We start from the raw sequence: 49373 nt of genomic DNA on the forward strand, positions 1-49373 counted from the left end.
GGTGGGGCAAGAGCGTTTTGCTGGACTTGCTCCCTCCAAAAGTGAGCCGCTGTAAGAGCGGAACCATAAGCCGCCGTTACCTAAATAACGGATATGTACCCCATCCCCCCTCAGGGCCGATACAAATGCGCATGCCCCGCACGATACAACGACGACTCACCAAAACTGTCACTGGCCAAAACCCGACCCACCAGAATCAACGCCGTACGCCGAAACCCCTTGGCTGCCACCTTCCCGGCAATATCCGCCAGCGTACCAATGGCCCAATCCTGATCCGGCCAGGTCGCCCGATGCACCACCGCAATCGGACAATCCTCCCCATAGTGAGGCACCAACTCAGCCACGATCTTCTCCAGATGATTCACCCCCAGGTGAATCGCCATGGTCGTCCCATGCTGCGCCAGGCTACTGAACACCTCACCCTCAGGCATCGCCGTCTTATCCGCATACCGCGTCAAAATCACACTCTGCGCAATGTCCGGCAACGTCAGCTCAGCCTCCAACAACGCCGCACACGCCGCCACCGCCGTCACTCCGGGAATGATCTGAAACCCAATCCCAAGCTCCCGCAAAAGCCGAATCTGCTCCCCAATCGCCCCGTACAAACTCGGATCCCCGGAATGCACCCGCGCCACATCCTGGCCTTTCTCATGGGCCGTCTTGATCAGCTCGATGATCTGCTCCAGATGCAACTCGGCACTGTTGACCACCAGCTCAGCCTGATGCCCCTCAAGCACCGCCGCCGGTACCAGCGAGCCGGCATAGATAATCACCGGGCAACTGCGAATCAGCCGCTGCCCCTTGACCGTGATCAATTCCGGATCGCCTGGGCCTGCGCCGATGAAAAAGACAGTCATGGATTCATTCCTGTGAAAAAAAGCACGCGAGCAGCCCTCCAGATGAAGATTACTCATGATCAAAGCTGACGATTATCGGGAATTCAGCCGGCGCAAGCCAATGCAAAGGTGGCCTGGGCGGTTTTTTTGCGAGTGATCAGCAGGGTAACAGGGCCTTGGGACAGGTGTTCTGCCAGTGCCAGGGCCGCACTTTCCGCGATGCCGTAGCAACCGGTATAAGCAAAAACCGTCTCCGACTTATGGCTCAATCGATCTTCATAGGGCGCCAATTGCGCAGCACTGAAAACCACCAAAGGCAGCTCCAGAATCTCTGCCAACTCAAGTAGCCCCGGCTCATCCTGCTTGAGATCAAGGCTGGCCAGCGCAGTGATGCGCTGACGCTCAATGCCACCCTCGGCGAGGGCGGCGTTGAACAGTTCACGCAGGATGTCGACAGAACAACCCCGCTGACACCCCAGGCCAACCGCCAGGATCATGCCGAATACTGACCATCACGGTTACGGCGAAACAGCCAGGCACTGATCAAGCCCAGCGCCAGCCAGAAGGCAACGTTGGTCAACTGCGAGGCGATCTTGAATTGAGCTTCCAGAGCCTCCGGCGCCAGCATCGAGTGGACTTCCGGCTGTGGTGCGCCAATCACATGGGGCACAGCCAGGATCGCCACGCCCAGGATTTTCAGCAGCCAGTTACGACCGAACACGATCAGCGCGATACCGGCAGCGGTAGAGGCGGCAGTGCCGATCCACCAGATTTGCCGTTGCGCCAGGTCTGCCGCCGCAGTCCCCGGCAATTCAGGCGGCAAGCCCAGGGTCGGCGCCAACACAAAGGTGGCGTAACCGGCCAGGCCCCATAGCAGGCCTTGGGCCGTACGGGTCGGTGCACGCAGGGTGTACAGGCCGGCAAGCATCAGGGCAAAACCTACGGCGACCACCAGGTTACCGCCCGTAGTCGACAGCACACGCTGCCAGCCATCTTCCGGCTCCCAGGCTTCAGCGTCGTGGGTGTGGGCCGTGGCTTCGGCATGTTCATGCACTTCGGTCGCGGCCGGGGCGTTTTCGAAGGTTTCCGCCTGCAGGATCAGCGGGGCAACCCAGAAGCTTTGCAGCAAGGTCAGCAGCAGGGCGGCCAGGAGGCCGGTGAAACCTGCGGTTTGGGCAATACGCTTGATCATGTCGGCAGGTCTCAGTGGCACGGGAACGCAGCGCTGTGGCGGGTATCGTGGGCGGCGTTGTGCACCGCTTCGATGTGCGAGAAACCGGCGAAATACACCAGGCACGCGCCGAGGATCGACGCGCCGATGGCGGCAGTCAGGCGTTGGCTCAGGGTGGCGGTGGTGCTGGCGGTAGAGGCGGTGCTGCTGATGATCGACATGGCGCGTCCCTTCAGGGTTTCAGGGTGACACGAGCGCATGAAAACCCCGCGAGCCAGGCACGCAGGGTTCTGAACAGCGCCCGCCCACCGCGGGTTTGTTATCTGATTTTTTCGGGCCGGTCTCCGGGCTTGCGAGGGGCCTGGGCCTTGAAAGCATCACCTTCCCATGCCGTAGAGGCACAGTGGTTTTGATGCTTCACTCGCTTACCGTTGCGGGGGCAGCACCGGACTCGTCACGCCCTTGAGTAAAGGAACATGACTCACCGGTTTCCCGTTTCACCCTGTGAAGGGCACCCGAAACAAGATGTGTAGGAGAGCATGGGCGGGCGATGGGCGTCAAATCGCCGGGTTATTGCCAGCGTTTGAACAGCACGCTGGCATTCACGCCGCCGAATCCAAACCCATTGGAAATCGCGTATTCAATCGGCAACGACCGGGCTTGGCCCCGGACCATATCCAGTCCTTCGGCAGCGGGGTCCGGGTTGTCCAGGTTGAGGGTCGCCGGGGCAATCTGGTCGCGCAGGGCGAGCACGGTGAAGATCGCCTCGATCCCGCCCGCGGCGCCCAACAGATGGCCGGTCGCCGACTTGGTGGCGCTGATCGCGACGCTGGCATTTGCACCGAACAGCGTATTGATCGCTGCCAGTTCGCCGTTGTCGCCTACGGGGGTCGACGTGGCATGGGCGTTCAAGTGCTGGATCTGTGCGGCGCTGATCCCTGCCTGCGCGATCGCCAATTCCATTGCCCTGCGTGCCCCCGAGCCATCTTCAGGCCCCGAGGTCATGTGATAGGCGTCGGCGCTGGTGCCGTAGCCCACCAGCTCTGCGATAGGCGTCGCCCCGCGAGCCAATGCATGCTCCAGTTCCTCGATCACCAACAGCCCGGCACCTTCGCCCATCACAAACCCGTCGCGGCCTTGATCGAACGGGCGGGAAGCCAATGCCGGCGTGTCGTTGTAATCGCTGGACAGCGCACGCGCCGCAGCAAAACCGCCGAGGCTGACTCGGTGGATACAGGCTTCGGCGCCGCCACACACGGCGATGTCGATTTCGCCGGCACGGATCATTCGCGCAGCATCACCAATCGCCTGTACGCCGGCGGCGCAGGCAGTGACGGGGGAGCCCAGCGGACCTTTCAGTTGATGCTGGATCGACACGTGCCCGGCCGCCATGTTGCCGAGGAATGACGGGATCGTGAACGGCGACAGGCGGCGAGGCCCTTTGCTGTCAGCCGTACGAACGGCCTCGGCAATCGCGGGAAAACCACCCACGCCGGAGGCGATGATTGTCGCGGTACGTTCCTGCTGCGATGGCGTCTGCGGACTCCAGCCTGCCTGGGCCAGGGCCTCTTGCGCGGCTGCCAGGGCAAACACGATGAACCGGTCCATCTTGCGTTGTTCCTTGGCCGGGATGACAGTGTCCGGGTCAAAGCCGGCTTCAGGGTCCTGGATGCGGTCCAACACTTGGCCGCCGATGCTGATTGCCAGGTCGCCGATCAATGCCTCGGGTAGCCTGCGAATCCCGGATTCACCGGCCAGCAGGCGCTTCCAGGTCTGTTCCACGCCGGTTGCCAGCGGTGTCACTGCACCCATGCCGGTCACAACAATTCGCTTACTCATGATCGCTTAGCTCCGCAAATTTCAGGTTGGTAGCAATGCATGGACGAAACTATCATTATGAAAGTAACATCCGATAGCTGAAATTTCCGTAGCCACCCCACAGAGGAACTGCAATGCAACGTAAGTCGCTGGTGAATGCCGAATGCCCGGTAGCCCGTGGAGTGGAACGGGTAGGCGAGTGGTGGAGCATCCTGATCATGCGCGACGCGCTGCAAGGTTTGCGGCGTTTTGATGAGTTTTCCCAGAGCCTGGGGATCGCTCCGAACATGCTCACTCGCCGGCTCAACAGCCTGGTGGAAGCGGGGCTGCTGGAACGCCGGCAATACAGCGAGCGGCCGCCCCGTTTCGAGTACGTACCGACGCCGGTTGGCGAGGATTTCCGGGTGGTGATCATGGCGTTCATCGGCTGGGGTAACCGCCATTTCGCCAACGAAGGTGAAAGCCTGCAATTGGTCGACCGCAAAACCCGGCGCCCGGTGGAAGTGGCGGTGGTGGACGCCGACGGTGCACGCGTGTCCGTCGAGCAATGCAGCGTCCAGGCCGGTCCGGCGGCGAGCGAAGGCATGCTGGAGCGCCTGGCGCTGCTTAGTGCCAAACGCTCGGACATTGACCCGTCCCCGCGCACTGCGTAGCCTTGCACCTTCGAGGTTCTTCGGCCCAGGCCGAAGCTAAGAAGGGAACGCGGTCAATGCCGCGGCTGCCCCCGCAACTGTAAAGGGTTTATCTGACTGCCACGCCACTGCCTGAACAAGGCGGGAAGGCGCAGCCAGCGCCGGCATCACCGCCGGCAAGCCCCAAGCCAGGAGACCTGCCTCGCAACCGATTTTCTACTTCAACCGGGCGGGGTGATCCGGTGGCGAATTCTGCTTCTGCGCACCCGCGCAGGGCCACTCGTCCCGTATGCCCGCCCCAAAGGGCATCCGATGAAAACACTGGCCAAACTCCCCGTCACCATCGTTACAGGCTTCCTCGGCTCGGGCAAGACCACCTTGCTGCGCCACATGCTGGATAACGCCCAGGGGCGCCGTATCGCGGTGATCGTCAACGAGTTCGGCGAGCTGGGCATTGACGGTGAAATCCTCAAGCAATGCTCCATCGGCTGTACCGAAGAAGAGGCGAACGGCCGCGTCTACGAATTGGCCAATGGCTGCCTGTGCTGCACGGTCCAGGAAGAGTTCTTCCCGGTGATGCGCGAACTGGTGGCCCGTCGCGGCGACCTCGACCATATCCTCATCGAAACCTCGGGCCTGGCCCTGCCAAAACCCTTGGTCCAGGCGTTCCAGTGGCCGGAAATCCGCAGCGCCTGCACCGTTGACGCCGTGATCACCGTGGTCGACAGCCCAGCCGTGGCCGCCGGCACGTTCGCCGCCTTCCCGGACCAGGTTGACGCCCAGCGCAAGCTCGACCCGAACCTGGACCACGAATCCCCCCTGCACGAGCTGTTCGCTGACCAACTGGCCAGCGCCGATCTGGTGATCCTCAACAAGTCCGACCTGATCAGCCCTGAAGACCTGGCCCGTGTGCGCCTGGAAGTGGCAGAAGAACTGCCGCCGGCGGTAAAAATCATCGAAGCCAGCAGCGGTCGCCTGCCGCTGGACGTATTGATCGGCCTGGGCGCGGGCTCGGAAGAACACATCGATGGCCGCCACAGCCATCACGATCATCACCACGAAGGTGAAGACGACCACGACCACGATGCCTTCGACTCCATCTCCATCGAACTGCCCCAGGCCGACGAAAGCCTGCTGCTGGACGCCCTGACCCAACTGGTGGTCAAGCACGGCATCCTGCGGGTCAAGGGCTTCGCGGCGATCCCGAACAAACCGATGCGCCTGCTGATCCAGGGCGTGGGCACGCGTTTCGACAAGCACTTCGACCGCGCCTGGCGCGCCGATGAGCCGCGCGCCACGCACCTGGTGCTGATCGGCCAGGAACTCGACGCCGCCTTGCTCGAAGCGCAACTGCGCGCTGCCCTCAGCGTTTAAACCATGCATCTGCTCAGGACCCAGCCCGGCGGTTTCGTTTCGGATGACAACATCGCCGACCTTGGGCAAACCCCCGCCGAGCTGGTGATCCTGTGCAGCGGTGATTCCAGCCTGGCGCTGCTGGCCGAAGCGGCCCAGCAGTTGCCCGAGGATTACCCGAGCCTGCGCCTGGCCAACCCGATGCAGGTGCAGAACCATGCTTCGGTCGACCTGTATGTGGACGAGGTGCTGCGCCACGCCAAGGTCATCCTGATTTCGCTGCACGGCGGCATCGGTTATTGGCGCTACGGTATCGAGCGCCTGGTGGAGTTGGCCGAGCGCGGCGTGCAGCTGATCCTGGTGCCGGGGGATGATCGCCCGGACCCGGAACTCAGTGGCCTCAGCACCGTGGGCGCCGAGGAACGTGACCGGCTCTGGCACTTCCTGCGCCAGGGTGGTTTGGGTAATGCGCTGGATTTCTATCGTTGCCTGGCCGCCGGCTACCTTGGCCGCGATTACGCCTGGAGCGAGCCGCAAACCATGCCGCGCACGGCGATTTATCACCCGCATAAAGCCAATGCCCGCCTCAACGATTGGCAGGCTGACTGGCAAGCTGATTTTCCCGTGGCGGCGGTGCTGTTCTACCGCTCCCATTTGCAGGCGGCCAACACCGGCTTTATTGATGTTTTTTGCCAGCGCTTGCAGGCCGCGGGTCTCAACCCGCTGCCGATGGCGGTGGCCAGTTTGAAAGAGCCCGGCTGCCTGACCGTGGTCGAGGATTTACTGGACGAGGTGCACGCCTCGGTGATTCTGAACACCACCGGTTTTGCCCAGTCCAGCCCCGAAGCGCCGCACCTGCGGCCGTTTCGCCGCAATATCCCGGTGATCCAGGCGATTTGCGCTCAGGACAACGAGCCCGGCTGGCAGGCCAGCGAGCAAGGCCTCGGCCCTCGGGACCTGGCGATGCACATTGCCTTGCCGGAGCTGGACGGGCGCATCATCAGCCGGCCCATCAGCTTCAAGGACCTGGCCTGGCGCAGCGAGCGCAGCCAGTCGGATGTGGTGTGCTATCGCGCACAGCCGGAGCGCATGGACTTTGTCGCCGAACTGGCGCGGCGCTGGGTCGAACTGGCGCGGGTGCCGAATGGCGAAAAGCGTATCGCGCTGATCCTCGCCAACTACCCGACCCGGGACGGACGTATCGGCAACGGCGTGGGTCTCGACACCCCAGCCGCCGCGCTGAATATCCTGCGGGCACTGAAAATCCAAGGTTATCCGCTGCCGGACGAGCTGCCGGAAAGCGGAACGGCACTGATCCAGGCGCTCTTGGGCGGCGTCAGCAACGACCTGGACAGCCTCGACTTGCGTCCGTGTCATCAGAGCCTGGCGCTGGATGACTACGAGGCGATGTTCAACCGCTTGCCCGAGTCCAATCGCCAGGCCGTGTTGGCACGCTGGGGTACACCTCATAGCGATCCGATGTTCCGCGACGGGCGCATGATGATCGCGGGCCTGCGTTTGGGCCTGACCTTCGTCGGCATCCAGCCGGCCCGGGGCTACCAGGTGGACGCGAGTGCGGTCTATCACGACCCGGACCTGGTGCCGCCCCACGGTTACCTGGCGTTCTACTTCTGGTTGCGCCACACCTACGGCGCCCACGGCGTGATCCACGTTGGCAAGCACGGCAACCTGGAATGGCTGCCGGGCAAGGGCGTCGGGCTTTCCGAGAACTGCTGGCCCGACGCACTACTGGGGCCGCTGCCGAATATCTACCCGTTTATCGTCAATGACCCGGGCGAGGGCGCCCAGGCCAAGCGCCGCACCCAGGCCGTGATCATCGACCACCTGATGCCGCCGCTGACCCGCGCCGAAACCTACGGGCCGCTGCGCGACCTGGAGTTGCTGGCCGACGAGTATTACGAGGCACAACTGCTCGACCCACGGCGTGCCCGCGAGCTGCAAAAGGACATCCTCAAGCTGGTGCGCGAAACCCGCATCGACCAGGAACTGGCCCTGGACGAAAACCTCGACAGCGACGCCGATGCGGCGATCTGGCTGCCGCGCCTGGACACCTACCTGTGTGACTTGAAGGAGTCGCAGATTCGCGATGGCCTGCACATTTTCGGCGAGTCACCCGAGGGCCGCTTGCGCATCGACACCTTGCTGGCGTTGTTGCGTATTCCGCGTGGCGATGGGCGCGGGCCGCAATCGAGCCTGCTGCGGGTATTGGCCAAGGCCTTCGACCTGGGCTTCGATCCGCTGGACTGCGCCCTGGCCGAGCCGTGGACGGGGCGCCGGCCAGTGGTGTTGCAGAAGATCGACACGCAGTTGTGGCGCACCGCCGGCGACACCCGTGAACGCCTGGAGCTGTATGCCGCGCGCTTGATCGAGCAGGCGCTGGAAGGTGCCGTGGAGCAGCTTGAAGAGCCCGGCTGGGAAGACGTCAAGGCGGTGATCGAGAGCTTGCGCATCGTCGTCGCGCCACGCCTGGATGCCTGCGGCCCGGCGGAAATGCGCGGGTTGCTGGATGCCTTGAACGGGCGCTTCGTCCCGGCCGGGCCCAGCGGCGCGCCGAGCCGGGGCCGCCTGGACGTGTTGCCCACCGGTCGCAACTTTTTCTCGGTGGATGTGCGCAACCTGCCCACCACCACTGCCTGGCGCATCGGCTTCCAGTCGGCGAACCTGATCCTTGAGCGTCACCTGCAAGACCATGGCGACCACTTGCGCCAACTCGGCCTGTCGGTGTGGGGCACTGCCACCATGCGCACCGGCGGCGACGACATTGCCCAGGCCATGGCGCTGATGGGCGTGCGCCCGGTGTGGGCCACGGGCAGCCAGCGGGTGGATGACTTTGAAATCCTGCCCATCAGCCTGCTGGACCGGCCACGGGTGGATGTGACCTTGCGCGTGTCGGGATTCTTCCGCGATGCATTCGCCAACCTGATCCGCCTGTTCGACGCGGCGGTGCAAGCCGTGGCGGCGCTGGACGAACCCGACGACCTGAACCCTCTGGCGGCCAAGGTGCGCAGTGAGCGCGAGGCCTTGCGCCTGTCGGGCCTGGACGAGGACGCGGCGGCGAAGCAGGCTGGTTGGCGGATCTTCGGTGCCAAGCCCGGTGCCTATGGTGCCGGCGTGCAGGGCGCGATTGATGGGCGCTTGTGGCAGAGCCGCGAAGACCTGGCGGAGGTTTACCTGAACTGGGGCGGCTACGCCTATGGCGGCTCCGACGAAGGCACCGCCGCCCGCGAACAGTTTGCCCAGCGTTTGAGCCAGGTGCAGGCGGTGTTGCAAAACCAGGACAACCGCGAGCATGACCTGCTGGACTCCAATGATTACTACCAATTCCAGGGCGGCATGCTCGCCGCCGTGGAAACCCTGAGCGGCGACAAGGCTGCCAGCTATCATGGTGACCACAGCCAGCCGGACCTGCCGAAGATCCGCACGTTGAAGGAAGAGTTGAACCGGGTGATTCGTGCCCGGGCGGCCAACCCGAAGTGGATCGAAGGGGTGAAGCGCCACGGCTATAAAGGCGCGTTCGAGATGGCGGCCACCGTGGATAATCTGTTCGCGTTCGACGCTACGACGGCGTTGATCGACGATCATCAATACGCGTTGCTGGCGGATGCCTACTTGCTGGACCCGGACACCCGCGCCTTTGTGCAGCAGCACAACCCGGATGCCCTGCGGGACATGACCGAACGCATGCTCGAAGCCCAGCAACGCGGCATGTGGCAGGAGCCTGGGGCGTACCGCGAGGCGTTGGAAAACCTGTTGTTGGATATAGAAGAAGGCAGTTGATGACCGACATTCCACATTTCCCGCTGTCCGCCGTGGTCGGCGCCGACGACTTGAAACTGGCCCTGTGCCTGACCGCCATCGACCCGAAAATCGGCGGTGTGCTGATCGAAGGCCCGCGGGGCATGGCCAAGTCCACCCTGGCCCGTGGCCTGGCGGACCTGCTCGCCAGCGGCCAGTTCGTCACGCTGCCGTTGGGCGCCACCGAGGAGCGGCTGGTGGGCACACTCGATCTCGACGCGGCACTCAGTGAGGGCCGCGCACAGTTTTCCCCCGGCGTGCTGGCCAAGGCCGACGGCGGCGTGCTCTATGTCGATGAAGTCAACCTGCTGCCCGACCACCTGGTGGACCTGCTGCTGGACGTGGCCGCCAGCGGCACCAACCTGATCGAGCGCGACGGGATTTCCCACCGGCATTCGGCGCGTTTTGTACTGATCGGCACCATGAACCCGGAAGAGGGCGAGCTGCGCCCGCAATTGCTCGACCGGTTTGGTTTCAACGTAGCGCTGAGCGGGCACACCCAGCCGGCCGAACGCGGGCAGATCATCCGTCGCCGCCTGGATTTCGACAGCGACCCTCAGGGTTTCTGCGGGCAATGGGCCGACCGGCAGGCCGCGTTGCGCGAGCGTTGCACCCGGGCCCGCGCATTGCTGGATAGCATCCCGTTGGATGACCAGGCGCTGGCGCAGATTACCGAGCGCTGCTTTGCCGCCGGCGTCGATGGCTTGCGCGCCGACCTGGTCTGGCTGCGTGGCGCACGTGCCCATACGGCCTGGCGGGGCGCGACGGCTATCAGCGAAGAAGATATCGAAGCGGTCGCGGAATTTGCCCTGCGCCATCGTCGTCAGGAGCAATCCCCGCCTGCAACGCCGCCCGCTGGCGGTCAATCACCCAAGCCCAATGATGCACCTGAAGACCAGGGCCAATGGGGCGACATGCCCGCACCCGCCTTGCCGATAGGTGCTCGCCGTGATGTGCCCACCTGGCCAAAAAAGCCCTAGGCATCCGCCCCAAACCTGACGCGGGGGCGGATGCACGGCCCAAGGCGGGTCGACTGAACAAGGGCCGGCGTGGCCAGGCGCGCAGCGCGGCCGAAGGTTCGATCAACTGGCCGGGTACCTTGCTCGGCGGGCGGCCGCAACGCCGCGAAGATTTGCTGTATCAACTGCGTAGCCGTACGCCCCATGAGCTGTGGCTGGTGATTGTCGATGCTTCGGCCTCAACCCGGCGGCATCAGGCGCTGAGTGATGCCAAGGGATTACTGGCCCAACTGTTCGACGATGCCTATCGACAGCGGGCGCGCATGGCGTTGCTCACCGCGAGCGGGCAATCGCCAAAGTGGCAGGTGCAGGGATTAAAGGCGGCAAAAGGGCTGGGTCATTGGCTTGATGGCCTCGGTGCAGGCGGTGGCACGCCATTGTTGGCAGCGCTGAACGAAGCGGGGCACTGGTTGGCGGCTCGTCGCAAGCGTTACCCGGTGGAGCAGCAGCGGTTGCTGGTGATCACCGATGGACGGCTGAAAGATGTGGCAGGGCTGCCGCCGCTGGACTGCCCGGGCTTGCTGGTGGACATCGAGCGCGGCCCGATTCGGTTGGGCCGTTCAAAGCAGCTGGCTATGGGGTTACAGATTGACTATCGGCATATCGATAACCTGTAAGCGCCGGCACGTTCGGCCAAAGATCCGCCACCAGAAACAACCGTTCGGCTTCTTCCCATTCGCCTTCGCTGTTTTCCACCAGGCGCACCAGCAACTGCGCGGGCGCCATGGGGTCCAGTTCGGTTAGCCAGTGCTGCATCCGGGCCGCGTCCCAGGCTTCGTCCGCCGGGTAGTGCGCCGGCGCCAGCCATGCGTGGCGGGGCAGCGGTTGCCAGCGTCCTGCCGGGCTTTGCTCGATAAACCTCGACCAATCGCGCTGATGCAGCCAACGGCCATTCAGGTGTTGGGGATGCGCGCCCTGCGGGGCCTGCGCCATGCCCGGCCATGGGTAGAGCAGATACCCGCCCAGCCACAGATGGGCATCAAAAGCCTGGATATCCAGCGCGGCCAGGACCTCGCGGCTCTCCGGCCGGGCGGAAATCGGCAGTTGGTGCTGGGCCAGGTGCGCCAGCTTGCGGTCGAGCCGGTCATGACAGCCGGGGCCGAGCCATTGCGCGGTGTCCCGGCCATTACCGTCCTGGGGCCCGAGGTAGAGTTTGATCGCCAGTTCCAGATGATGCACACCGTCACGGTCGCGCAGCAGCATGTCCAGCTCGCCCAGGGTATGCCCGGCCTGGCGGATCGGCAGGTTGGCCGCCAGCAGCTCCACGCCCGGCGCATGCTGCACGGCGAATTGCCACAGCCGTTCGTAATACAACCCCAGCCGGCGGGTGCGTGCCTGGCTCAGCCAATGCAGCAAGGCACTGCTGTCCTGGTCCAGCTGGCGCAGCCACTGCTCCAGCAAATGCGGGGCCTGCACCCAGTCGCTGCCGGTCAGCGGGTGGCGTTGTGGCCACGGCGTTTGCGCGAGCATCGGCGGGGCGAGCATCACCCACGCGAGATCGCGCACCTCGGGGTGACGCAGTTGGCGGGGCAGGTGCTGCAAATCAGGGAACAGGGTCATGGTCCGAGCATAGCCTTTTACAGCCGGGAAGGGGGCTGAGAACCGTTGTCGTCTGGGGTTTGCGGCGACAAAGGATTTTGTGTAACGCCGGCTTTCGCCCATAATCGTTCTTTTTTGCAGAACCCGAACCCCGCAGGAGCCCCATGGAGCAATTTCGCAATATCGGCATTATCGGTCGCCTGGGCAGTACCCAGGTGCTGGACACCGTCCGCCGACTGAAAAAGTTTCTGCTCGAGCGCCACCTGCACGTGATCCTCGAAGACACCATCGCTGAAATCCTCCCGGGCCATGGCCTGCAGACCTCGTCGCGCAAGATGCTCGGTGAAGTCTGCGACATGGTGATCGTGGTGGGCGGCGACGGCAGCCTGCTGGGCGCCGCCCGGGCGCTGGCGCGGCATAACGTGCCGGTGCTGGGGATCAACCGTGGAAGCCTGGGGTTCCTCACCGATATTCGCCCCGACGAGCTGGAAGTCGAAGTGGCCAAGGTGCTGGACGGCCATTACCTGGTGGAAAACCGCTTCCTGCTGCAAGCCGAAGTGCGCCGCCACGGCGAAGCCATCGGCCAGGGCGACGCCCTCAATGACGTGGTGCTGCACCCCGGCAAGTCGACGCGGATGATCGAGTTCGAGTTGTACATCGACGGCCAGTTCGTGTGCAGCCAGAAGGCCGACGGCCTGATCGTCGCCACGCCGACCGGGTCCACGGCCTACGCGCTGTCGGCCGGTGGGCCGATCATGCATCCCAAGCTGGATGCCATTGTGATCGTGCCGATGTATCCCCATATGTTGTCCAGCAGGCCTATCGTGGTCGATGGCAACAGTGAGCTGAAAATCGTGGTGTCAAAAGACATGCAGATCTACCCGCAAGTCTCCTGCGACGGGCAGAACCATTTCACCTGCGCCCCCGGTGACACCATCACCGTGAGCAAAAAGGCACAGAAGTTGCGGTTGATCCACCCGCTGGACCACAACTACTACGAAGTGTGCCGGACCAAGCTGGGCTGGGGCAGCCGCTTGGGGGGTGGAGGCGACTGATGCTCGATCCCGCGCGTAGCTACGACCTGATTGGTGACGTGCACGGTTGCGCTCATACCCTTGAGCACTTGCTCGACCGGTTGGGTTACCACAAGCAGGGCGGTACCTGGCGCCATCCGTCGCGAATGGCCGTGTTCCTCGGCGATATCATCGACCGTGGCCCGCGCATTCGCGAGGCGCTGCATATCGTCCACGACATGACCGAGGCCGGCCAGGCACTGTGCATCATGGGCAACCATGAGTTCAACGCGCTGGGCTGGAGCACGCCCGCCGCCCCAGGCAGCGGCAAGCAGTTTGTGCGCGAGCACACGCCACGCCACGCCCGGTTGATCCACGAGACCCTGACCCAGTTCGAACAGCACCCGGCAGACTGGCACGATTTCCTCGGCTGGTTCTATGACATGCCGCTGTTTGTCGACGCCGGGCGATTCCGCGTAGTGCACGCTTGCTGGGACAATGGCTTTATCGAGCCCCTGCGCGCGCATTTCCCGGACGGCTGCATCGACGAACACTTCCTGCAAGCCGCCGCCGTGCCTGGCAGTTTCGCCAGCAATGCCTTCGACCGCCTGTTGCGCGGCACCGACATGCGCCTGCCGGACGGCTTGACCCTGACCGGCGGCGACGGCCTGACGCGCTCGTTCTTCCGTACCAAGTTCTGGGAAGACGACCCGAAGACCTACGGCGATATCGTGTTCCAGCCCGATGCGCTGCCGGAACCTGTGGCCGCCACGCCGCTGTCGTCCACTGAAAAGAATTCCCTGCTGCGCTACGGCGTCGACGAGCCATTGCTGTTCGTCGGCCACTACTGGCGCAGCGGCAAACCGGCGCCGATCCGCCCGAACCTGGCCTGCCTGGACTACAGCGCGGTGCTGTACGGCAAGCTGGTGGCGTACCGGCTGGATCAGGAAACCCGCCTGGACCCGCGTAAATTTGTTTGGGTCGATGTCGAGCGCCCTGAGGTTATTTCATGAGTACCGTTGCTGTATTACGCCTGCCGCTGGCGGTGGATTTGAGTGGTTTCGTCAAGCTTCTGCAACGCATGCAAGTGCCCCATCGCGTCAGCGAAGAAGCCGGGGAGCAGGTGCTGTGGGTGCCTGACTCCATCAGTGAAGACGTGAAGGTCCTGTACCAGCGCTTTCCGGCCGGTGACCCGGACCAGCAACTGGACATTCCCGAGCAGGCGACGTCGACCAGGCGTCCCGGGTTTGCCCAGCAGCTTCGCCACAGCCCGGTGACCGCGTTGGTGTTGCTGCTGAGCATCATCGTCGGCGCCGTTACGTTGCTGGGGGATAACCTGCAAGCCATGAGCTGGCTGACGTTCCTGCCGTTCAGCGTGGCAGGCGAGTACATCCGTTTCACGCCATTGACCGACAGCCTGGCGTCGGGACAGTGGTGGCGCCTCGTCACGCCGATGTTGATCCACTTCGGCATCCTGCACCTGGCCATGAACGGCATGTGGTACTGGGAGCTGGGGCGACGCATCGAGTTGCGCCAGGGCAGCATCAACCTGCTGGGCCTGACCCTGCTGTTCAGCCTGGTGTCGAACTACGCTCAATACTATTTTGGTGGTCCCGGCCTGTTTGGCGGGTTGTCCGGCGTGCTGTATGGCTTGCTCGGGCATTGCTGGATCTATCAGTGGGTGTCGCCGAATCCGGTGTATCGCCTGCCTCGCGGGGTGTTGGTGATGATGCTGGTGTGGCTGGTGCTGTGCCTGTCGGGCCTGGTCTCGATGATCGGCTTCGGCGAAATCGCCAACGCGGCCCACGTGGGTGGCCTGGTGATGGGTTGCCTGACCGGTTTGTTGGGTGGCTTGTACAGCCGCCGCAAAATGTCTCCTATTTAGTTAAGGAAGAGTCTTATGTCCTCTTTTGTCGAAATGATCGAAAACATCACCCCGGACATCTACGAGAGCCTCAAGCTCGCCGTGGAAATCGGCAAATGGTCCGATGGCCGCAAGCTCACCGCCGAGCAGCGTGAACTGTCGTTGCAGGCGGTGATCGCCTGGGAACTGCAGAACCTGCCGGAAGACCAGCGCACCGGCTACATGGGCCCGCAGGAATGCGCCTCCAAGTCGGCGCCGGTGCCGAACATCCTGTTCAAGTCGGATGCCATCCATTGATTGAGATTGGCCGTGGTGCAGTCAGCAAGATGTCGGCGCAGCTGGGTGAGCCGACCGTTCAATACGCGTTTCGCCTGGGCGACACCGAGGTGCCGGTCAATCCATTGATCGGCACTACCGTGCGCCTGGAATACCTCGGTGCGATCCATTGCACCCATTGCGGTCGCAAGACCAAGACCAGTTTCAGCCAGGGTTACTGCTACCCGTGCATGACCAAACTGGCCCAGTGCGACCTGTGCATCATGAGCCCCGAGCGCTGCCATTACGACGCCGGCACCTGCCGCGATCCGGCCTGGGGTGAAAAATTCTGCATGACCGACCACGTGGTGTACCTGGCGAACTCGTCGGGGATCAAGGTCGGCATCACCCGCGCCAGCCAGCTGCCGACCCGCTGGCTCGACCAGGGCGCCAGCCAGGCGCTGCCGATCATGCGCGTTGCCACGCGCCAGCAGTCGGGCTTCGTCGAGGACCTGTTCCGCAGCCAGGTGGCCGACAAGACCAACTGGCGCGCGCTGCTCAAGGGCGACGCGCAGGCCGTCGACCTTGCGCAGGTGCGTGACGAACTGTTCGCCAGCTGTGCCGAAGGCATGCTCGGTTTGCAGGAACGCTTTGGCCTGCAGGCCATCCAACCGGTGACCGACATCGAACCGATCGAAATCCGCTACCCGATCGAGCAGTATCCGACCAAGATCGTCAGCTTCAACCTGGACAAGAACCCGATTGCCGAAGGCACGCTGATGGGGATCAAGGGCCAATACCTGATCTTCGATACCGGCGTGATCAATATTCGTAAATACACGGCCTACCAGCTCGCCGTGCATCAGTAGAAGGACGACAGACATGCGCACCGAACAGCCGAAGATGATTTACCTGAAGGACTATCAGGCGCCGGACTACCTGATCGACGAGACGCACCTGACCTTCGAGTTGTTCGAGGACCATAGCCTGGTCCACGCGCAGCTGGTGATGCGCCGCAACCCCGAGCGCGGCGCCGGCTTGCCGCCGCTGGTGCTGGACGGGCAGCAACTGGAGCTGTTGTCGGTGAACCTGGCCGACCAGGAACTGACCGACGCCGACTACCAGTTGAGCGACAGCCACCTGACCGTGCACCCCACCAGCGCGACCTTCACCCTCGACACCACGGTGAAGATCCACCCGGAAACCAATACCGCCCTGGAAGGCCTGTACAAATCCGGCGGCATGTTCTGCACCCAGTGCGAGGCCGAGGGTTTCCGCAAGATCACCTATTACCTCGACCGTCCGGACGTGATGAGCGTGTTCACCACCACGGTGATCGCCGAGCAACACAGCTACCCGGTGTTGCTGTCCAACGGCAACCCGATTGCTTCCGGCCCTGGCGAAGACGGCCGGCACTGGGCGACCTGGGAAGATCCGTTCAAGAAGCCGGCGTACCTGTTTGCACTGGTGGCCGGTGATTTGTGGTGTGTCGAAGACACCTTCACCACCATGACCGAGCGCACCGTGGCGCTGCGTATCTATGTCGAGCCGGAAAACATCGACAAGTGCCAGCACGCCATGAACAGCCTGAAGAAATCCATGCGCTGGGACGAGGAAGTCTATGGCCGTGAGTACGACCTCGACATCTTCATGATCGTCGCGGTCAACGACTTCAACATGGGCGCCATGGAAAACAAGGGCCTCAACATCTTCAACTCCAGCGCCGTGCTGGCTCGTGCCGAAACCGCCACCGACGCCGCGCACCAGCGAGTCGAGGCGATCGTTGCCCACGAATACTTCCACAACTGGTCGGGCAACCGCGTGACTTGCCGCGACTGGTTCCAGCTGTCGCTGAAGGAAGGCTTCACGGTGTTCCGTGATTCGCAGTTCTCTGCCGACATGAACTCGGCCACCGTCAAGCGCATCCAGGACGTGGCTTATCTGCGCACTCACCAGTTCGCCGAAGATGCCGGTCCCATGGCCCACGCCGTGCGTCCGGACGGCTTTATCGAGATCTCCAACTTCTACACCCTGACCGTGTACGAAAAGGGCTCGGAAGTCGTCCGTATGATCCAAACCTTGCTCGGCGCCGAAGGGTTCCGCAAAGGCAGCGACCTGTACTTCGAACGCCACGACGGCCAGGCTGTGACCTGCGATGACTTTATCAAGGCCATGGAAGACGCCAACGGCGCTGACCTGACCCAGTTCAAGCGCTGGTACAGCCAGGCCGGTACGCCACGCCTGGCGGTGAGCGAGTCCTACGACGCGGTGGCTAAAACCTACAGCCTGACCTTCCGTCAAAGCTGCCCGGAAACCCCGGACAAGGTGGAAAAACTGCCGTTCGTGATTCCGGTTGAGCTGGGCCTGCTGGACGGGAAGGGCGCGGGCATCGCCTTGCGCCTGGCCGGTGAAACCGCTGCCGGCGCCACGTCCCGCGTGATCTCGGTGACCGAAGCCGAACAGACCTTCACCTTTGTCGACATCGCCGAGCACCCGCTGCCGTCGCTGCTGCGCGGCTTCTCGGCGCCGGTGAAGCTGAGCTTCCCGTATAACCGCGACCAACTGATGTTCCTGATGCAGCACGACAGCGATGGCTTCAATCGCTGGGACGCCGGCCAGCAGCTGTCGGTGCAGGTGTTGCAGGAGCTGATCGCCCAACATCAGCAGGGCAAGGCGCTGGTGCTGGATCAACGCCTGATCACTGCACTGCGCAGCGTATTGAGCGACGAAAGCCTGGACCAGGCGATGGTCGCCGAGATGCTCTCGCTGCCGAGCGAAGCCTACCTGACCGAAATCAGCGAAGTGGCGGATGTCGACGCCATCCACGCGGCCCGCGAGTTTGCTCGCAAGCAGTTGGCCGACAACCTGTTCGAAGGCCTGTGGCTGCGTTACCAGGCCAATCGCGACCTGTCGAAGAAAACCCCGTACGTGGCCGAGGCGGAACACTTTGCCCGTCGCGCCTTGCAGAACATTGCGCTGTCGTACCTGATGCTCAGCGGCAAGCCGGAAGTGCTGGCGGCGACCCTTGAACAGTTCGACGCGTGCGACAACATGACCGAGCGCCTGACGGCCCTGGCGGTGCTGGTCAACTCGCCGTTCGAAGAAGAGAAAGCCAAGGCGCTGGCGGTGTTTGCCGAGAACTTCAAGGACAACCCGCTGGTCATGGACCAGTGGTTCAGCGTGCAGGCGGGCAATGGTTTGCCGGGCGCGCTGGAGCGGGTCAAGACGTTGATGCAGCACCCTGCGTTCAACATCAAGAACCCGAACAAGGTGCGGGCACTGGTGGGCGCGTTTGCCGGGCAGAACCTGATCAACTTCCACGCGGCGGATGGTTCGGGCTATCGGTTCCTGGCGGACCTGGTGATCCAGTTGAATGGCTTCAACCCCCAGATTGCTTCGCGGCAATTGGCGCCGTTGACCCGCTGGCGCAAGTACGACAGCGTGCGGCAGGCGCTGATGAAAGGCGAGCTGGAGCGGATTCGCGCTTCGGGCGAGCTGTCCAGCGATGTGTTTGAAGTGGTGAGCAAAAGCCTCGCATAACTGAGGCTGAGTACTGCATCTGTGGCGAGGGAGCTTGCTCCCGCTGGAGTGCGCAGCGCTCCCAAGATTTTGGGGCCGCTACGCAGCCCAGCGGGAGCAAGCTCCCTCGCCACAACGGGTCTTAGATAACCGGCGGCCAGCGCAGGTCTTGTGCATCATCGTCCGTATAACGTGGGAAGCGCTCCGCGATCATCTCGTGGGGCACGCCCAGCGGTATCGCGCTGGCAGCATCCAGACGGTCCACTTGCTCAGCCGAGAGTTGCACACTCAACGCACCCAGGGTGCCGTCCAGCTGTTCGCGGGTACGCGGCCCCAGGATCGGGATCAGCGCGGTAGTGGAACGACGGGCCTTTTCCCGCAGCCAGGCAATGGCGATGTGAGTCGGCGTGGCGTCCAGTTCACCGGCAACCGCCAGCAGGGTGTCGAGCACTGCGGTTTCCCGTGCGCTTTTTTCAGCGTGGACCAAAATCCCCAGCTTGCTGGCGCGGGTATCGTCCTGGCTGTTGCGGTACTTCCCGGTCAGAAAACCACCCCCCAGCGGTGACCATAAAGTCGCGGCCAGGCCCAGGGCCTCGGCCATGGGCAGCAGCTCGCGGTCAGCGGTGCGTTCGGCCAGGCTGTATTCGGTCTGGATCGCTACCAGGGGTGCAAAGCCGCGCACTTCAGCGAGCAGGTCGGCGCGGGCAATGCGCCAGGCGGGGAAGTTGGACAGCCCGGCGTAGTGGATCTTGCCGGCACGCACCAGGTCATCAAAACCCCGCAGGATCTCTTCCATCGGCGTGACGTTGTCGCTGATATGCGCCCAGAACAGGTCGATGTGGTCGGTGTTCAAGCGTTTCAGGCTTTCTTCGACGGCGCGCACCATGTTCTTGCGGTTGTTGCCAAGCTTGAGGGTGCCTTCGTCTTGAGGCTGGGTGCGCAGGGTGTATTTGCTGGCGATCACCAGGCGGTCGCGTTCCGAGGCAATGAACTCGCCGAGCAGTACTTCCGATTGGCCGAACTGGTAGCCGTTGGCGGTATCGAGGAAGTTTCCGCCGGCCTCCAGATAGCCGTCGTAGATTCGCTTGGACTCTTCGCGCTCGGCGCCGTGGCCCCAGCCTGTGCCGAAATTGGCGGTACCCAGGGCCAGCTCTGAAACCCGCAGGCCGCTGCGACGGCCAAAGACTTTATTGCGCATACCGAAACTCCTGACGCTGTGGTTGGTTTAAATGTTTCGCAACATCTATTAAATATGATGCGAGTCATATATTTCGTCAAGGGGCTTTTTTGGCGGCTGAAGGGAAGGGTGCCTGCTCCTGACACTTTCTGACGGAGGCCTCTGCTAAGCTGCGCCACCTTTCTTTTTCGAGCATGATCAACGTGTCGCGTACCAGTCGTCTGTTGACCTTGTTGCAAGTCCTGCGGGGCAAAAAACGCCCGGTGACGGCCGCCGTGCTGGCGGCAGAACTGGAGATTTCCGAGCGCACGCTGTACCGCGATATCGCCGAACTGACCGCGTTGGGCGCACCGATCTACGGCGAGGCGGGCGTGGGCTATGTGCTGCGTGCGGGCCTGTTCCTGCCGCCGCTGATGCTCAATGCCGACGAGACCGAAGCCATCGTGCTGGGCTTGCGGTATGTCGACCAGCGCGGTGATGACGTACTGAGCCAGGCGGCGGCCAATGCGCTTGCAAAGATCGCCGACGTGCTTGACCCGGCTGCCCAGGAAGCCTTGCGCAATCCGACGGTGCTGCCGGGCCCGCCAGGCTTCGGTTACCCGGAAAATCGCGTGCCGTTGAATGTGTTCCGCGAGGCCATTCGCGGCCAGGCCAAGCTGCACATCGACTACGCCGATGCCAGCCAGACCGCCAGCCAGCGCCTGATCTGGCCCCTGGCCCTGGGCTTTCTCAACGAAGTGCGGGTGATCGTCGCGTGGTGTGAATTGCGTGGGGCCTATCGCACCTTCCGCACCGACCGAGTGGCCGCCGCGCGCCTGCAAGGTGAACGTTATCCGGGGCGCCGCAGCGACTGGCTGCGGGGCTGGCGCAAGCTGATGGAACAGAATGAATCCGGGCCGTTCACTCCTGACAAGAACTGACACAACGCTGCTTTAGGATGGCTCCATAAATCACTAAAAAGGAGCTGTCACCATGTCTCAACCCACCCCTGAACTGGCCCCGGCGATTGCAACCTACATTGCCGCGGCGAATGCCGGCGACACCTCGCTGGTGGCCGACTGTTTCGCCGAAGATGCCAACGTGTTCGACGAAGGCGAGCACCGGGTCGGTACCGCCGCCATCGCCCGCTGGATGGAAGACACCGGGCGCCGTTACCAGCCCAGGGTCCAGGTGCTGAATGTGCAGCACCGCACGGGCAAGGTGCTGGTCAGCAACCTGATCACCGGCAGCTTTCCCGGCAGCCCGCTGGAGCTGCGCTATACCTTCCGCCTCAATGAACACGGCAAGATTGCCCGATTGGATATTTCCCTGTAGCCGTCATGGCATACTGCCGGGCATGACTTTCGACTCGCCACTTGCCGCCTATCAGCACGCCATCACCGAACAGGGTTTTGTCCCCGACGACGCCCAGCGTGAGGCGGTGCAAGCCCTGCAGAACTGCCATCAGGCCTTGCACCACGGCCCTGGGCCCATCACTGGGGTGTACCTGTGGGGCCCGGTCGGCCGGGGCAAGACCTGGCTGATGGACCAGTTCTACCAAAGCCTGGGAGTGCCAGCGCGGCGCCAGCATTTTCATCACTTCATGGGCTGGGTGCACCAGCGTTCATTCCAGCTCACGGGCACCCACGATCCCTTGCAGGCCCTGGCCCGCGAACTGAGCCGGGAAGTGCGGGTGCTGTGTTTCGATGAGTTGTTTGTCAACGACATTGGTGACGCCATCATCCTCGGCCGGCTGTTCCAGGTGATGTTCGAGGAAGGCGTGGTGATGGTCTGCACGTCCAACCAGCCACCGGACCAGCTGTACGCCGACGGTTTCAACCGGGATCGTTTCCTGCCGGGAATCGAGGCGATCAAACAGCATATGCGGGTGGTGGCAGTCGATGGCGGGGAGGATCATCGGCTGCACCCGGGCACCGCACTGCAGCGTTACTGGGTCGACCAGCCCGACGCGTTGGCCGAGGTGTTTCGCCAGTTGAGCGCCGGGCAGGCAGTGAGCAGCGCCCCGGTTGCGGTCGGCTACCGCTCCATCGTGGCAGTGCAGTCCAGTGAAACCGTGCTGTGGTGTTGCTACGCCGACCTGTGTGAGCAGCCGTTGGCGGCGATGGATTTCATGCTGCTGTGTGATCGGTTCAAGGCCATTTTGCTCGGCGAGGTGCCCAACCTCAGCGCGCAAAAGCGCCCGGGACGAATCGCCCGGGGCACCGAAGACGCTGCCGAACGGGTGGACGCCGGGGACCGGGAACTGCCGGAACTGTCGGTGCATGACGACAGCGTCCGGCGTTTCATCGCGCTGGTGGACGAGTGCTACGACCGCAAGGTGCCGCTGTACATCGAGGCCCGGGTGCCGCTGGAAAGCCTCTACACCGAGGGTTACCTGGAGTTTCCATTCCGCCGCACCCTGAGCCGCCTGCAGGAGATGCAACTGGCACGGTTTGGCGAGCCTGGCGCGCTTTCACGCGGGCAAATGTAGTTAATCTCCTTCATCTAATGCCTGCACCACGCTTACAATCGAGCCCTTTTATGGGGACCGAGTCCCTGTCGCACCGTCAACGAGGAAGGAAATGGACAGCGCAGACATCCTGGTGCTGCAAGCCAGCTACACCAATCCGGTACACGCCGAGGCCATTGGCCTGGTGCTCAATCATTACGCTGAAGACCCCATGGGCGGTGGCCACAGCCTGCCGGCCGACCGTTTGCAGCAACTGCCGGCAGAGCTGGCCAAGCGTGCCCACGCGTTCAGTGTGCTGGCCTTTGTCGGCGGTACGCCGGCCGGCCTGGTGAACTGCTTTGAAGGGTTTTCCACCTTTGCCTGCCGCCCGCTGGTCAACGTGCACGACGTGGTGGTGATGGATCAATTCCGTGGCCTGGGGCTGAGTCAGAAGATGCTGCAAAAGGTCGAGGAAATTGCTCGCCAGCGCGGTTGCTGCAAGATCACCCTCGAGGTGCTTGAAGGCAACGCCGTGGCGCAGTCGGCGTATCGAAAGTTTGGGTTTGATGATTCGGTATTTGATCCGCAACATGGCCGGATGTTGTTCTGGAGCAAGCCGCTTTAATTAATGTTTATTTAATTAAAGGCAAAAAAAAGGCGCCAGCAAGTGGCGCCAAATTGACCTTGGCTATCAGAGCGGAATAGCACAGGTATTGCGGGTAAATCAGCTGTTCGGTGTGTTGGTAGTTTGGTCGGCCGTTGCCGGCTTTTCGGTCTTGCCGTCAGCCATTGCGGTTTGCTGGGCAGCACCGTGAGTCTGTTGCTGAACGAAGGTGAAGTTGTTGTAGAACTCCTTCGAACGCTCTGAGCCGCCTTCTGCAAAGGCGGCTACGGAAGTCATGGTCATCAGGCCGGCAAGGATAACAGTCGAAAATTTCATGGCAGTGTCTCAGTAAGTGTGTTGGGTCCGCGCGTTGTCATCAGCGGCGGGATGGGGAGACTGTGGGCCAATGATATTAAGTAAGGGTTAACCTCGCGCTGACCGAAAGTTAACGATTTCGTTAACTTCCAATCTTTAGCAGCGATGAATTCAGAGCTTCCAGTCCAGTGCAACGCTGATAGAGCGCGGGTCTCCCCAATACACGCCGTTATAGAAGCCGACGCGCTCGTAATATTTTTTATCAAATAGGTTGTTGATATTAAGTGACGCCGACAAGTGGTCATCGAACTCATAGCGCGACATCAGGTTGACCACGGTATAGGCCTGCTGGGTGATCCGGGTGCGCTCCCTGATCAGGGCTCCATTGGTGTCCCGGCCAACCGGGCGATAGGCGAAGTCGTAGAAGTCGCTTTGCCAATTCACCGCGCCGCCGACCGTCAGCGCGTGCCATTCGCCGGGCAGGCGGTAGGCCGTGGACACGCGCAGCAGGTTCAGCGGCAGGTGGGTGTTATTGCGCTGCTTGTCCCCGTTCAGGGAGTGGGTGTAGGTGTATCCGGCGGTCAGGTTCCAGTCGGGGCGCACCTCTCCGGACACCTCTACCTCGAAACCCTGAACCTTGTTGCCTTTGCCGCCGGATGTGAAGAACTGCTCGCCGGTCTCCGGATCCGGTGGGGTCAAACTGTCCAGTTCCGCGACGTTGTCCTGTTTGCTCCAGAAGTACGCGGCCGCCAGGTTCAGGCGCTCTTCCAGCAGGCTGCCCTTGATGCCCACTTCATAGTTGCTGCCTACCACTGGCTCCAGGTATTGCTTGCCGGCGGTGCGTTCTTCCTGCGGGTTGAAGATATCGGTGTAGCTGGCGTAGACGGTGTACTCCGGGGTCAGGTCGTAGAGCAGGCCGGCGTAGGGTGTCCACATGTCGTTGTGGGTCTGGCTGGATTTTGACGTACCGAGGAACTGGTCAGTGTCCCTGTTGTAGTTGTAGGTGGTGCTCTCGATCTCCCAGCTGCCGTAGCGGCTGCCCAATACCGCATGCAGGCGATCGGTCAGGCTCAGGCGGGTGGCCAGGTAGCCGGCCTTTTGGCGGGTGCTGCCTTGTTCGCCCTTGAGGCCGGTGTTGGTGTCGGGGAATTTGCCGATCCCGCCCATGTGTTTCCAATCGTCGATGCTGGTGTAGTCCTTCGGCACCGTACCGCTGCGCAGGTGTGGCGAAGCGTCACGCTGCTCGGACTCGCCGTAACCCACCATCAATTCGTGCTCACGACCCAGCAGGGCATAGGACCCGGACAGGTTCAAGTCGACCACGTCCATTTTCGAGGTGCCGAGCATGTGGCTGGTCCAGGCGGTCATGCCGCTGCGGTCGGCATTCGGGAAGCCTGAGCCGCCGTAATAGACCTTGCCGTCGGTGTCGCTTTCACGGTGGGTATAGGCGGCCTTCAGGTGCCAGTCACCCGCCAGGCGGTGGTCGAGGGTAGCGAAGGTGGTTTCATCTTTCAGCGGCCAGGAACTCCAGTGGGCCGCGATGTTGGCGGAGCGGGGCAGCCTGGCTTTGCTGCCGTCGCTGTTCCAGTAGGGCAAGGTGCCCCACGCGGTGCCCTGCACATGCTTGTTCTGGTAATCGAAGCCCACCGCCAGCACCGTGTCGTCGGTCAGGTCGCCTTCGAGGATGCCGTAGCCGACTTCCCGTTGCAGTGCGTAGTTGTCGCGGTAGGACTGGGTGTCACGGTAGGCGAGCACCGTGCGGCCGCGCAGGCGCCCATCAAACGCCAAGGGGCCGCCAACGTCCAGGTAGCTGTAGTAATTGTCGTGGGAGCCGCCACTGACGCCTGTCTTGGCCTGCCACTGTGCGGTCGGACGTTTGCGCACCATATTGACCGTGGCCGAGGGGTCGCCGGCGCCGGTGGTCAGGCCGGTGGCGCCGCGGACCACTTCGACCCGGTCGTAGATGATGGTGTCGGCATCGGACTTCATGCGGCCGAAGGTGTTGAGCATGCCGTCAATCTGGAAGTTGGTGATGCCGTAGCCGCGCGATGAATAGCCGACCCGGTCGGAGTCCAGGTGCTGCACCACCACGCCGGTGGTCTGGCGCATCACTTCGGTCAGGGTGTTGAGGTTGAAGTCGTCCATCTGCTGGCGGGTGATCACCGAGACCGACTGCGGGGTTTCCTTGATGGACAGGTTCAGCCGGGTGGCGGTGCCCATTGAGCCTGTGGTGTAGGCACCGGTGTGTTCGGTGTTGGCGCCAAGGCCTTCGGCGGTGATGCTGGTGCTGCCCAGTTCCAGGGCTTTGGCCGGCGCTTGGGAGTCCTGGTCGGGGTCGTTTTCGGCCAGCAGGTCCGGGCTCAGCACCACGCTGAAGAGGCCCAGGGTCAAGGTCATGGAACGGGTAATAGGCGCGAACATCGCGGCGAACTCCTTGTCGTCTATGAAAAATGCCATTGGCTCAAAGACGAAAGGAGGCGGGGAACTTTAGCGCTAAACGAGAATAATTATTATCTTAACGTTGCCGCCAAATCGGGTTTCACCGCTTTGCGCGGATGAAACCCGGGCGATTCAAGCTACTTGACGACCACGTTGACGGCGTCTGGCTTGGGCTTGATCAGGCTGAAATCAATCAGCGGTTTTTGCTGGCGTGCATACGGGTCGCCAATCATCCGTGGCCGAGGCTTGAAGCTGTCACTGACCAGGCTCTTGCTGTGGTCCAGTTCGTCGAAGCTCAACCCGGCCATGTCGGCCCAGGTATGGATCAGCTGCGAGCTGGTGTAAGGGCGCTGCAAGTCACCGGCAAAACTCCAGTCATGGCTTTCACGCCACTTGGGTGATGCGTAGGCCATGAACGGAATGGTGTACATCGGTGCCGTCGGCTTGCCTTCGTTGCGGCCCAGGGTGTTGTGGCCGGCCGAATCGAACACGTCTTCGCCGTGGTCGGAAAGGTACAGCAGGAAACCGTTTGGATCGGTCTTGGCGTAGTCCTTGATCAGGCTCGACACCACGAAATCGTTGTACAGCACCGCATTGTCGTAGCTGTTGTAGGTCGGCAACTGTGCGTCGCTGACCCCCTCAGGCACACCCTGGCGGTCGGTGAACTTGTCGAAGGTCGGCGGGTAGCGGTACTGGTAGCTCATGTGGGTACCCAGCAGGTGCACCACGATGAATTTGCGTTCGGCGGTGTCGGACATGGCCTTGGCAAACGGCTCCAGCACGTCGCCGTCATACTGGCGCGCATTCTGGTTGCGGTTGTTGTTCAGGTACACCTGCTCGTCGGCCTGTTCGGAGAAGGTCGTGAGCATGGTGTTGCGCTTGGTCATGGTCTGCTGGTTGGTGATCCAGAAGGTCTTGTAGCCGGCCTGCTTCATCACGCTGACGATGGACGGGGTCTTGAGGTACAGGTCCGGGTTTTCTTCGTCAGCGAAGGTCAGCACCTGTTGCAGCGCCTCGATGGTGTACGGGCGCGGGGTAATGACGTTGTCGAACACCGCCAGTTGGTCCCGCAGCTTGTCCAGTTCCGGCGTGGTGTTGCGCGGGTAGCCATACAGGCTCATGCGCTGGCGGTTGGTGGATTCGCCGATCACCAGCACCAGGGTCGACGGCTGGCCGGCCATGCTGTCCTTGAGGTTGGTCAGGGGCGGGATCTTGCTGGCGCTGGTCAGCATGCCTTGCATGTTATCCAGTTGTTCGGTGTAGCGGCGGTAGGCGACGATCATCTGCCATGGCACTGCCGGCTCGATACGGGTTTCGAAGCGGTCGATGGCCAGTTCCATGGTCTCGCTCTTGGCGATCTGCTTGACCAGCGGGTAGCCGACGATGGCAATCACGATTGCGGCAGCCGCCAGCATGGCCTGGCCACGTGGCAGGTAAACCGGGCGTACGCGGGTCCACAGGAAAACGGCCATGGCGGTGTGGGCAATGAACGCCAGCACGATCCACCAGGCAAAGTATTGGGTGGCGTATTCGCCGGCTTCAGAGATGTTCGACTCGAACATGATGAAGATGACGCTTTGAGAGAATTCCTGCTGGTAGATGAAGAAATAACCCAGGCTGGCCATGGAACAGGCCCACAGCACCACGCCAATCAACCCCGCCACCAGGCGCGCGCGACGCGGGAACAACAGCATCGGCGCCAGCCACAGGGCGCTCATGAAGAATGCCTGGCGGAAACCACTGAAGCCGGAGGTGCCGGTCAGTTGGATCAGCAGTTGGGTAATGCCCGAGAAATACCAGAAGAACAGAAACATCCAGCCGAGGCCGGCCCAATCAAAACCTTTCGCAGACGTAGTGCTGCGTTTGAACATCGCCATCCAGCGCTCCAACCCGATAATTTCAGTGTCAACGCGCAGGGATGCACGCAAACAGAGGGCCTGCGCACGTAGCGCGGCCCTATTCGGCGGGAGTATCGGGAGGGGGATGTGAAAACTTCGTGAGTTATTCCTGAACGGTTCGTTCAGCCCACGTTCAGCAAAGTGCGGGCTGGGTGCCGGACGGCTGATTGAGCTGGCCCTGCAGGTGCGAGCGCAAACGCATGACTTCCTGCTGCAGTTGGTCGCGCTCGTTTTTCAACTGGCGCAATTCATCGCGGCGAATGGTGACGTAGAGGGTCTGTGGCGGACGGGTCATGTGTGCAGTGCTCATTGCTTACCTCGCAAATAGCCGGTCTATCGCGGTGCCAGAGCGCTTGAATCGAGGCTCTCGGCAACAGTCGGGGCAATTCTGAATTCTTTTTTTAATGAAGGGAACTTTTTTATTTTTGATGGTCGTTGTGACTTTTAACCCACTGAAGGCGAAAGGATGGCCACTTTTTGTCATGAAACTATGCCAATCCGCTCTGGACTAACCCTCATTAGCCTCATTGCGCTATAAACTGTGACACACATTTATTCGTAGTAAGGAGCATCAGCACATGCAACTGGGGATTATTGGACTAGGCCGCATGGGTGGCAACATTGCGCGGCGCCTGATGCTCAATGGGCATACCACCGTGGTTTACGACCGCAATGAAGCATTCGTAAAAGGTCTGGCAGGCGAGGGCGCCACGGGCGTTGCTGACCTGGCAGGCCTGGTGGCCGGGCTGCAAAAGCCCCGGGCGATCTGGGTGATGCTGCCGGCAGGCGACCCGACCGAGAACACCATTGAAGAACTGAGCCAACTGCTTGAAGACGGTGATGTGATCATCGACGGCGGCAACACCTTCTATAAGGATGACATCCGTCGGGCCAAGGCCCTGTCGGAAAAAGGCCTGCACTATGTCGACGTCGGCACCTCCGGCGGCGTCTGGGGCCTGGAGCGCGGCTACTGCATGATGATCGGCGGCGACGCCGAGACCGTTAAGCTGCTGGACCCGATCTTCGAAAGCCTGGCACCGGGCCTGGGCACCATCCCGCGTACCAAGGACCGTTCCGCCGCAGCGGACAGCCGTGCCGAGCGCGGCTATATCCACGCAGGGCCTGCCGGTTCCGGGCACTTCGTCAAGATGATCCACAACGGCATCGAGTACGGGATGATGCAGGCCTTCGCCGAAGGTTTCGACATCCTCAAGACCAAGAATTCGGAGAACCTGCCGCAAGACCAGCGCTTCGACCTGAATGTTGCCGATATCGCCGAAGTCTGGCGCCGCGGCAGCGTGGTGTCGTCCTGGCTGCTGGACCTGACCGCCGACGCCCTGGCCACCGATCCGAAGCTCGACGGGTATTCCGGCTCGGTCGCCGACAGTGGCGAAGGCCGCTGGACCATCGAGGCCGCCATGGAACAATCGGTACCGGTTCCGGTGCTGTCGAACTCGCTGTTCGCACGCTTCCGCTCCCGCCAGCAAAGTACCTACGGTGACAAAATGCTTTCTGCCATGCGCTTCGGCTTTGGCGGCCATGTGGAGACTCCCAAAAAATGACCGCCAACGGCAAGAAACCCAAGGCCGAACCCGCTCCGCCCACCACACTGTTTCTGTTTGGTGCCCACGGTGACCTGGTCAAGCGCCTGCTGATGCCGGCGCTGTACAACCTCAGTCGCGACGGGCTGCTGGGCGATGGCTTGCGCATTGTCGGCGTTGATCACAACGCCATCAGCGACGCCGATTTCGCCAAGAAGCTCGAGGACTTCATTCGCACCGAGGCCGCCAGCAAGGTCAAGGGCAATGCCGAGAACGCCCTGGACCCTGCATTGTGGGAACAGTTGGCCAAAGGCATCAGCTACGTCGAGGGTGATTTCCTCGACGACGGCACCTACGCCGATATCGGCAAGAAGATTGCCGACAGCGGTACTGGCAACGCGGTGTTTTACCTCGCCACCGCGCCGCGTTTCTTCGCCGAAGTGGTGCAGCGCCTCGGCGCGGCCGGCTTGCTGGAAGAAACCCCGGAGGCGTTCCGTCGGGTGGTGATTGAAAAGCCGTTCGGCTCCGACCTCGCCACTGCCGAAGCGCTGAACGCCTGCCTGCTCAAGGTGATGAGCGAAAAGCAGATCTACCGCATCGACCATTACCTGGGTAAGGAAACCGTCCAGAACATCCTCATCAGCCGTTTTTCCAATGTGCTGTTCGAGGCGTTCTGGAACAACCACTACATTGACCACGTACAAATCACCGCCGCCGAAACCGTCGGCGTGGAAACCCGTGGCAGCTTCTTCGAACACACCGGCACCCTGCGGGACATGGTGCCCAATCACCTGTTCCAGTTGCTGGCGATGGTCGCCATGGAACCGCCGGCTGCCTTTGGCGCCGACGCAGTGCGGGGCGAGAAGGCCAAGGTGATCGGGGCCATCCGGCCCTGGTCGCTGGAAGACGCACGGGCCAACTCGGTGCGTGGCCAGTACACCTCGGGTGAAGTCGGCGGCAAGCAGTTGCCGGGTTACCGCGAAGAGGCCAATGTTGCGCCCGACAGCAGCACCGAGACCTTCGTTGCCCTCAAGGTGTTGATCGACAACTGGCGTTGGGTGGGTGTGCCGTTTTACCTGCGCACCGGCAAGCGCATGAGCATCCGCGACACCGAGATCATCATCTGCTTCAAGCCGGCGCCTTACGCGCAGTTCCGTGATACCGAGGTCGATGAACTCAAGCCGACGTACTTGAAGATCCAGATCCAGCCGAATGAAGGCATGTGGTTCGACCTGCTGGCGAAAAAGCCCGGGCCGACCCTGGACATGGCCAACGTGGAACTGGGGTTTGCCTACAAGGACTTCTTCGAGATGCAGCCGTCGACAGGTTACGAAACCCTGATCTACGACTGCATGACCGGCGACCAGACCTTGTTCCAGCGCGCCGACAACATCGAGAACGGCTGGCGTGCGGTGCAGCCTTTTCTCGATGCGTGGAAGCAGGACGACGGCATCCAGGCCTACAAGGCGGGTGAGGACGGCCCGGCGGCGGCTGATGCGTTGCTGGCCCGCGATGGCCGTACCTGGCACAGCCTCGGATGAGTGACTTGCCGAGTCAACCCATCCGTTTTGTGTTGAGTGATATGGATGGCACGTTGCTGCATCCGGATCACAGCCTCAGCCAGCGCACCATTGATACGGTTCGCGCCTTGCGCGCGGCCGGGGTGTTTTTCAGCCTGGCCAGCGGGCGACCTCCCAAGGCCATGCGTCAGCAGGTCGAAGCACTGGGCATCGATGTGCCGATTGCCGGCTTCAACGGCGGCACGCTGGTCAATCCCGACGGCAGTATTCTGGTGGCGCATCACTTGCCGGCAGAAGCGGCGCTGGTGGCGTTGGCCTTGTTTACGCCGCAGCCGGACGTTGAAGTCTGGCTGTTTGCCGACGGTGACTGGCTGCGTCGCGATCCCGGCGGACCGATGGCGGTTCGCGAGGAGCACGGCCTGGGCTATGGGGCGATCGTGGTGGAGAGCTTCGAGCCGTATCTGGATCGGGTCGACAAGATTGTTGCGGCCAGTACCAATACCCAGCTGCTGATGGAGCTTGAGGCGCAGTTGCAGCCCAGGGTCGAGGGATTGGCCCAGGTGTCGCGTTCGCAGCCGGTGTTCCTGGATGTCACCGCCATGAAGGCCAACAAGGGTGAAGCGTTGAGAACCCTTGCGGCGCACCTCGGTGTGCCACTGCAACAGACAGCCGCCATCGGTGATGGCGGCAATGACCCGGCGATGTTTCATGTGGCGGGGTTGTCGATTGCCATGGGCCAGGCAGAAGAGGTGGTCAAGCGCCAGGCCAGCGTCGTGACCGGCAGCAATGTCGATGACGGTGCGGCGGAAGCCATCGAGCGGTTTATTCTCTCGGCCTATTGATCGGTAACCACACTAATAAGTAGTCAGCTATGCAAAGTTGCAACTTGCATGGCTGACTGTCCACTTGAGTTAGTGCGGGTCAATATATTGCGCAGCCGGGCGGCACACTTTCGGGTGCCGTCTCACGCACGCTTCAGTTACTTGGGCATTGCCCAGGATTGCAACTGGTAGCCATCTTTGTCGAGTTCGGCACGGGCCTGCAACAGCAAGTTCTCAAGCTGTGCCGGGTCGGTATAAGTGCTGGAAGACAGCTGCTTGCTACCGATACGGGTATTGGTGCGGTCGATGACGCTCAGGCTCAGGGCGCCGTTGCCGTCGTGCCAGGCCACACATTGAAAGGGCTGGAAAGCACGGTCTGCGATCAAAAGAGCTTCGTTGATGCGGAGCGGGGCGTTCATGGGGTCTTCTCTCTAAATGCCCATTCAAGTGGAAGCCGTTGGTTGGGCGTGCCTAACGACTGGTTACTTGTACTGATGCACGATCACCGGGTGCGGGTCACATGTTAGAAGAAGATTTTTTAACTTTCCCTGATTAAAGTCATGTAAGGGGCTATTTTGAAAGCCTCATGAAAGTTATGCCGCGGCAATTGACCGCATCCGACTGACATAAAAGACCCGGTTCGTTCGCGACTTATAGCGAATCGGTACAAAGGGTGCGTCAAGATCTTGCTAGGGTTACCAGCAGACATTGCAAATAGTTGTTTTTAAATAACTTTAACGATTTTGACGCCAAGGAATAGTCATGATTGTTACACCTGCCCCGCGCCGCCTGCTTGTGGTCGATCCCTGTGATGACTGCCACCGGCTATTGCCCGGTTTGCGCGCAGCGGGGTGGGACGTGGACAGCTGCGCCCTCGAGTCGGTGGGTGAGCGCTCCTGTGACGTGGGTTTGTTGCGCCTGCAGCCGTTTCACCTGGAGCGACCCGAAGCGGTCAAGGAACTGATCAGCCGCAGCGGCACCGAGTGGATTGCGGTGCTTAACCAGGAAGTGCTGCGCCTGCAGAATGTCGGCGATTTTGTCTGTGAGTGGTTCTTCGACTTCCATACCTTGCCGTTTGATGTGTCACGGGTGCAGGTCACCCTGGGCCGCGCCTTCGGCATGGCGCGCCTGCGGGGCAAGGGCAACAACGCGCCTGCGGGCCAGCCGGAACACGAGTTGCTGGGGGACAGCCGTCCCATCCGGGAGTTGCGCAAGCTGCTCGCCAAGCTGGCGCCCACTGAGTCCCCGGTGTTGATCCGTGGCGACAGCGGCACCGGCAAGGAATTGGTCGCGCGTACCTTGCATCGCCAATCCCAGCGCCATGCCAAGCCGTTTGTGGCGATCAATTGCGGGGCGATTCCCGAACACCTGATCCAGTCCGAACTGTTCGGCCATGAGAAGGGCGCCTTCACCGGCGCCCATCAGCGCAAGGTGGGGCGGATCGAGGCGGCGCACGGCGGCACCTTGTTTCTCGATGAGATCGGCGACTTGCCCATGGAGCTGCAAGCCAACCTGCTGCGTTTTCTCCAGGAAAAACAGATCGAGCGAGTCGGCGGCAGCCAGCCGATTGCGGTGGATGTACGCGTGTTGGCGGCTACCCACGTCGACCTGGAGGCCGCGGTGGCAAAGGGTACTTTTCGCGAAGACTTGTATTACCGGCTCAACGTCCTGCAAGTGGTCACCGCGCCGTTGCGCGAGCGCCACGGCGACGTGGCGATGCTGGCCAACCATTTTTCACACTTCTACAGCCAGGAAACCGGCCGCCGTCCCCGCAGCTTCAGTGAAGACGCACTGGTGGCCATGGGCGAGCACGGTTGGCCGGGCAATGTGCGCGAGTTGGCCAACCGCGTGCGGCGGGGCCTGGTACTGGCGGAAGGGCGGCAAATCGAAGCCGTTGATCTGGGACTGCAAAGCCAGCAGGCAATCGCGCTGCCGATGGCTACACTGGAAGATTACAAGCACCGTGCCGAACGCCAGGCGCTGTGCGATGTGCTCAACCGGCACAGCGACAACCTGAGTGTCGCGGCCCGTGTGCTGGGGGTTTCCCGGCCGACGTTCTACCGGTTGCTGCACAAACACCAGATCCGCTAGGGCGGGTAAACCGAAAAGCCCCGCAACGACCCTTATCGTTGCGGGGCTTTTCCCGTTGTCATGCCTTAAAAATAATACGGGAACTTCAGGCTGAAGCTGAACGACGGCGCATCCGGTGTGATCCCTATGGCCAGGTTCGGCACGATGGTCAGGTTGTCGGTCGCCGCAATCGTCATGCCCACGTTGAAGTAACCCGCGTTGGCGTCGCTGGAAACCACCGACTGCCAGTCGCCGCCATCCGGCTTGAGCTTGCTCTTGCGTTGCACCAGGTCGGACACCGAGAACGACATACTCATCTTCTCGTTCAGCGCAAACGCCACGCCAGCGCCGATCTGGAAGCTGTCGCCCAACTGCACTTTCCCCGGGGTCTTCTGGCCGACCTGGGAGCTGATATCGCTGAACGAGTCTTCGAAGTTGTGGGTGTACGACAGCGAGCCAAACAATACCGCCGGGTCGAAGGTCTTGACCAGCGAGATACCCGGCGTGATCGACCACACACCGTTGCCGGTGGGCAGGCTTTCCGGCACGAAAAGGTTGGTGTTGCTGGATGACTGGACCAGCTTGATCCCAAACGGATCTTCGCCGGTGGGCGCCTTGACCCGCACCGACACCACGGCATCCGGCAGGTTGACGCTCTCGTCGAGGAATTTGTAGGCAATCCCGAAGTTGACGTCGCCGATAGTCGGGTCACGCGTGACCGATTGTTCCGAGGTCGCGGTGCCGCTGCCACCGTTGGCACCACCGGACTGATAGGTCGACTCGCGGTACACCACCGGCACGTTTATATCGAACTGCCAGCGGTTGTCGAGGTTGTAGCGGCCCGTGAGGTCGACGGTCCAGTTATCCGACTTGATCCGGTCCAGGTTGATGTTGCCGAGGAAGATCGAGTCCAGCGCCAGGAAGCCGTTGAGGGTCAACTGGCGGGCATCGTAGCGGGAATAGGTGACGCCGGTTTCAAAGCTGAACTTGCCGTTGCCAAAGAACCCGCTGGCCTCGTTATACAAGTTGCTCACGCTCTGTGCCGGGGCCGAATCATCCTTGAGGGACTGGCCGTAGGACGCGCCACCGGCTGCACCGCCCGAGGCCGCAGCCGCGCCGACTCCCGGCGTGTTGCCGGCCACCGTGGTGCCGCCTTTCTGGAAGTCTGCCGGAGATTTGGCCAGGCGTTTGGGCGGCGGCGCCACCGGTTGTTCTTCCACCTGGCGTACCCGTTGCTCCAGCACCGCCAGTGCTTTTTGCTGCACTTCGTAGCGTTGCTTGAGCTCCAGCAATTCCTTTTTCAATGTGTCTATGTCGGTGTCCGGCGCGGCATACAACATGGATGCGGGCAGGAGCGTGCTTAAACAAATTACGGCACGTAACGATAGCGATCGATGCATGGAATAAGCCGTCCCTTTCTAATGCGCAAGTGTCGAGGCACAGCGTAGTTCAATAACCGTTAGGGCGTAGGCCTCTGAGTTGATTCAGGTTCAGGTTCTGCCCCAAATTGTTCAAACCGTTGTTGCCCAGCACCACATTGAGTTGGGTCATGTTGCTGACGAAGTTGCTGTTACCCTGCAAAACCGTGCCTTGCAGGACATTCCCGGCGCCGATCTGCTGCAACGAATTGCCCTGATTGTTGTTGGCCAGGATCGCCATTTGCAGCCCGCCATTGGCGGCCGACACCGTGACCTGGCCGGCACCCGTGCTGCCGGTGACCGACTGGCCAGCCACCAGGGCTTGTCCGGACTGGACGACATTGGCCGGCGACAAGCCATTCTGGTTCACATTGATATTCACGTTATTGCTGGCGGTGTTGCCATCGCCGGCGGCGCGCACGCTTTGGGTCACGCCCTGGCCGCTGCCCAGGCCGGCACCACCGACCACCGTGCCGGTGCCATTCGGCTGGTTGGGCGAGACTTTGGTGGGGCTGTCGGTTACCTGCACATAAAACTGCGGGGTGACGGTCGACGCGTTGACGTTCATGCTGGCCGAGCCGGTCACGCTGTCGCCGGCGGCATTGGTCCAGGTACTGCTCATCACGATGCCAAAACTGATGATCCGCCCCGGCATCACGTAGCGACCACGCAGGTCAGCCAGTTCCGAGTCCTTTATTTCAATCGGTTTGAACACCGATGACGCATAAGCGGGCATTGAGGCTGCCAGGCACATGACCGTCAGCCAACGGTAAGTGTTCATCGTTTGCTCCTGGAGCGTCCTGCCCCTTATTGCGCTTCTAGAAGAAGTCGCTCTGGATAAAACCGAAGTCCATCAATTCACTGTCCCGCACCGGACTGAACTCATTGATTCTGTTTTTCGCCGTCAGTGGGGTGGGCGGGTCGAGCAGCACGTTGGTCTTGTCATAACCTTCGCCCAATACCGCGAAGACGATGCCATTCCAGCCTTTGACGAAGTCGTCGCGGGCATAGCGTTTATGGCCCAGTACCGGGTCGCCGATGTACACCCAGTCCTTGTCGGCGCGCTGCATCACCACGAAGTGCTTGTAGCCGCGAATCTCCAGCAACACCACCACCGGGATCTTCACCGTGAGCAGGGTGTCTGCATTGATCCGGTAACCCCGGGCGCGCATCCCGATGCTTTCCAGGTAGCGCTTCATGTCCAACATCGAAAAGCCCTGGGTACGCACCAGGTCCTGATCGGCGTTGACCAGCATGCCCTTGATGATGTGGTCTTCATCCACATCCATCCAGTAGGCCTGGCGCAGGATGGTGGCCAGGGCGGCGGCACCGCAGCTGAAATCGGTTTTCTGTTCCACCAGGTTGGCGAACTTGCGTTCACGGATGCTCTCGACCTTCTTGAAGATCACGCCACCGCCGGGCATGGCAGCAATCGCCATTTGCCCCGCCCAAGTCGGGCCGGTGAGCAATAACAGGAGGGTGAGGGCGATGATCCGCATGATCGAATGGCCTGGAGGACACTGGAATAAAAAGGGGCCTTGTCGCCAAGGCCCCGTTGCATCAGAAACGTACGCCGGAGGAAATCACAGTGGTGTTGCCCTGCTGATTGCCCACGCCTGCAGCAATGTTGGCGCCCAGGTTGCCCGAAGAGCCATTAAGCGAGTTGTTGGCGCTGGCGTTGTTCACGACAGGCAGGTAAGTGTGGCTGCCCCATGGGCCAGACTGAGTGGCCACGGTATTGAGGAAGGTGTTGTCGACGCTGGTTTGAGTGGTGTTGCTCGAGGCAGCGGCGGCGGCACCACTGGCAGAAGCAATTGCCAGTTGGTTTTTCTGTTGGTTGAAGTTACCCGCGGCAACGCTCACACCCAGGTTGCCGGAGCTGCCGTTGGCCGAGTTGTTGAGCGAAGCGTTGTTGTGGGTAGCCACTTGCACCGAGACGTTGTTGCGGTTGTCTTGGGTAATGGTAGCTTGGGCAAACACGGCATCTGCATCACCGGCCGCAATGGCGGTCTGGTTGTCTTGTTGGTTGCCATCACCGGCTGCGATGTTGGCCTGGGCGTTGCCGCTGCTGCCGTTCAACGAGTTGTTGGCCGACGCGTTGTTCTGGGTGCCCAGGTTGAGCACGCCATTGTGGTTGCTCGATTGCGCATCGGAAACGGCGGCTACTGCAGCGGTAGGCTGATGAGTAGGTGGGTTGGCATGTGCGGCGGCAGCCATGATTGCAGCGAGAGCGAAGGCCAGTGGTTTAAGAGCCATTGTAGTTTTCATGGTATTTCCCCTTGCTTCTAATTAGTTGGTTAAGTGTTGGTACGGTCCAGCTTCGAGCTCCAATGAATCATTGGATCTGTACGTTCAGGGCGTTAGCCATGCGGTTCCCCACCCCGGCACTCTGATTCACCTGTACCACTCCACGGCTGCCGGTGAAGGCCTGGTCGCTTGTGACGACCTGGCGGCTGCCAGTGGTAGAGGTGAACCCTGAGTTTGGTGACAGCGCCACGTTCTGTTGCGACATGACGCTGTCGTCGATGCTTTGCGGGCCAGCATTCACGCTGATCCGCACGGCATTGATCATCTGGTTGCTGGCCCCGGCCGACTGGTTGACGCCCAGTACACCGCTGCCATTGCTGAAAGAGCTGCCCTGGATCGCCACCCTGGCGTTCTGGGAGCGATCGGCCGGTGCGCCGCCGATGGTCTGGCTGAGGGCGCCGCCCGCCTGGGAGTTGCTGCCCGCAGAAATCGCGCGGCTGTTGAGCTGTTGTTGCTGATTGCCGGCCGCCTGGTTGATCGAGACGATGCCGTTGTATTGCTTGCCGGAGTTGTCGATCACTGCGCTGTTGTCAGCCATGGCTGCCGAGCAGCCCAGGATCGCCAGGAACAACCAGGAATGGTTCATCTCACTGGCCTCCCATCAGGCTGCCGATATTGTTCAAAGGCGCCATGCCGCGGGAGATTGAGCCGTTGATCTGCCCCGAGAGGCTGGAGCCGCCACCATGGCCGGCCGCTGCGCCGCCACCAAGGCCTACGCCACCCCCGTTGTTGGTCAAGCCGGGAAGGTTGCCGCCGGGCAGGATGGCGCGAGTGATGCTGGAGCCGCTGCTGATGTTGGCGTAGTCGTTGTCGCTCAGCTCGCTGGTGGCCCGCAGGATCTGTGGAGAAGAATTGGCATTGACGGTGACCGGGTTGGGGTCGACGCCAGCGGTGCGGCCAGCCATGTGGCCCTGGACGGTGCGCTGAATCACGATCACACCGTCGCCTGCCGCGAGCACCGGGAGGCTCACGCTGGTACTCAGTACACAGCTGATCAGCAGAAGGCTCAATGAGCCTGGATTAAGTGTCTTCACGACGGCATTCCTTATTCTTGGCGCTGACCCTAAACAGCGCTGTCAGGAAGAGAGCAGGAGCTGTGCCGCTTTTGAATTTGGGATGACATTCATGGGGTTATGAGCGCGGGGGATAGAATGCACAGTGGATGTGTTTCAACTGTGAGACAGCGGGCCTTTGTCCAGCCCGCCTGGCAGGTGTCTCAGGGATGAAACACTGCGCGCCGTAAACCCGGCACTCCGCAGCCGGCTGTCAGCTCAGCCGGTGCAAGTGTTTCAAAAATGGACGATTTGACGCAGGCAGCATCCGGGAGGAGGGCGCAGGCCCATGACCCTGGCTCAGCTCTTTGGGGTTTTGCGCGGAATGGAATTGAGCACGGGGTTGCCGTCCTGGTTCTGGGTCAGGTAGACCGGCAGGACCTTGGGCAGGGAGGGGACGAGGTTGGACACCTCGTTGATGTTGTAGATGCCACCAATGCGGATCGCGCCGGTGCCGGCGTCGGCCAGCATCACGGGTTTGCTCAGGTAGCGATTGATCAGCGGCAACGCGTCGGCCAAGGCCAGGTTGTCGAGGATCAGCTTGCCTTCACGCCAGGCCAGGGCCGTGTCGCCCGGGGCAATTGGCTGGGCCTGGGGGCTGGCGTCGCCACGGTTGTAACTGGCCTGCATCCCGGGTGACAGGCGCAGGCCGCTATGGGCGTCGTCGCTGCTCACCAGCACCGAGCCTTGCAGCAGCATGACCCGCACATGGTCTTCGTATTTCCAAACATTGAACTGAGTGCCGGTCACCCGAACCTGGCCGTCACCGGCGTGGACGATAAACGGATGTTGCGCGTCATGGCTGACCTTGAAAAACGCCTCGCCTTTTTTCAGGGTAACCCGGCGCTGATCCTTGAAATTGCTGTAGACCAGTTCGGTGCCCAGGTTAAGTTCAACCTGGCTGCCGTCGTCAAGGGTGACCTGGCGCAAGCTGTTTTCAGCTTCGTAATGGTTGTACGAGCTGGGCAGCCAGCCTGCTTCCCAGCCGGTAAGGGCCGCCAGTGGCAAGGCCACCAGGCATATCGCCGCCGCTACCGCGTAGTTCCTCAAACGGCTGCGAGGTTGTCGTCGCGCCACGACGGGGGCCGGCTCGCTGCGGGGCAAGTGATCGGCAACGTCCCAGATTTCCAGCATCGCGGCGTATTCGAAGGCATGCAGTGGATGCGCATCGTGCCACTGCTCGAAGGCCTGACGCTCCGCCGTCGTGCAATCGCCAGCGTGCAGACGCATGCACCAGTGCGCAGCGGCATCGGTGATGGCGTCGTATTCGGCTTCTGATAGGGACTTATCTGTCATTAACTCATCCTGATTTCCGACATTCTAACCTCCACAGCAGGACGGCGAGAACAGCCATCATGGCGAATGCACATCAATTGGAACTAATTCTCGTCTGCAGGGCCCTAAAAAATTCAGGACAGGTAACACTCATTCCCTAATGGAGCACGAAAATGCTTAAGAAAACCTTAGCCGCCGTTGTCGCAACCACCGCCTTGCTCAGTGCTGGAGCCGCCCTGGCGGACAAACCGGGCGCAGGCTGGATCACCATCGAAAAAGCCATCGAGACCGCCAAGACCAAGGCTGGTTACGTCCAGATCTACAAGATCGAAGCCGATAACGATGGCTACTGGGAAGGTGAGGGGCGCAAGGCCGATGGCGTGGTCTATGAGTTCCGCATCGACGGTGAGTCGGGCAATGTGTTGCGCGATCAGAAAGACTGAATGAACTGACGGGTGCGGGCGTTCGGCCCGCACCCTGTCTGTTACGGTGTGGCTTCGGCAATCGAAGGCACGGGGTCCAACTGGCGCCCCAGGGTGGTGATCAGCAAGGTCAGTGAGTCGGCGTTATCCATCTGTGTATTGAACCGCCGCGTCAGGTTGGTTTTGAAAATTCCCCGCGCGTTGCTCAAGTCCACGCCTCCGGTCGTGGCAAGAATCTGCTGCTTGATGTAGTCATCTTCCGGGTCGGTCCCCAGGTCGAATCCGGTAGGCCCCCACGCGTCCGTTGATTTGAACAATTGCCCAACAGGCGTGTTGATCGAGTACGCATTCTCCTGCACGTTGCGCAGCCAGTCCTGAAGATCGCGACCGGCTTGGGTCTGTACTTCAATCAGGTCGGAAAAAGGTGATGTGGAATTGAGGTAGGCGACGTCGGCGGTATTGCTCACGATATGAGTCAACTCATGAATCAAGGTGGTCGCGCGGGCATGGGCTCTTTGGTCGAAGTGATTGATCAGGCGCCCTTCGAAATCGGCCGTAGGGGGGTTGAAGAAGTTTTCAGTGAGGTAGATGCGTCGATCCGGGTCGCCGTCGATGGTAAACGCCCAGTGCCGTTCGGGTTCGGCAATATGCGCACCGGAGACGAAACGCCGGGAATTGAGCGAGTAGAGTGTCGGCTCCAGCGCCTCATCGAGGAGGGCGGTCACCGTGTCCATGAGTTTTTGCGCGAGGGCTTCCGGAAACTTGGCCGGGCCGGTGTCGGCGTCTATCGGGATGCCGAAGAAGCGGTTGATAAAGCGATGCACCCGGGTCACGGGCGGATACTGGTGGTCGAGCAGCTTCAGGTTCTGCTGGCAGTTGTGCAGGTAGAAGGTTGCCAGGTCCAGTGCCTCGACGATCGCCTGGGCCCTGGAGGGCGACACACGCCGAATCTCGGCCAGGCCGCGGGCCTCGACGTTCATCACCTGGTCCACGGCTGTCCGCACCTCACGGCGGTCCATCATTGCACTCCATCCGGGGCCGTGGCGGCGAACCGATGCGCCCGGGTCCAGGGTCCATTTGCGGTTGGCATCCAGGCGCACAAACGGTCCTTTGGACCGTGCACTGAAAAGCCGCCAATGGCCTTCGACCTGCCTGGCGCGGTAGACCTTGCCTGCGCACGGCAGGTAATGCCGGTTGTCCGTCGCTGTGTAGACGCCCGTGTTGCCTGCCGTCAGGCCCTCCAGGCTGATGTCGCAGGCTTCGTACGCTTGCAGCCGGGTTCGGGCCCGGGCGGTGACGTCGATGTCGTGCCAGGCACTGGCCGTTTGCGTCGGCGCGGGTTGCGCGGGGGCGGTGCCTGGTGTCGAGGGTTCATCCATCAATGCGCGGATCGAAGCCATTTGCGCGACACCGCCGATGAAGGTTTGCAGCGCCTCGCGCCAGCGGTGTTGCTGCAAGTCTTCGGCAGAGGCCTGGAACAGTTTGTAACTTTGCCAGATCACCAGCGGCACCATCAGCTTGCCCGGCAGCAACGCCTGCGCGTGCTGCAGTCCGCTGCTGAACAAGGCTTTGAGGGTGTCCCAGGCTGACCGGCCGTTGGCCTGGGATTGCTGTTCAAACAGGTTCGAGATCAATCCGATGTTGTCGCGGTACAACTGCTTGAGCGCGTGGCCCCTGATCGGATTGGCCCCCAGGGTGATTTCCGAGGTTCCCCCGACTGTGCTGGCCCAGAGGTGTCTATACGTGGCTTGCTCAGCCTCTGGCAGGCGACCGATCACCCAGTCCTGCAAGGGGCCGGGCAGGTTGAGCCGGCGAATCAAATCGGCCTCGTTGTCGAACTCCTGGAACGCCTGTTGCGGCCCATAGGGCGCATACATCACCAGCGGAGTGCTTTCGACGGCACTGATCAAGTAGACCCCAAGGGCCTTGATGGACCGGGCCCCCGCCGTGGCGATCAACTCCAGCGGACGCACTGTCGAGGTCGCGCCCTCGACCGCTGCGCGGGCGAGCGCGTCCGGCATGTCGAGGACCTGTTCGACCAGGCTCAGGCCCGCAGGTGATAACAGTTCCTGCAGCCTCAGCGCGTGGGCATTTTGCAACAGTTGCCAGGGCAGTTGCTGAATAAACCGGCGCTCCCGCACGTCTGCGCCCGGCTTGCCCGGGGTGAGTTTTTCGACCAGGCAAGCCTGGTGGTCCTGCTTGAGGGGCAGGCGCGCGAGGATCTGGCGCACCACAGCAGGTGTCAGGCCGGCGGCTGTGGACTCGACATCGAATGCAGCAGCTTGCTGGCTGACGTGATTGAGGGCGTAGTCCACCAGGTTCTGCCGCTGGCCGGCCAATACCAGCTTGGGCAGGATGTAGACGTCTTGCGGGCGCACGTCATAGGGCTGCAACAAGTCGATGAGCTTGCTGCCGAGATACGCTGGCAGCGGCAGGAAATCGTCAAGGTAGTCCTTGTCGTCCGTGAGGCTGTGGCGGTATTGCTCAAGGATTTCGACATGGCGACGCTGTTGGCTGACAGACGCCATCCCCAGCCAGGCGGGCAGTGATTGTTGTGCCATGAAGGTCTGGGCGATTTGTGAGGCATGGCCCAGGTCGTTGGCCGGCAAGGCCTTTTCCAGCCCCCCGAGACGCTTCAGCAAGGCGTCCCCTGAGAGCGTCAGGGTGAGGCAGTGAGCCCGTTGTGCCCGGTAATGATCAATCCAGGACTGCTGGCAGTGCTGTGCGACCGCGCCGTTGATCAGCATGAACTGACCGAGTGCGCAGGCCTGGTGCGGTTTGAGATAGCGCGGGTCGAGATTGGCCAGTAGCTGCCTGCGAAGGTCCGGCGCGGCCAGTCGTCGTTGCAGTTCTGTCTGCAACTGGCTGACATTGGCGAAACTCTCCAGGCCGCGCGCCGGCGTCCACAGCACGGCCCGGCCTGAGTGGGACGGGGCCAGGCCACCGCGTTCGGTGAGCATCAAGCAATGCGCCAGGGGCACCCGTTGCGTCAGGCCCTCGGGTTCGACGGTCAACGCATAGGCATCCGGGATGAATCCACCCAGGCCCTGGCGCCGGCGGCGATCAGGGTGTTGAAGATCAAACACCGTCTGCGCGATCGCCTCATCTCGGGCGTCCAGGCTGTTGTTGAGGCGCCTGAGCCTGGCTTCGCCCTGGATCGCCACCGCCATGGCATGGGCCATCGGCGCCTTGAGCTGTTCCAGGTATTCGCGGGGAATATCGGCAATGTTGGAGTGATGAAACTTGACCAGTGCGGCATCGAGCACTGCGTTGGCTTGCGCTATGTCCAGGCCGCCCAGCGGTGTGACAGCCCCATCGACCTGGCTGGCGTAAAGGCCATAGTGCGGCGTTTGCGGAATCGGCCCGCGCTTGTGTATCAGGCGCGCAAGAAAGTAACTGCGCAGGCTCTGGCTTTCCAGGGGCGCAGTGGCGCGTGTCGCGCTTGCGCTGGCGGCGTAGCGATTGACGTAGATCTTGCCGGGATCGTGGCCAGCCAAGCCGCGGCGGTTGAACTCGGCGGTGAGCGCCTGATTGACGGTGTTGGCCAATGTGGGTTGCGCTCGCACCTGGGTTGCCAGCGTGTCCTGGATATCGGTCATCTGCTTTTGCAGCAGGGCGGCACGTTCGGCGGCCAGCGACACCGGGCGAGTCGGGTCGGCCAGTACCGAATGAGGCGTCCAGCGTCCCGCGGTATCCAGGCCCGGGAGGTGGCTGTCGATCATGTACCGCACATCCAGCGCGTAGTCGAGCAAGGCCGAGGGGTCAATGCCGGCGCGGGTGCGTCGGTACAGGTCGAGTGCGTAGCGTAGGTTCTGTTGCTGCTTGCCGATGATGGTTTCGAGCACCTGCTCAAACAGATTGCCGGCGATGGGAGTGCCGGAAAACTGCGGCGTCTTGAACCCTACAAACAGCGCCCGCTCCTCCAGGGACATCAGGTTGTAGAGGTCGTCTTCATAGCCTGGCGCCTTGACCATGGCCTTGAGGGTGTCCATCAGATCGTCGTAGGTCCCGAGCACCTGCAGGCCCTTCTCGGGGGTGTAGAGAAAGGTCTGCGAATTGCCGATCATCAAGGTGCTGGCCAACTCGACGGCGTTGCTCGGCTGCTCCCAGATCTGTACGTTCTCGACGCGCAGCGTCTGGCTGTTCGGGGGGGCCTCGTTACCCCGGGAAGAGTACAGCGCTGCCAATGCGCGGCTTTGCTCCGGACTGATGATGGATTGCTGGCGCTTGAACAGCAGATCCAGTTGCGCATTGGCGGCCATGGCCCGGGCGAACCAGGCCCGACGCGACACGCCCGGTGCGATCTCGCTGTTCCAGAACGTCTCCAGTGCACTGTGCAGGAACGGGATCAGTTGGCCGGCTGCTTGTTTGATCGCGGTTTCCCAACGCTGCGTGTCGCGGGCCTTGGCGTCGGCAGGCCGCTTGGGGTGGAAGAACTCCCGGGTTTGCCCGGCGGGCCAGGCTTGTTCACGGTAGTACAACAGCACCGCGTCATTGAGTTGCAGCGAGTCGAGCCAGCGAGGCACCGTGTACCCAACGGGCTGTATGGCGAAAAAACTCACGTGGGCTTCGCCGGGGCTGAGCCCGGGGAACAGTGGGCGGCAGACGCTTTCGAGCAGTTTTGAAAGCAGGGCGCCGAGGGCGGGCAACTGTTTCAACGCCGCCAGTAGCGCCTGGCGATTATTCTCCTGATAGCGCCTGAGGGTTTTTTCCTGTTCACCCAATACGTCGCCGAGCATGGCCTCCGGTGTCAGTACCAGTCGGTTGTCGAGTAGCGGCGATGGTTGTTGCTGCAAGGGCAGGAAGTACAGCAGTTGCGTGGCGCTGTCCGGGGTTTTCAAGCGCTCGGTCAGTGCTGTCAGCAAGTGGGCGGGGCTGTCGAATTTTTCCAGGCCGCCGTACGGGGTGTAGAGCCAGGCATGTGGGTAGGCGCTGGTTGAACTCATCATGAAGCTGCCGGCCAGTTCGACGGCATTGGCAGTGCTTTTATTCAACCAGATGCGCTGCGCGATCATTGGCGGCGACTGTTGGCGACGGCCTGCATCGCTGGCAAAAAACACCTTGCCGAGAAACTCGATGTCCCTGCTGTCGATGTTCAGCTGGCGCTCACGGTCCAGCGCCCTCCAGCCCACGCGCATGGCTTCGGGGAAAAAATACGGGAGAGGGGTGTGGCTCATCATCCTGATCCTTGAAGAGTTGCGTGCCTGCAACCTATCCAGGCCTGGCGCCACGAGGGGCTAGATATGTCTGGCGCTCCCTGTCGACAGCCATGGGGCAAACCCTGTCTAATCGACGGACCGATTCTTGTACGCTGTTGCCCATTCCAATAATTAAACGGGAGCTTCAGATGTCTGCATCGCCTTTGGATGTCGAGTCTTCATCAGAGCGACTCAGTTATGCGCAATTGACCGACCTGCTGCGCCAGGTGTTTGTCCGCCACGGTACGTCGGCCGATGTGGCCCAGGTGCTGGCCGAGAACTGCGCCAGCGCCGAGCGCGACGGTGCCCACAGCCACGGTGTATTCCGTATCCCCGGTTACGTCTCGACCCTGGCCAGTGGCTGGGTCAACGGCAAGGCGGTGCCCGTGGTCGAGGATGTGGCCAGCGGGTTTGTGCGGGTGGATGCGGCTAACGGCTTCGCCCAGCCCGCGCTGCAAGCCGCCCGTGGGCTGTTGGTGGAAAAGGCCCGCAGTGCCGGGATTGCCTTGCTGGCGATCCATAACTCCCACCACTTCGCGGCGCTTTGGCCGGATGTCGAGCCTTTTGCTGAAGAAGGCCTGGTGGCCTTGAGCGTGGTCAACAGCATGACCTGCGTGGTGCCCCACGGCGCCGACCGCCCGCTGTTCGGCACCAACCCCATTGCCTTCGCCGCGCCCCGCGCCGATGGCCTGCCGATCGTGTTTGACCTGGCCACCAGCGCCATCGCCCATGGCGACGTGCAGATTGCCGCGCGCAAGGGCGAGCGCTTGCCACCCGGCATGGGCGTGGACAGCCTCGGCCAACCGACCCAGGACCCCAAGGCGATCCTCGAAGGCGGCGCGCTGTTGCCGTTTGGCGGGCACAAGGGGTCGGCCCTGTCGATGATGGTCGAGCTGCTGGCCGCGGCCCTCACGGGCGGTAACTTCTCGTTTGAGTTCAACTGGTCCGATCACCCCGGCGCCCGCACCCCATGGACCGGCCAACTGCTGATCGTGATCGACCCGAGCAAGACCGCCGGGCAGAGCTTCGCCGAGCGCAGCCAGGAGCTGGTGCGACAGATGCATGCGGCAGGGTTGCGGCGTTTACCGGGGGATCGGCGCCATCGCACACGGGCGAAGTCGCAGGCAGGCGGAATTGAGATCGAAACGCAGGAATTGAGTCGGTTGCGGGTGTTGGCACAGGCCTGAAGCGAGCTGCGCCCGGGGAGGGCGCAGCCGTTGCATCAGATCAGTTGCGGCGGCCCAGCAACAGGCCGACTACCAGGCCAAACCCGGCGGAAATCGCCACGGTCTGCCATGGGTGGCCACCGATATAGGTTTCGGTGGCATCCACCACCGGCTTGCTGCGCTCGCGCACGTTGGACACCGAGTCCAGCGCCTGCTTGAGCTTGATGGCGACCTGTTCACGCAGGGTTTCACCTTCTTCCCCCACCAGTGACGCGCTGCTTTTGAGCAGCTTGTCCGATTCTTCGATCAGTGCGGTCAGCTCACTGAAGGCTTGGTCCTTGATTTGGTCTTCGACGGCTTGGGCGGCAGATTTGCGAGCCATTGGGTTAACTCCTTGCGGGTGAATGTGGCAATGAATGCGCTTCTTGATGAAGAATGGAGTGTTTGAAGCGGGCAAAAGTTGCAGTTTTTTTCCTGTGGTCAGCTTAGGAGAAATCCAGGCCAGGAAATTTCAACCTACAGTGTAAGATGTCACCTATTTGTGCAGCAGGTAATTCAACATGAGCTTCAATCTGGCCAACAAGCCCCTCGCCGAGCGCGCCGCGCTGGAAGATGAAAAGTCCCGTCTCTACGACCTCTGGCAAAGCAACCTGGGCAAGGCCAAGGGTGAGGCCGCCCGCCTGTTTGGCGAACGCGCCAAGCGCAAGGGCAAATGGGCCGAATGGGTGCGTGCAGAACTGGACGGCATGTCACCGCCGGAGTTCTCGAACATGGTGCGCAGTGAAGTCAATCGCCTGATGGCGGCGAAGTAAAACAAGCCTCGATTGCCTCGCGCACCTTGAGCAGCAACGGATCCAGTTGCGCCTGGGTGCGCCAGCCCAGCTCCACCGGGTAACGCGGCAGCGCCAGCGGGCAAGGCAGCTCCCTCAGTCCGGTCATCTGCGCGATGGCCTGCGCCGCATGGCCGGGGATGGTCGCCACCGCCTGGCTGCCCTTGAGCAGGAACGGCAGCGCCGCGAAGTGCGTGGTCGAGGCACCTACGTGGCGACTCAGCCCCTGCGCGGCCAGGCCCTCGTCGGTGATCCCGATAAACCCGCCGGATGACACCAGCACATGCTCGCGCCTGACGAACTCGTCGAGGTCGATGGCCTGTTGTCCCGGCGCCAGGCTGTCGGGGTCCACCAGGCACGCGTAATGGCCTTCCCCCAATACCTGCCGGCTCAACCGGCGCTCGGCAAACCCGCCGGCGGTGATTGCCAGGTCCAGGCTGCGGTCGAGCAGGGCGTCGGCAACGATCTGGCTGTGGGTCTGGCGGAACATCAACCGCAGCTTTGGCGCACGCCGGGCAATCTCTTCAATCAGCCGCCGGCCGTAGGCGATTTCGAAATCATCCGATAACCCCACCACCACCGAACGGCCCTGATAGTGATTGCCCTGGGGATCCACCATCGCCAGGCTCTGGCGGCAGCGATCCAGGGCTTCGCTGATCACCGGCTTCAACTGATTGGCCCGCAAGGTGGGCGCCAGGCCCCGGCCGGTACGCACGAACAACTGATCGCCGTACACATCGCGCAAGCGGCGCAGGGCTGCACTGATCGCCGACTGCGTGACGCCAAGGCGCAGGGCGGCACGGCTGGCACTGGATTCGTCGTGCAGGGCCTCGAAGGTTTTCAGCAGGTTGAGATCGACGTTGGCGATATTCATATGGCTCATATCAGTTAGCAGCGAAGCGGGCTTTATTCATGATTGCCGCTGGCCGGAGAATGGGCAACCCCCATTGATACGGAGTGATCGTGATGCCTGTTTCTACCGTGGCTGCGCTGCAAATCGGTTCCTTGCCGGGAGGCAAGGCTGAGACCCTGGAACAGATCCTGTCCTACGAGGACGAAATCCTGCGCAGCGGTGCGCAACTGGTGGTGATGCCGGAAGCGTTGCTCGGGGGTTATCCCAAAGGTGAAGGCTTCGGCACCCAGCTGGGGTATCGCCTGCCTGAAGGGCGTGAGGCCTTTGCGCGGTATTTTGCCAATGCGATTGATGTGCCGGGTGTGGAGACCGAAGCGCTGGCCGGCTTGTCGGCGCGCACCGGGGCGAGCCTGGTGTTGGGCGTGATCGAGCGCAGTGGCAGCACGTTGTATTGCACGGTGCTGTATTTCGAGCCGGTGGGCGGGTTGGTAGCCAGGCATCGCAAATTGATGCCTACCGGCACTGAGCGGCTGATCTGGGGCAAGGGTGATGGTTCGACGTTGCCGGTGGTTGATGCCGCGGTAGGGCGCATCGGCGGCGCCGTGTGCTGGGAGAACATGATGCCGTTGTTGCGCACCGCGATGTACGCCAAGGGTGTGGAAGTGTGGTGCGCGCCGACGGTGGATGAGCGGGAAATGTGGCAGGTGAGCATGCGGCATATTGCCCATGAGGGGCGGTGTTTTGTGGTGAGTGCGTGTCAGGTGCAGGCGTCACCCCAGGCGTTGGGCGTGGAGGTGGCGAACTGGCCGGTGGATCGGCCTCTGATCGCGGGGGGCAGTGTGATTGTCGGGCCCATGGGGGACGTTCTTGCCGGGCCATTGCTCGGTGGGGCGGGGTTGCTGGTGGCGCGGATTGATACGGATGATTTGGTGCGGGCGCGGTATGACTATGATGTGGTTGGGCATTATGCCCGGCCGGATATTTTCGAATTGACCGTGGATGAGCGGGTTAGGGCGGGGGTGCGGTTTATTGTTGACTGAGTACATATCCGTTTCTTCGGTAACGGCGGCTTATGGTTCCGCTCTTACAGCGGGTCACTTTTGGCAAACGCCCGGAATGCCGGCCCAGCCAAAAGTAAAAGGTCTTTGCCCCACCACTCGGTGCCTCGCTTAGGCTCGGCATGCCCGCACTCCGGCCATCGTGG

At 61.9% G+C, this 49373-nt stretch carries 45 protein-coding genes and 2 riboswitches; of the genes, 23 read left to right on the plus strand and 22 right to left on the minus strand.

Annotated elements, in window-relative coordinates; translation table 11 throughout:
- Positions 1–110 precede the first annotated feature (110 nt).
- The 5 genes from cobM to fabF form a co-directional block, all read right to left on the minus strand.
- Entirely contained in the window at positions 111–857 is a 747-nt protein-coding gene (cobM, locus tag HX801_RS31230; protein WP_102605651.1) for a precorrin-4 C(11)-methyltransferase, read from the minus strand.
- An 83-nt stretch (positions 858–940) separates the two neighbouring features.
- The gene (locus tag HX801_RS31235) at positions 941–1333 is read right to left on the minus strand and encodes a cobalamin biosynthesis protein (RefSeq protein ID WP_177023396.1); all 393 of its coding nucleotides are present in this window, start codon (positions 1331–1333) and stop codon (positions 941–943) included.
- Positions 1330–2028: a CbtA family protein gene (locus HX801_RS31240; RefSeq protein WP_008431977.1), complete on the minus strand. Its 699-nt coding sequence runs from the start codon at positions 2026–2028 to the stop codon at positions 1330–1332. Before HX801_RS31240 ends, HX801_RS31235 begins: the two co-directional genes overlap by 4 nt.
- A gap of 11 nt (positions 2029–2039) precedes the next feature.
- Positions 2040–2228, minus strand: coding sequence for a CbtB-domain containing protein (locus HX801_RS31245; protein WP_003217883.1), 189 nt, complete (start codon positions 2226–2228; stop codon positions 2040–2042).
- A gap of 96 nt (positions 2229–2324) precedes the next feature.
- Positions 2325–2541, minus strand: a riboswitch (cobalamin riboswitch).
- A 36-nt stretch (positions 2542–2577) separates the two neighbouring features.
- The gene (gene fabF, locus HX801_RS31250; RefSeq protein ID WP_177021151.1) at positions 2578–3846 is read right to left on the minus strand and encodes a beta-ketoacyl-ACP synthase II; all 1269 of its coding nucleotides are present in this window, start codon (positions 3844–3846) and stop codon (positions 2578–2580) included.
- 113 nt (positions 3847–3959) lie between these two features.
- On the opposite strand from fabF, the gene HX801_RS31255 reads away from it, so the two are divergent.
- The 5 genes from HX801_RS31255 (at position 3960) to HX801_RS31275 (ending at position 11262) form a co-directional block, all read left to right on the plus strand.
- Positions 3960–4478, plus strand: coding sequence for a helix-turn-helix domain-containing protein (locus HX801_RS31255; RefSeq protein ID WP_177009805.1), 519 nt, complete (start codon positions 3960–3962; stop codon positions 4476–4478).
- Positions 4475–4677, plus strand: a riboswitch (cobalamin riboswitch). Its footprint overlaps the gene before it by 4 nt.
- A 92-nt stretch (positions 4678–4769) precedes the next feature.
- The gene (gene cobW, locus HX801_RS31260) at positions 4770–5831 is read left to right on the plus strand and encodes a cobalamin biosynthesis protein CobW (protein ID WP_003217887.1); all 1062 of its coding nucleotides are present in this window, start codon (positions 4770–4772) and stop codon (positions 5829–5831) included.
- Between the two features lie 3 nt (positions 5832–5834).
- Positions 5835–9608: a cobaltochelatase subunit CobN gene (cobN, locus tag HX801_RS31265; protein WP_177023397.1), complete on the plus strand. Its 3774-nt coding sequence runs from the start codon at positions 5835–5837 to the stop codon at positions 9606–9608.
- Positions 9608–10606, plus strand: coding sequence for an ATP-binding protein (locus tag HX801_RS31270; protein WP_177023398.1), 999 nt, complete (start codon positions 9608–9610; stop codon positions 10604–10606). Before cobN ends, HX801_RS31270 begins: the two co-directional genes overlap by 1 nt.
- A 53-nt stretch (positions 10607–10659) precedes the next feature.
- A complete protein-coding gene (locus HX801_RS31275) occupies positions 10660–11262 on the plus strand; it encodes a VWA domain-containing protein (RefSeq protein WP_032898884.1) in 603 nt (200 codons plus the stop codon).
- On the opposite strand, the gene HX801_RS31280 is transcribed toward HX801_RS31275, so the two are convergent.
- A complete protein-coding gene (locus HX801_RS31280) occupies positions 11219–12205 on the minus strand; it encodes a DUF1853 family protein (protein WP_008431991.1) in 987 nt (328 codons plus the stop codon). The genes HX801_RS31275 and HX801_RS31280 overlap by 44 nt on opposite strands.
- Before the next feature lie 143 nt (positions 12206–12348).
- Here HX801_RS31280 and HX801_RS31285 point away from each other — a divergent pair, with 143 nt between their 5' ends.
- Genes HX801_RS31285 through pepN form a run of 6 tightly spaced genes read left to right on the plus strand, consistent with a single transcriptional unit; the run spans position 12349 to position 18856 of the window.
- Positions 12349–13239 carry an NAD(+) kinase gene (locus HX801_RS31285; RefSeq protein ID WP_003217892.1) on the plus strand — a complete coding sequence of 297 codons (891 nt, stop codon included), beginning with the start codon at positions 12349–12351 and terminating at the stop codon, positions 13237–13239.
- Complete coding sequence (locus HX801_RS31290; RefSeq protein ID WP_161635726.1) at positions 13236–14210, plus strand: metallophosphoesterase; 975 nt, start codon at positions 13236–13238, stop codon at positions 14208–14210. The genes HX801_RS31285 and HX801_RS31290 overlap by 4 nt, the downstream gene beginning before the upstream one ends.
- On the plus strand, positions 14207–15082 hold the full coding sequence (locus HX801_RS31295; RefSeq protein WP_008431996.1) for a rhomboid family intramembrane serine protease: 876 nt from the start codon (positions 14207–14209) through the stop codon (positions 15080–15082). The genes HX801_RS31290 and HX801_RS31295 overlap by 4 nt, the downstream gene beginning before the upstream one ends.
- Positions 15083–15097: 15 nt before the next feature.
- Positions 15098–15358, plus strand: a complete 261-nt coding sequence (locus tag HX801_RS31300) for a YeaC family protein (protein WP_003217900.1) — start codon at positions 15098–15100, stop codon at positions 15356–15358.
- On the plus strand, positions 15355–16185 hold the full coding sequence (locus tag HX801_RS31305) for a DUF2797 domain-containing protein (RefSeq protein ID WP_003217902.1): 831 nt from the start codon (positions 15355–15357) through the stop codon (positions 16183–16185). The genes HX801_RS31300 and HX801_RS31305 overlap by 4 nt, the downstream gene beginning before the upstream one ends.
- 13 nt (positions 16186–16198) lie before the next feature.
- Positions 16199–18856, plus strand: a complete 2658-nt coding sequence (gene pepN / locus HX801_RS31310; RefSeq protein ID WP_177023399.1) for an aminopeptidase N — start codon at positions 16199–16201, stop codon at positions 18854–18856.
- Positions 18857–18977: 121 nt separating this feature from the next.
- On the opposite strand, the gene HX801_RS31315 is transcribed toward pepN, so the two are convergent.
- Positions 18978–20033, minus strand: a complete 1056-nt coding sequence (locus HX801_RS31315; protein WP_177023400.1) for an aldo/keto reductase — start codon at positions 20031–20033, stop codon at positions 18978–18980.
- 182 nt (positions 20034–20215) lie between these two features.
- Between HX801_RS31315 and HX801_RS31320 the strand changes: the two genes are divergently transcribed.
- From HX801_RS31320 to HX801_RS31335, 4 genes are all read left to right on the plus strand, one after another.
- On the plus strand, positions 20216–20932 hold the full coding sequence (locus tag HX801_RS31320) for a YafY family protein (protein ID WP_032898885.1): 717 nt from the start codon (positions 20216–20218) through the stop codon (positions 20930–20932).
- 52 nt (positions 20933–20984) lie between these two features.
- Complete coding sequence (locus HX801_RS31325) at positions 20985–21326, plus strand: nuclear transport factor 2 family protein (RefSeq protein WP_008432007.1); 342 nt, start codon at positions 20985–20987, stop codon at positions 21324–21326.
- Positions 21327–21348: 22 nt separating this feature from the next.
- Positions 21349–22482 carry a cell division protein ZapE gene (zapE, locus tag HX801_RS31330; protein WP_177023401.1) on the plus strand — a complete coding sequence of 378 codons (1134 nt, stop codon included), beginning with the start codon at positions 21349–21351 and terminating at the stop codon, positions 22480–22482.
- A 91-nt stretch (positions 22483–22573) separates the two neighbouring features.
- On the plus strand, positions 22574–23065 hold the full coding sequence (locus HX801_RS31335) for a GNAT family N-acetyltransferase (RefSeq protein ID WP_008432012.1): 492 nt from the start codon (positions 22574–22576) through the stop codon (positions 23063–23065).
- A gap of 99 nt (positions 23066–23164) precedes the next feature.
- On the opposite strand, the gene HX801_RS31340 is transcribed toward HX801_RS31335, so the two are convergent.
- The 4 genes from HX801_RS31340 to HX801_RS31355 all read right to left on the minus strand — a co-directional run bounded on the left by HX801_RS31340 (position 23165) and on the right by HX801_RS31355 (position 28006).
- The gene (locus tag HX801_RS31340; protein WP_087694368.1) at positions 23165–23380 is read right to left on the minus strand and encodes a hypothetical protein; all 216 of its coding nucleotides are present in this window, start codon (positions 23378–23380) and stop codon (positions 23165–23167) included.
- A gap of 150 nt (positions 23381–23530) precedes the next feature.
- The gene (locus HX801_RS31345) at positions 23531–25780 is read right to left on the minus strand and encodes a TonB-dependent siderophore receptor (RefSeq protein ID WP_177023402.1); all 2250 of its coding nucleotides are present in this window, start codon (positions 25778–25780) and stop codon (positions 23531–23533) included.
- A 155-nt stretch (positions 25781–25935) separates the two neighbouring features.
- Positions 25936–27675: a phosphoethanolamine transferase CptA gene (locus HX801_RS31350; RefSeq protein WP_087694370.1), complete on the minus strand. Its 1740-nt coding sequence runs from the start codon at positions 27673–27675 to the stop codon at positions 25936–25938.
- 154 nt (positions 27676–27829) lie between these two features.
- Complete coding sequence (locus HX801_RS31355; protein ID WP_023658901.1) at positions 27830–28006, minus strand: DUF6026 family protein; 177 nt, start codon at positions 28004–28006, stop codon at positions 27830–27832.
- A gap of 244 nt (positions 28007–28250) precedes the next feature.
- Here HX801_RS31355 and gnd point away from each other — a divergent pair, with 244 nt between their 5' ends.
- Genes gnd through HX801_RS31370 form a run of 3 tightly spaced genes read left to right on the plus strand, consistent with a single transcriptional unit; the run spans position 28251 to position 31599 of the window.
- Entirely contained in the window at positions 28251–29258 is a 1008-nt protein-coding gene (gnd, locus tag HX801_RS31360) for a phosphogluconate dehydrogenase (NAD(+)-dependent, decarboxylating) (protein ID WP_256579633.1), read from the plus strand.
- Complete coding sequence (zwf, locus tag HX801_RS31365) at positions 29255–30778, plus strand: glucose-6-phosphate dehydrogenase (RefSeq protein ID WP_003217928.1); 1524 nt, start codon at positions 29255–29257, stop codon at positions 30776–30778. The genes gnd and zwf overlap by 4 nt, the downstream gene beginning before the upstream one ends.
- Positions 30775–31599, plus strand: coding sequence for an HAD family hydrolase (locus HX801_RS31370; RefSeq protein ID WP_003217930.1), 825 nt, complete (start codon positions 30775–30777; stop codon positions 31597–31599). The genes zwf and HX801_RS31370 overlap by 4 nt, the downstream gene beginning before the upstream one ends.
- Positions 31600–31736: 137 nt before the next feature.
- Here the strand turns inward: HX801_RS31370 and HX801_RS31375 are convergent, their stop codons facing one another.
- Positions 31737–31997: a hypothetical protein gene (locus HX801_RS31375; RefSeq protein ID WP_003217933.1), complete on the minus strand. Its 261-nt coding sequence runs from the start codon at positions 31995–31997 to the stop codon at positions 31737–31739.
- Between the two features lie 343 nt (positions 31998–32340).
- Between HX801_RS31375 and HX801_RS31380 the strand changes: the two genes are divergently transcribed.
- Positions 32341–33669, plus strand: coding sequence for a sigma-54 dependent transcriptional regulator (locus tag HX801_RS31380; protein WP_003217935.1), 1329 nt, complete (start codon positions 32341–32343; stop codon positions 33667–33669).
- Between the two features lie 65 nt (positions 33670–33734).
- On the opposite strand, the gene HX801_RS31385 is transcribed toward HX801_RS31380, so the two are convergent.
- The 7 genes from HX801_RS31385 to HX801_RS31415 form a co-directional block, all read right to left on the minus strand.
- Complete coding sequence (locus HX801_RS31385) at positions 33735–35048, minus strand: autotransporter domain-containing protein (protein WP_177023403.1); 1314 nt, start codon at positions 35046–35048, stop codon at positions 33735–33737.
- 49 nt (positions 35049–35097) lie between these two features.
- Entirely contained in the window at positions 35098–35847 is a 750-nt protein-coding gene (locus HX801_RS31390) for a hypothetical protein (RefSeq protein ID WP_003217939.1), read from the minus strand.
- A gap of 37 nt (positions 35848–35884) precedes the next feature.
- On the minus strand, positions 35885–36565 hold the full coding sequence (locus tag HX801_RS31395) for a C39 family peptidase (protein WP_003217941.1): 681 nt from the start codon (positions 36563–36565) through the stop codon (positions 35885–35887).
- Positions 36566–36626: 61 nt separating this feature from the next.
- The gene (locus HX801_RS31400) at positions 36627–37322 is read right to left on the minus strand and encodes a hypothetical protein (RefSeq protein ID WP_008432027.1); all 696 of its coding nucleotides are present in this window, start codon (positions 37320–37322) and stop codon (positions 36627–36629) included.
- Between the two features lie 79 nt (positions 37323–37401).
- Positions 37402–37959 (minus strand): hypothetical protein, encoded by a 558-nt coding sequence (locus HX801_RS31405; RefSeq protein WP_003217945.1) that lies wholly within the window; start codon positions 37957–37959, stop codon positions 37402–37404.
- A 1-nt stretch (position 37960) separates the two neighbouring features.
- A complete protein-coding gene (locus HX801_RS31410; protein ID WP_003217947.1) occupies positions 37961–38407 on the minus strand; it encodes a hypothetical protein in 447 nt (148 codons plus the stop codon).
- A gap of 318 nt (positions 38408–38725) precedes the next feature.
- Positions 38726–39721: a FecR family protein gene (locus tag HX801_RS31415; protein ID WP_177023404.1), complete on the minus strand. Its 996-nt coding sequence runs from the start codon at positions 39719–39721 to the stop codon at positions 38726–38728.
- A gap of 152 nt (positions 39722–39873) precedes the next feature.
- Between HX801_RS31415 and HX801_RS31420 the strand changes: the two genes are divergently transcribed.
- Positions 39874–40143 (plus strand): PepSY domain-containing protein, encoded by a 270-nt coding sequence (locus tag HX801_RS31420; protein ID WP_003217951.1) that lies wholly within the window; start codon positions 39874–39876, stop codon positions 40141–40143.
- Positions 40144–40184: 41 nt separating this feature from the next.
- Here the strand turns inward: HX801_RS31420 and HX801_RS31425 are convergent, their stop codons facing one another.
- The gene (locus HX801_RS31425) at positions 40185–45299 is read right to left on the minus strand and encodes a dermonecrotic toxin domain-containing protein (RefSeq protein WP_177023405.1); all 5115 of its coding nucleotides are present in this window, start codon (positions 45297–45299) and stop codon (positions 40185–40187) included.
- Positions 45300–45469: 170 nt separating this feature from the next.
- Between HX801_RS31425 and HX801_RS31430 the strand changes: the two genes are divergently transcribed.
- Positions 45470–46507, plus strand: coding sequence for an Ldh family oxidoreductase (locus tag HX801_RS31430; RefSeq protein WP_177023406.1), 1038 nt, complete (start codon positions 45470–45472; stop codon positions 46505–46507).
- A 40-nt stretch (positions 46508–46547) separates the two neighbouring features.
- On the opposite strand, the gene HX801_RS31435 is transcribed toward HX801_RS31430, so the two are convergent.
- On the minus strand, positions 46548–46868 hold the full coding sequence (locus HX801_RS31435) for a YqjD family protein (RefSeq protein WP_003217958.1): 321 nt from the start codon (positions 46866–46868) through the stop codon (positions 46548–46550).
- 178 nt (positions 46869–47046) lie between these two features.
- Between HX801_RS31435 and HX801_RS31440 the strand changes: the two genes are divergently transcribed.
- Entirely contained in the window at positions 47047–47298 is a 252-nt protein-coding gene (locus tag HX801_RS31440; RefSeq protein WP_003217960.1) for a hypothetical protein, read from the plus strand.
- Here the strand turns inward: HX801_RS31440 and HX801_RS31445 are convergent.
- Complete coding sequence (locus HX801_RS31445; RefSeq protein ID WP_008432042.1) at positions 47273–48190, minus strand: LysR substrate-binding domain-containing protein; 918 nt, start codon at positions 48188–48190, stop codon at positions 47273–47275. The two genes, HX801_RS31440 and HX801_RS31445, sit on opposite strands and share 26 nt — an antisense overlap.
- A 92-nt stretch (positions 48191–48282) precedes the next feature.
- Here HX801_RS31445 and HX801_RS31450 point away from each other — a divergent pair, with 92 nt between their 5' ends.
- On the plus strand, positions 48283–49209 hold the full coding sequence (locus tag HX801_RS31450) for a carbon-nitrogen hydrolase family protein (protein ID WP_008432044.1): 927 nt from the start codon (positions 48283–48285) through the stop codon (positions 49207–49209).
- Positions 49210–49373: the final 164 nt, after the last annotated feature.

This window comes from Pseudomonas sp. G1002, assembly GCF_013385455.1.
Taxonomy (GTDB): domain Bacteria; phylum Pseudomonadota; class Gammaproteobacteria; order Pseudomonadales; family Pseudomonadaceae; genus Aquipseudomonas.

Excerpts from the sequence above, each read along its gene's own strand:
- HX801_RS31370 (WP_003217930.1), top strand. The coding sequence starts at position 30,775 with ATGAGTGACTTGCCGAGTCAACCCATCCGTTTTGTGTTGAGTGATATG.
- zwf (WP_003217928.1), top strand. The coding sequence starts at position 29,255 with ATGACCGCCAACGGCAAGAAACCCAAGGCCGAACCCGCTCCGCCCACC.
- cobM (WP_102605651.1), bottom strand. The coding sequence starts at position 857 with ATGACTGTCTTTTTCATCGGCGCAGGCCCAGGCGATCCGGAATTGATC.
- HX801_RS31450 (WP_008432044.1), top strand. The coding sequence starts at position 48,283 with ATGCCTGTTTCTACCGTGGCTGCGCTGCAAATCGGTTCCTTGCCGGGA.
- HX801_RS31425 (WP_177023405.1), bottom strand. The coding sequence starts at position 45,299 with ATGAGCCACACCCCTCTCCCGTATTTTTTCCCCGAAGCCATGCGCGTG.
- HX801_RS31335 (WP_008432012.1), top strand. The coding sequence starts at position 22,574 with ATGGACAGCGCAGACATCCTGGTGCTGCAAGCCAGCTACACCAATCCG.
- HX801_RS31375 (WP_003217933.1), bottom strand. The coding sequence starts at position 31,997 with ATGAACGCCCCGCTCCGCATCAACGAAGCTCTTTTGATCGCAGACCGT.
- HX801_RS31445 (WP_008432042.1), bottom strand. The coding sequence starts at position 48,190 with ATGAATATCGCCAACGTCGATCTCAACCTGCTGAAAACCTTCGAGGCC.
- HX801_RS31385 (WP_177023403.1), bottom strand. The coding sequence starts at position 35,048 with ATGCATCGATCGCTATCGTTACGTGCCGTAATTTGTTTAAGCACGCTC.
- HX801_RS31315 (WP_177023400.1), bottom strand. The coding sequence starts at position 20,033 with ATGCGCAATAAAGTCTTTGGCCGTCGCAGCGGCCTGCGGGTTTCAGAG.
- HX801_RS31325 (WP_008432007.1), top strand. The coding sequence starts at position 20,985 with ATGTCTCAACCCACCCCTGAACTGGCCCCGGCGATTGCAACCTACATT.
- HX801_RS31285 (WP_003217892.1), top strand. The coding sequence starts at position 12,349 with ATGGAGCAATTTCGCAATATCGGCATTATCGGTCGCCTGGGCAGTACC.
- cobW (WP_003217887.1), top strand. The coding sequence starts at position 4,770 with ATGAAAACACTGGCCAAACTCCCCGTCACCATCGTTACAGGCTTCCTC.
- cobN (WP_177023397.1), top strand. The coding sequence starts at position 5,835 with ATGCATCTGCTCAGGACCCAGCCCGGCGGTTTCGTTTCGGATGACAAC.
- HX801_RS31345 (WP_177023402.1), bottom strand. The coding sequence starts at position 25,780 with ATGTTCGCGCCTATTACCCGTTCCATGACCTTGACCCTGGGCCTCTTC.
- pepN (WP_177023399.1), top strand. The coding sequence starts at position 16,199 with ATGCGCACCGAACAGCCGAAGATGATTTACCTGAAGGACTATCAGGCG.
- HX801_RS31390 (WP_003217939.1), bottom strand. The coding sequence starts at position 35,847 with ATGAACACTTACCGTTGGCTGACGGTCATGTGCCTGGCAGCCTCAATG.
- HX801_RS31240 (WP_008431977.1), bottom strand. The coding sequence starts at position 2,028 with ATGATCAAGCGTATTGCCCAAACCGCAGGTTTCACCGGCCTCCTGGCC.
- HX801_RS31430 (WP_177023406.1), top strand. The coding sequence starts at position 45,470 with ATGTCTGCATCGCCTTTGGATGTCGAGTCTTCATCAGAGCGACTCAGT.
- HX801_RS31355 (WP_023658901.1), bottom strand. The coding sequence starts at position 28,006 with ATGAGCACTGCACACATGACCCGTCCGCCACAGACCCTCTACGTCACC.
- HX801_RS31235 (WP_177023396.1), bottom strand. The coding sequence starts at position 1,333 with ATGATCCTGGCGGTTGGCCTGGGGTGTCAGCGGGGTTGTTCTGTCGAC.
- HX801_RS31340 (WP_087694368.1), bottom strand. The coding sequence starts at position 23,380 with ATGAAATTTTCGACTGTTATCCTTGCCGGCCTGATGACCATGACTTCC.
- HX801_RS31280 (WP_008431991.1), bottom strand. The coding sequence starts at position 12,205 with ATGACCCTGTTCCCTGATTTGCAGCACCTGCCCCGCCAACTGCGTCAC.
- HX801_RS31395 (WP_003217941.1), bottom strand. The coding sequence starts at position 36,565 with ATGCGGATCATCGCCCTCACCCTCCTGTTATTGCTCACCGGCCCGACT.
- HX801_RS31300 (WP_003217900.1), top strand. The coding sequence starts at position 15,098 with ATGTCCTCTTTTGTCGAAATGATCGAAAACATCACCCCGGACATCTAC.
- zapE (WP_177023401.1), top strand. The coding sequence starts at position 21,349 with ATGACTTTCGACTCGCCACTTGCCGCCTATCAGCACGCCATCACCGAA.
- HX801_RS31435 (WP_003217958.1), bottom strand. The coding sequence starts at position 46,868 with ATGGCTCGCAAATCTGCCGCCCAAGCCGTCGAAGACCAAATCAAGGAC.
- fabF (WP_177021151.1), bottom strand. The coding sequence starts at position 3,846 with ATGAGTAAGCGAATTGTTGTGACCGGCATGGGTGCAGTGACACCGCTG.
- HX801_RS31400 (WP_008432027.1), bottom strand. The coding sequence starts at position 37,322 with ATGGCTCTTAAACCACTGGCCTTCGCTCTCGCTGCAATCATGGCTGCC.
- HX801_RS31420 (WP_003217951.1), top strand. The coding sequence starts at position 39,874 with ATGCTTAAGAAAACCTTAGCCGCCGTTGTCGCAACCACCGCCTTGCTC.
- HX801_RS31245 (WP_003217883.1), bottom strand. The coding sequence starts at position 2,228 with ATGTCGATCATCAGCAGCACCGCCTCTACCGCCAGCACCACCGCCACC.
- HX801_RS31255 (WP_177009805.1), top strand. The coding sequence starts at position 3,960 with ATGCAACGTAAGTCGCTGGTGAATGCCGAATGCCCGGTAGCCCGTGGA.
- HX801_RS31295 (WP_008431996.1), top strand. The coding sequence starts at position 14,207 with ATGAGTACCGTTGCTGTATTACGCCTGCCGCTGGCGGTGGATTTGAGT.
- HX801_RS31270 (WP_177023398.1), top strand. The coding sequence starts at position 9,608 with ATGACCGACATTCCACATTTCCCGCTGTCCGCCGTGGTCGGCGCCGAC.
- HX801_RS31405 (WP_003217945.1), bottom strand. The coding sequence starts at position 37,959 with ATGAACCATTCCTGGTTGTTCCTGGCGATCCTGGGCTGCTCGGCAGCC.
- HX801_RS31440 (WP_003217960.1), top strand. The coding sequence starts at position 47,047 with ATGAGCTTCAATCTGGCCAACAAGCCCCTCGCCGAGCGCGCCGCGCTG.
- HX801_RS31415 (WP_177023404.1), bottom strand. The coding sequence starts at position 39,721 with ATGACAGATAAGTCCCTATCAGAAGCCGAATACGACGCCATCACCGAT.
- HX801_RS31380 (WP_003217935.1), top strand. The coding sequence starts at position 32,341 with ATGATTGTTACACCTGCCCCGCGCCGCCTGCTTGTGGTCGATCCCTGT.
- HX801_RS31350 (WP_087694370.1), bottom strand. The coding sequence starts at position 27,675 with ATGGCGATGTTCAAACGCAGCACTACGTCTGCGAAAGGTTTTGATTGG.